The 55396-nt window shown below is 68.7% G+C and carries 49 protein-coding genes and 5 pseudogenes; 24 read left to right on the top strand and 30 right to left on the bottom strand.

Features of this window, described 5'->3' with window-relative positions:
- Nucleotides 1–207 precede the first annotated feature (207 nt).
- Together AB0H75_RS48500 and AB0H75_RS48495 are read right to left on the bottom strand one after the other, a co-directional pair.
- Entirely contained in the window at nucleotides 208–1377 is a 1170-nt protein-coding gene (locus tag AB0H75_RS48500) for a hypothetical protein (protein ID WP_367808549.1), read from the bottom strand.
- Nucleotides 1374–1562 carry a hypothetical protein gene (locus tag AB0H75_RS48495; RefSeq protein ID WP_367808547.1) on the bottom strand — a complete coding sequence of 63 codons (189 nt, stop codon included), beginning with the start codon at nucleotides 1560–1562 and terminating at the stop codon, nucleotides 1374–1376. Before AB0H75_RS48495 ends, AB0H75_RS48500 begins: the two co-directional genes overlap by 4 nt.
- 802 nt (nucleotides 1563–2364) lie before the next feature.
- On the opposite strand from AB0H75_RS48495, the gene AB0H75_RS48490 reads away from it, so the two are divergent.
- Nucleotides 2365–3042 carry a hypothetical protein gene (locus tag AB0H75_RS48490; protein WP_367808545.1) on the top strand — a complete coding sequence of 226 codons (678 nt, stop codon included), beginning with the start codon at nucleotides 2365–2367 and terminating at the stop codon, nucleotides 3040–3042.
- A gap of 324 nt (nucleotides 3043–3366) precedes the next feature.
- Nucleotides 3367–3576: pseudogene (locus AB0H75_RS48485) on the top strand (hypothetical protein); the annotation flags it as partial.
- Nucleotides 3577–3691: 115 nt separating this feature from the next.
- Here the strand turns inward: AB0H75_RS48485 and AB0H75_RS48480 are convergent.
- Complete coding sequence (locus tag AB0H75_RS48480) at nucleotides 3692–4186, bottom strand: hypothetical protein (RefSeq protein ID WP_367808543.1); 495 nt, start codon at nucleotides 4184–4186, stop codon at nucleotides 3692–3694.
- A 195-nt stretch (nucleotides 4187–4381) separates the two neighbouring features.
- Here AB0H75_RS48480 and AB0H75_RS48475 point away from each other — a divergent pair.
- A pseudogene (locus AB0H75_RS48475) lies at nucleotides 4382–4492 on the top strand (IS5/IS1182 family transposase); the annotation flags it as partial.
- A 31-nt stretch (nucleotides 4493–4523) separates the two neighbouring features.
- On the opposite strand, the pseudogene AB0H75_RS48470 reads toward AB0H75_RS48475, so the two are convergent.
- Nucleotides 4524–4955 (bottom strand): annotated as a pseudogene (locus AB0H75_RS48470) (methyltransferase); the annotation flags it as partial.
- Between the two features lie 149 nt (nucleotides 4956–5104).
- Nucleotides 5105–5899 (bottom strand): MBL fold metallo-hydrolase, encoded by a 795-nt coding sequence (locus AB0H75_RS48465; protein ID WP_367808541.1) that lies wholly within the window; start codon nucleotides 5897–5899, stop codon nucleotides 5105–5107.
- Between the two features lie 73 nt (nucleotides 5900–5972).
- Between AB0H75_RS48465 and AB0H75_RS48460 the strand changes: the two genes are divergently transcribed.
- Nucleotides 5973–6590 (top strand): TetR/AcrR family transcriptional regulator, encoded by a 618-nt coding sequence (locus AB0H75_RS48460; protein WP_367808539.1) that lies wholly within the window; start codon nucleotides 5973–5975, stop codon nucleotides 6588–6590.
- Between the two features lie 32 nt (nucleotides 6591–6622).
- Here AB0H75_RS48460 and AB0H75_RS48455 read toward each other — a convergent pair whose 3' ends face one another.
- The 3 genes from AB0H75_RS48455 to AB0H75_RS48445 all read right to left on the bottom strand — a co-directional run bounded on the left by AB0H75_RS48455 (nucleotide 6623) and on the right by AB0H75_RS48445 (nucleotide 9180).
- Entirely contained in the window at nucleotides 6623–6805 is a 183-nt protein-coding gene (locus tag AB0H75_RS48455) for a hypothetical protein (RefSeq protein WP_367808537.1), read from the bottom strand.
- Nucleotides 6806–7036: 231 nt separating this feature from the next.
- Nucleotides 7037–8002 (bottom strand): M57 family metalloprotease, encoded by a 966-nt coding sequence (locus tag AB0H75_RS48450; RefSeq protein ID WP_367808535.1) that lies wholly within the window; start codon nucleotides 8000–8002, stop codon nucleotides 7037–7039.
- Between the two features lie 515 nt (nucleotides 8003–8517).
- The gene (locus AB0H75_RS48445; RefSeq protein ID WP_367808555.1) at nucleotides 8518–9180 is read right to left on the bottom strand and encodes a transposase domain-containing protein; all 663 of its coding nucleotides are present in this window, start codon (nucleotides 9178–9180) and stop codon (nucleotides 8518–8520) included.
- A 140-nt stretch (nucleotides 9181–9320) separates the two neighbouring features.
- Between AB0H75_RS48445 and AB0H75_RS48440 the strand changes: the two genes are divergently transcribed.
- Both AB0H75_RS48440 and AB0H75_RS48435 read left to right on the top strand, forming a co-directional pair.
- On the top strand, nucleotides 9321–9710 hold the full coding sequence (locus tag AB0H75_RS48440; protein WP_367808553.1) for a transposase: 390 nt from the start codon (nucleotides 9321–9323) through the stop codon (nucleotides 9708–9710).
- 130 nt (nucleotides 9711–9840) lie between these two features.
- The gene (locus tag AB0H75_RS48435) at nucleotides 9841–11400 is read left to right on the top strand and encodes a cytochrome P450 (RefSeq protein ID WP_367808533.1); all 1560 of its coding nucleotides are present in this window, start codon (nucleotides 9841–9843) and stop codon (nucleotides 11398–11400) included.
- On the opposite strand, the gene AB0H75_RS48430 is transcribed toward AB0H75_RS48435, so the two are convergent.
- The gene (locus tag AB0H75_RS48430; protein ID WP_367808531.1) at nucleotides 11381–11989 is read right to left on the bottom strand and encodes a TetR family transcriptional regulator; all 609 of its coding nucleotides are present in this window, start codon (nucleotides 11987–11989) and stop codon (nucleotides 11381–11383) included. The genes AB0H75_RS48435 and AB0H75_RS48430 overlap by 20 nt on opposite strands.
- A gap of 50 nt (nucleotides 11990–12039) precedes the next feature.
- Between AB0H75_RS48430 and AB0H75_RS48425 the strand changes: the two genes are divergently transcribed.
- The 3 genes from AB0H75_RS48425 to AB0H75_RS48415 are packed head-to-tail and all read left to right on the top strand — an operon-like array spanning nucleotide 12040 to nucleotide 15318.
- Nucleotides 12040–13491, top strand: coding sequence for an FAD-dependent monooxygenase (locus AB0H75_RS48425; protein WP_367808529.1), 1452 nt, complete (start codon nucleotides 12040–12042; stop codon nucleotides 13489–13491).
- The gene (locus AB0H75_RS48420; RefSeq protein WP_367808527.1) at nucleotides 13488–14669 is read left to right on the top strand and encodes an FAD-dependent oxidoreductase; all 1182 of its coding nucleotides are present in this window, start codon (nucleotides 13488–13490) and stop codon (nucleotides 14667–14669) included. Before AB0H75_RS48425 ends, AB0H75_RS48420 begins: the two co-directional genes overlap by 4 nt.
- A 4-nt stretch (nucleotides 14670–14673) precedes the next feature.
- Complete coding sequence (locus AB0H75_RS48415; RefSeq protein ID WP_367808525.1) at nucleotides 14674–15318, top strand: DUF3159 domain-containing protein; 645 nt, start codon at nucleotides 14674–14676, stop codon at nucleotides 15316–15318.
- A gap of 235 nt (nucleotides 15319–15553) precedes the next feature.
- On the opposite strand, the gene AB0H75_RS48410 is transcribed toward AB0H75_RS48415, so the two are convergent.
- On the bottom strand, nucleotides 15554–16684 hold the full coding sequence (locus AB0H75_RS48410; RefSeq protein ID WP_367808523.1) for an MBL fold metallo-hydrolase: 1131 nt from the start codon (nucleotides 16682–16684) through the stop codon (nucleotides 15554–15556).
- Nucleotides 16685–17427: 743 nt separating this feature from the next.
- Complete coding sequence (locus AB0H75_RS48405) at nucleotides 17428–18012, bottom strand: DUF3995 domain-containing protein (RefSeq protein ID WP_367808521.1); 585 nt, start codon at nucleotides 18010–18012, stop codon at nucleotides 17428–17430.
- Between the two features lie 261 nt (nucleotides 18013–18273).
- Here AB0H75_RS48405 and AB0H75_RS48400 point away from each other — a divergent pair, with 261 nt between their 5' ends.
- The gene (locus AB0H75_RS48400; RefSeq protein ID WP_367808519.1) at nucleotides 18274–18762 is read left to right on the top strand and encodes an N-acetyltransferase family protein; all 489 of its coding nucleotides are present in this window, start codon (nucleotides 18274–18276) and stop codon (nucleotides 18760–18762) included.
- A 24-nt stretch (nucleotides 18763–18786) separates the two neighbouring features.
- Here the strand turns inward: AB0H75_RS48400 and AB0H75_RS48395 are convergent, their stop codons facing one another.
- Together AB0H75_RS48395 and AB0H75_RS48390 are read right to left on the bottom strand one after the other, a co-directional pair.
- A complete protein-coding gene (locus AB0H75_RS48395) occupies nucleotides 18787–19077 on the bottom strand; it encodes a hypothetical protein (RefSeq protein WP_367808517.1) in 291 nt (96 codons plus the stop codon).
- Nucleotides 19078–19236: 159 nt separating this feature from the next.
- Entirely contained in the window at nucleotides 19237–19887 is a 651-nt protein-coding gene (locus AB0H75_RS48390) for a TetR/AcrR family transcriptional regulator (protein WP_367808515.1), read from the bottom strand.
- A gap of 184 nt (nucleotides 19888–20071) precedes the next feature.
- Here AB0H75_RS48390 and AB0H75_RS48385 point away from each other — a divergent pair, with 184 nt between their 5' ends.
- Nucleotides 20072–21400 carry an MFS transporter gene (locus AB0H75_RS48385; RefSeq protein WP_367808513.1) on the top strand — a complete coding sequence of 443 codons (1329 nt, stop codon included), beginning with the start codon at nucleotides 20072–20074 and terminating at the stop codon, nucleotides 21398–21400.
- A gap of 257 nt (nucleotides 21401–21657) precedes the next feature.
- Here the strand turns inward: AB0H75_RS48385 and AB0H75_RS48380 are convergent, their stop codons facing one another.
- Together AB0H75_RS48380 and AB0H75_RS48375 are read right to left on the bottom strand one after the other, a co-directional pair.
- Nucleotides 21658–23589, bottom strand: coding sequence for a Xaa-Pro dipeptidyl-peptidase (locus tag AB0H75_RS48380; RefSeq protein WP_367808511.1), 1932 nt, complete (start codon nucleotides 23587–23589; stop codon nucleotides 21658–21660).
- Nucleotides 23590–24950: 1361 nt separating this feature from the next.
- A complete protein-coding gene (locus AB0H75_RS48375; protein WP_367808509.1) occupies nucleotides 24951–25298 on the bottom strand; it encodes a helix-turn-helix domain-containing protein in 348 nt (115 codons plus the stop codon).
- Nucleotides 25299–25494: 196 nt separating this feature from the next.
- On the opposite strand from AB0H75_RS48375, the gene AB0H75_RS48370 reads away from it, so the two are divergent.
- Nucleotides 25495–25866 carry a hypothetical protein gene (locus tag AB0H75_RS48370; protein WP_367808507.1) on the top strand — a complete coding sequence of 124 codons (372 nt, stop codon included), beginning with the start codon at nucleotides 25495–25497 and terminating at the stop codon, nucleotides 25864–25866.
- 307 nt (nucleotides 25867–26173) lie between these two features.
- Here the strand turns inward: AB0H75_RS48370 and AB0H75_RS48365 are convergent, their stop codons facing one another.
- Nucleotides 26174–26557 (bottom strand): hypothetical protein, encoded by a 384-nt coding sequence (locus AB0H75_RS48365; RefSeq protein ID WP_367808505.1) that lies wholly within the window; start codon nucleotides 26555–26557, stop codon nucleotides 26174–26176.
- Nucleotides 26558–26953: 396 nt separating this feature from the next.
- On the opposite strand from AB0H75_RS48365, the gene AB0H75_RS48360 reads away from it, so the two are divergent.
- Both AB0H75_RS48360 and AB0H75_RS48355 read left to right on the top strand, forming a co-directional pair.
- Nucleotides 26954–31942 (top strand): hypothetical protein, encoded by a 4989-nt coding sequence (locus AB0H75_RS48360; RefSeq protein ID WP_367808503.1) that lies wholly within the window; start codon nucleotides 26954–26956, stop codon nucleotides 31940–31942.
- A 515-nt stretch (nucleotides 31943–32457) separates the two neighbouring features.
- The gene (locus AB0H75_RS48355; RefSeq protein WP_367808501.1) at nucleotides 32458–33639 is read left to right on the top strand and encodes a TetR/AcrR family transcriptional regulator; all 1182 of its coding nucleotides are present in this window, start codon (nucleotides 32458–32460) and stop codon (nucleotides 33637–33639) included.
- Here AB0H75_RS48355 and AB0H75_RS48350 read toward each other — a convergent pair.
- On the bottom strand, nucleotides 33619–34191 hold the full coding sequence (locus AB0H75_RS48350; protein ID WP_367808499.1) for a TetR family transcriptional regulator: 573 nt from the start codon (nucleotides 34189–34191) through the stop codon (nucleotides 33619–33621). The genes AB0H75_RS48355 and AB0H75_RS48350 overlap by 21 nt on opposite strands.
- A 181-nt stretch (nucleotides 34192–34372) precedes the next feature.
- Between AB0H75_RS48350 and AB0H75_RS48345 the strand changes: the two genes are divergently transcribed.
- Entirely contained in the window at nucleotides 34373–34735 is a 363-nt protein-coding gene (locus tag AB0H75_RS48345) for an ester cyclase (RefSeq protein ID WP_367808497.1), read from the top strand.
- Between the two features lie 296 nt (nucleotides 34736–35031).
- Here AB0H75_RS48345 and AB0H75_RS48340 read toward each other — a convergent pair whose 3' ends face one another.
- Nucleotides 35032–35931 carry a helix-turn-helix transcriptional regulator gene (locus tag AB0H75_RS48340; RefSeq protein WP_367808495.1) on the bottom strand — a complete coding sequence of 300 codons (900 nt, stop codon included), beginning with the start codon at nucleotides 35929–35931 and terminating at the stop codon, nucleotides 35032–35034.
- Between the two features lie 247 nt (nucleotides 35932–36178).
- On the opposite strand from AB0H75_RS48340, the gene AB0H75_RS48335 reads away from it, so the two are divergent.
- Together AB0H75_RS48335 and AB0H75_RS48330 are read left to right on the top strand one after the other, a co-directional pair.
- Nucleotides 36179–36877 carry an SDR family oxidoreductase gene (locus tag AB0H75_RS48335; protein WP_367808493.1) on the top strand — a complete coding sequence of 233 codons (699 nt, stop codon included), beginning with the start codon at nucleotides 36179–36181 and terminating at the stop codon, nucleotides 36875–36877.
- Nucleotides 36878–37040: 163 nt separating this feature from the next.
- On the top strand, nucleotides 37041–37412 hold the full coding sequence (locus AB0H75_RS48330) for a beta/gamma crystallin domain-containing protein (RefSeq protein WP_367808491.1): 372 nt from the start codon (nucleotides 37041–37043) through the stop codon (nucleotides 37410–37412).
- A 348-nt stretch (nucleotides 37413–37760) separates the two neighbouring features.
- Here the strand turns inward: AB0H75_RS48330 and AB0H75_RS48325 are convergent, their stop codons facing one another.
- Nucleotides 37761–38048 carry a hypothetical protein gene (locus AB0H75_RS48325; RefSeq protein ID WP_367808489.1) on the bottom strand — a complete coding sequence of 96 codons (288 nt, stop codon included), beginning with the start codon at nucleotides 38046–38048 and terminating at the stop codon, nucleotides 37761–37763.
- A gap of 482 nt (nucleotides 38049–38530) precedes the next feature.
- Here AB0H75_RS48325 and AB0H75_RS48320 point away from each other — a divergent pair, with 482 nt between their 5' ends.
- Nucleotides 38531–39805 (top strand): S1 family peptidase, encoded by a 1275-nt coding sequence (locus AB0H75_RS48320; RefSeq protein ID WP_367808487.1) that lies wholly within the window; start codon nucleotides 38531–38533, stop codon nucleotides 39803–39805.
- A gap of 43 nt (nucleotides 39806–39848) precedes the next feature.
- Here AB0H75_RS48320 and AB0H75_RS48315 read toward each other — a convergent pair whose 3' ends face one another.
- The 4 genes from AB0H75_RS48315 to AB0H75_RS48300 all read right to left on the bottom strand — a co-directional run bounded on the left by AB0H75_RS48315 (nucleotide 39849) and on the right by AB0H75_RS48300 (nucleotide 42701).
- Complete coding sequence (locus AB0H75_RS48315) at nucleotides 39849–40325, bottom strand: GNAT family N-acetyltransferase (protein WP_367808485.1); 477 nt, start codon at nucleotides 40323–40325, stop codon at nucleotides 39849–39851.
- 60 nt (nucleotides 40326–40385) lie between these two features.
- Nucleotides 40386–40904, bottom strand: a complete 519-nt coding sequence (locus AB0H75_RS48310; protein ID WP_367808483.1) for a hypothetical protein — start codon at nucleotides 40902–40904, stop codon at nucleotides 40386–40388.
- Nucleotides 40905–40914: 10 nt separating this feature from the next.
- Nucleotides 40915–41433 (bottom strand): recombinase family protein, encoded by a 519-nt coding sequence (locus AB0H75_RS48305; protein ID WP_367808551.1) that lies wholly within the window; start codon nucleotides 41431–41433, stop codon nucleotides 40915–40917.
- 227 nt (nucleotides 41434–41660) lie between these two features.
- Complete coding sequence (locus tag AB0H75_RS48300) at nucleotides 41661–42701, bottom strand: hypothetical protein (RefSeq protein ID WP_367808481.1); 1041 nt, start codon at nucleotides 42699–42701, stop codon at nucleotides 41661–41663.
- A gap of 1236 nt (nucleotides 42702–43937) precedes the next feature.
- On the opposite strand from AB0H75_RS48300, the gene AB0H75_RS48295 reads away from it, so the two are divergent.
- A complete protein-coding gene (locus AB0H75_RS48295; RefSeq protein ID WP_367808479.1) occupies nucleotides 43938–44492 on the top strand; it encodes an EF-hand domain-containing protein in 555 nt (184 codons plus the stop codon).
- Between the two features lie 9 nt (nucleotides 44493–44501).
- Nucleotides 44502–44948, top strand: a complete 447-nt coding sequence (locus AB0H75_RS48290; protein WP_367808477.1) for a cupin domain-containing protein — start codon at nucleotides 44502–44504, stop codon at nucleotides 44946–44948.
- Nucleotides 44949–45480: 532 nt separating this feature from the next.
- Here the strand turns inward: AB0H75_RS48290 and AB0H75_RS48285 are convergent.
- From AB0H75_RS48285 to AB0H75_RS48275, 3 genes and pseudogenes are all read right to left on the bottom strand, one after another.
- On the bottom strand, nucleotides 45481–46506 hold the full coding sequence (locus AB0H75_RS48285) for an alpha/beta fold hydrolase (RefSeq protein ID WP_367808475.1): 1026 nt from the start codon (nucleotides 46504–46506) through the stop codon (nucleotides 45481–45483).
- Nucleotides 46507–46552: 46 nt separating this feature from the next.
- Nucleotides 46553–47047: a DinB family protein gene (locus tag AB0H75_RS48280; protein ID WP_367808473.1), complete on the bottom strand. Its 495-nt coding sequence runs from the start codon at nucleotides 47045–47047 to the stop codon at nucleotides 46553–46555.
- 104 nt (nucleotides 47048–47151) lie between these two features.
- Nucleotides 47152–47542, bottom strand: a pseudogene (locus tag AB0H75_RS48275) (cyclopropane-fatty-acyl-phospholipid synthase family protein); the annotation flags it as partial.
- Between the two features lie 87 nt (nucleotides 47543–47629).
- On the opposite strand from AB0H75_RS48275, the gene AB0H75_RS48270 reads away from it, so the two are divergent.
- The 3 genes from AB0H75_RS48270 (at nucleotide 47630) to AB0H75_RS48260 (ending at nucleotide 51053) form a co-directional block, all read left to right on the top strand.
- Entirely contained in the window at nucleotides 47630–48232 is a 603-nt protein-coding gene (locus AB0H75_RS48270) for a helix-turn-helix domain-containing protein (RefSeq protein ID WP_367808471.1), read from the top strand.
- A 523-nt stretch (nucleotides 48233–48755) separates the two neighbouring features.
- Nucleotides 48756–49844, top strand: coding sequence for a ThiF family adenylyltransferase (locus AB0H75_RS48265; RefSeq protein WP_367808469.1), 1089 nt, complete (start codon nucleotides 48756–48758; stop codon nucleotides 49842–49844).
- A gap of 3 nt (nucleotides 49845–49847) precedes the next feature.
- Entirely contained in the window at nucleotides 49848–51053 is a 1206-nt protein-coding gene (locus AB0H75_RS48260) for a hypothetical protein (RefSeq protein WP_367808467.1), read from the top strand.
- Between the two features lie 440 nt (nucleotides 51054–51493).
- Here AB0H75_RS48260 and AB0H75_RS48255 read toward each other — a convergent pair whose 3' ends face one another.
- Nucleotides 51494–51862 carry a hypothetical protein gene (locus AB0H75_RS48255; protein WP_367808465.1) on the bottom strand — a complete coding sequence of 123 codons (369 nt, stop codon included), beginning with the start codon at nucleotides 51860–51862 and terminating at the stop codon, nucleotides 51494–51496.
- A 10-nt stretch (nucleotides 51863–51872) separates the two neighbouring features.
- On the opposite strand from AB0H75_RS48255, the gene AB0H75_RS48250 reads away from it, so the two are divergent.
- On the top strand, nucleotides 51873–52127 hold the full coding sequence (locus AB0H75_RS48250) for a hypothetical protein (protein WP_367808463.1): 255 nt from the start codon (nucleotides 51873–51875) through the stop codon (nucleotides 52125–52127).
- A gap of 219 nt (nucleotides 52128–52346) precedes the next feature.
- On the opposite strand, the gene AB0H75_RS48245 is transcribed toward AB0H75_RS48250, so the two are convergent.
- The 3 genes and pseudogenes from AB0H75_RS48245 to AB0H75_RS48235 form a co-directional block, all read right to left on the bottom strand.
- Nucleotides 52347–52469, bottom strand: coding sequence for a helix-turn-helix domain-containing protein (locus tag AB0H75_RS48245; RefSeq protein WP_367808461.1), 123 nt, complete (start codon nucleotides 52467–52469; stop codon nucleotides 52347–52349).
- 987 nt (nucleotides 52470–53456) lie between these two features.
- Nucleotides 53457–53936, bottom strand: a complete 480-nt coding sequence (locus tag AB0H75_RS48240) for a hypothetical protein (protein ID WP_367808459.1) — start codon at nucleotides 53934–53936, stop codon at nucleotides 53457–53459.
- Between the two features lie 121 nt (nucleotides 53937–54057).
- Nucleotides 54058–54195, bottom strand: a pseudogene (locus AB0H75_RS48235) (transposase); the annotation flags it as partial.
- Between the last annotated feature and the right edge of the window lie 1201 nt (nucleotides 54196–55396).

The raw sequence follows: 55396 nt of genomic DNA, 5'->3' as shown, positions 1-55396 counted from the left end.
CCGCAGCTCGGCCCTTCGTGCGCTCATCGCAGCGACCATGCATCAGATGCAATACGTAAGGTTCACGCGATAATAATCTGTTATCACGTACATGGAGCCTCGATAGCAAAGAAGAATTTCCAGCGAAGTAGTACCTGACCTGCGATAATCTGGTAAAAATTGTTGATCGAATGTCATATGTCCGGCCGGTCGCCGCGTTTGCCCCGGTCAGCGGCGCCGAAGGATGAACGCGCCCGGGTTGTCGGACGACGCCCTGACAGTGCCCACCGCCCACAGCTCGGACGTCCCGGGGATGTCCGAGACGCTGACCACGTTGTCCGTGCCGCCGGGATGAGTGTCCTCCCTGCTCCATGTCGCCCCGTCGTAGCGAAGGAAGGCGACCACCTCCTCGTGGCGGGGATCGGTGCCGCTCGCCCAAACCTCGTTCCGCTCGGTTGCCGTGACCTTGGTGAGGGACAGGCTCCAGGCGGGCAGGAGCACATGTTTCCATGTGACACCGTCCCAGTGCATGACGAGCGGGCGTGCGGCGTCGACCGGCGGTGCGGTCACCGTCCCTGGACAAGGCGACGCCTGGTCCCCCTTCGTGGAGATCGTCCCCACGGCCCAGACGTCGTTTGGCGCGACCTGCCGGACACTGTTGAGGGCTCCCCCGGGTACATCCGGGACGGGCATGTCTTGCAGTTCCCCCTCCGGGGTGAGACGCAGGATCTTCGGCGTGGTCCCTTGGCACCCCGCGCGGCCTTTGGCGCCAACGATCCAGGCGCGACCGCGCACCAGCGAGACCCCGTTGAGGACGTCGCCGTCGCCGACTCTGTGCGTGGAGAACCTCTTCCCGTTCCACTGGACGATGTGCCGCTCGGAATCGATCACCACGGCACGGCCCTTGTCCGCGGAGATGCCGCGAAAGTGGATACCGTGATCGTCGAAGTCGCCGAACGGCCGGCGAACCGTCCAGCGGCCGTCGTGCCGCCTGGCCACCTCTTCGCCTCCCGCGAGCCAGATATCATCCGGTCCGTCCGTGTCGATGGCGTCGAGGTAGTTCGGCTGCCAGGGGAGACGGCTTCTGGCCCAGCGGGATCCGTCCCATCGGAGCAGGAGGGGGAACCCGTCGCCATCCTCACGGTCGTCTTCGGCTCCGACTGCCCAGGCGTCCCCCGCGCCGGTCGCCACCACGTCAGTCAGCGCCAGCGTCGTCTCACCGAGCGGCGGGACCTTGATGTGCTTCCATCGCGCCGCGTCCTTGATCGGCGCGCTTGGCATCAGTCCAGGACTTCGCGTGGCTGGGGTGGTGGGGGTGCGCGTGTGCGTCGTTTCGGCCACGCACCCCGTCGTCCACAGGCAAACCGCCACTACTACGAAGCACCGCATGATCGTCATATATGGTAATTCTTCCGGCTCACCGCTTTCATGTGCCGCCAGCGGTCGAAGCTGTTGCCGTCGGCGCGCTGCACCAGCAGGTCGTTCGGCTTACGGCCGGCCAGCAGCGGACGCAGCGACGCCGTGGCCACCTCCGGTAGCGGCACCACGATGATCGCGCCGCCCTTGAGCCGGACGCGGATCACCCAGTGACCCGCCGAGCGCTCGATCCGCCCGACGGTCAGGCTCTCCAGTCCCCCCGGCGCGCATGCCGGTGATGGCCGGCAACACCACCGCGGCGGCGTCGGCCGGGTGCCGCGCGGCGATGGCCTGCGCGCCGTGCACCAGCGCGGTGCCCTCGGGGCAGGGCGAGGGCGGGGGTGGTGCCGGCCTCGCCGACCTCGGGCGTCTCGACCCACTGCTTGCCGACCCCGGACGCCTCGACCCACTGGGCGGGCTCGGAAACGGCGCGGGCCGATCACGGCCGGCCGGGCCGCGCACGGCCGTAGCGGGTGCGCACCGTCCGGCTGGTCCAGATGGCAGGCCATCCGGCGGCCGCCGGTCACCTGTTCGGCTTCGGCTGGGCTGTAGGCGCCGCCCAGGGTCTCGCCCTCGCCGGCCTCGTCCAGGCGGCGCATGTCCTCGTCGGTGCAGGCGGTCGGAATGGAAGTGCGAAAGGCGCGCCGACCCCGGCGAGACGTAAGCAAGGCATCGAGGGCCGCGGGGTCGTCGGCCGCGCCCGGCCCTGTCGCTGCCGCAGGTCTCGATCCGAGGTGTCGTCGAACAGCGTCTGAAACGCTTCTCGCCGCCCGATCCAAGTAGAGGTGTAGGGGCGAACGACGAAGGGAGCGAGGCCGGTGCGCCTCAACCGTCCTTCCTGGTACACGGCCGATGACGAGGCGACGTTCCCGAGGGCGCGGCGGGCGCGGTGCACATACGGCCACCTTCGGAGATCGCCTTCTGAGTGCACTCAAGGACGAGATCGTGACGAGAAAGGCAGAAAATCACATGACAACTGTGACACCCGTACGACGTACCCGGCGCATCGTGGGACTGTCCGCCGTGGTGGCGGGGGTCGCGGCGGCCGCCACGGCCGTGGTGATGGTGACCGGCGTGACCGGCGTGAGCGGCAGCGCGGCGTACGCGGTCTCCAAGGGCTCGGACGGCACGGTCAACGTACAGATCAACTCGTTCGTCGACCCCGACGGCCTGGAGGCCAAGCTGGCCGAGACCGGGATCAAGTCGGTGGTGGACTACCTGCCCGCAGGCCAGACCTGCAAGCAGCCCCGCGGCGAGAACGGGGCGGCGGACGGGAAGTTCGCCGCGGGCATCAGCAAGGCGGATGACGGGATCGCCTTCACGATCAAGGAGGGGGACGTCCCCGAGGGGTCCACGCTGGTGCTGGCCGTCACGAAGAGCGAGGACGGCGACTCCGCGGCGCCGTCCTCGGCCTCTCTGCAGATCGTCAAGGGGACGGTCGCCCCCTGCGAGCCCACGTCCGCGCCCGCGATCCCGCCCGCTGACAACGACACCAGCGGAACCACGGACACGCAGAACCCCACGTCCGCGCCCACGATCCCGCCTCTTGACAACGAGACCGGCGGAACCGCGGACAAGCAGGACAACGGTCCCACCCTCGACGAGGGCACGGAGGAGGGAAAGGGCGTCACCAACAAGAACGACTGATCCCCCATCCGCACGGCTCCTCACCCCCAGGGCCGTGACTCCTCATCGATAGACCGCTGATCCGGCGACCTCCCGCCGGAAGACAGCGGCCCGCCCGGCGGCCCCTCCCGAGCAGCGGGGGCCGCCGGGCCCACCATCGTCACGATTCGTCTCGATCCTGTTGCATACGCTTGAGGCCACCCGACGAGGATCCGGAGAAGACCAGGACGGACACGGTGAATCCGTGCACGTGGTCGTGCCCGGCCACCGCCCCACCTCGCCGGCCACGAAGAACTCCGCCACCCCGATGGACCCCGGCGTGTCCCGCAGCGCGAGCCGGTCGTGGTCGGCGGTGCCGAACTGCTCACCCCAGCCGACGCCAACGACGCCGAGCTCACTGCCTGGACCGCCACCGTCCGAGCCGTTGATCTGCCCATCTGTGTCGACACCCGCACGAAGAGGATCACGCGACAAATGCACGGCCGGGCCGGGCTCGGCCCGATCTCCATGAACGTCGGAGCGGTCCAGCGAGCCCCCGTCACCCCCGCGCGATGAAGCACTCCCGCAGAACCACGGCAACAGCGCCACCGGAGGCCGCTATGGGCACCCCCGGTATCGCGGTGGTGATCATGCTCCCGCAGGCGTCGAGTGAGCTTGGCCGGACATGTCGTTACCTGGTGGTCACCTCGCCGGTGGTGTACTGCGTATTGCCGATCCGCATGTGTCCCACCCAGCAGGAGTTGAAATAGATGTACTTGACGCGGCTTCCATCTATCGTGTCGCCTGCTTCGACCGTTCCCTGAGCGACAAGGTCACGCTGGCCGCCGCATGCTGAGAGGTACAGCTGTACCAGCCGCTCGGGGCCGGCGTTCTTGCTGTACCAGACGTTGACGTCCGCGTTCTCGTTGAGGTCGCCCCAGATGGAGATGCACAGCGGCGATCCCGAGATGTCGTTGCACCTGTACCAGTGCCCCTCACGTGACGGGCGGGCCGCTTCGGCCGCGTTGGCCGGGGTGACGAACGCCGCCGTCATTCCGAGGATCACAAGCAGTGATCCGACGAGCTTCGTCACCTGCTTGGCTGACAGAAGCCTTCTACCATGCATGACTTCCTCCCCGTTGTATGGACTTGTCCTTGGAAGTGTCACTTGGGTGATGTGGCCCATCCAGGCCATGAACAGGACATTTGCCAGGCACTGGCAGGACATGGCGGCGTGAATCTGTCGCTGGGCCGGCGTCTGCTCAATCCGTCCCGAACGGCCCGCCCTCTGCGGACGGGCCGTTCGGTGTTGCCGGAGAAACACTCCTCCTGTGCGCGGCCGCCCGCGGCAGCGCCCCGACGTCGTACTCGCCGGCCGCGGATACGCCCACTGATCGCCCACCGTGGCACCGAGCACGTCTCTGGCCTGGGCAAACAACGCTCGGCCGTCGAGCAGACCTTCGCCCTGCCGCACGCCTTCCGGCACCTGCGCACTCACCTGCCGACGGCGCCTCACTTCGTTGCGTCTCGGTACGGTAGTAGAAGTCCTCCCGCAGGACGTGGTGTTCCTTTCTCTCTGTACGGTCGTAGGTGAAGTCGAACCAGCCGCCCGGTACGAGCACCCGGCCGATGAGGATGTCCGGCGAGATGTCGATGCCGTAGTAGTGGCCAGGCTCCAGGTGCCGGATGAACCGCCAGCCGCCACGCGGGTTGCCGCACCCGATCTCCAGCATGCGGTGCTCGGGGCGCAGGCCCTGGCCGAGGAGGTAGTCGAACTGCGTCGCGCCCAGCGCCGGCCAGCGATCCCGGTTGCCGCTGCCGACTGCCGCGTCCGGATCCGCACAGGTGTCGGAGCGCATCACAGCGCGGTAGTACGCGATGTGGGCGGGGTGGCGCAGGGCGTAGGCGAGGCGGTGGCGAAAGGTGGAGTACTTCTTCGGGGACGACGGCGGCAACGCCTGGCGCGACTGATGACCGAGAACCTGGCCCCGGGCACGAATCCCCGCCACGGCGACGTGCACGGTTGGACCACCAGTCCCGATCGAGCAGCAGGCGCTCCAACTGTTCATCAGAGAAGAACGGGTCACCAACCCTCACCAACTCCTCAGAGAGTGAGGGTTTCGCCCTGCTCGAGCGCCGCCACCTCGTAGCTCTCACCGGAGGCGGCGTCCAGGAAGCGGGCGAGCTCATCCGGCTGCGTCTGGTAGAACCCGTCGAGATGGAATCCGTCGTAGTGCATCGGCACCGCGACCGCCGCCCCCAGCAGGCGCACCGCCACGGCCGCCTGTGCGGCGTCGAGCGAGGCGGCGTACGGGCTCGGTGGCTGGCAGTGCGGGAAGCACACGGTCGGCCCGTTGATGGGCGTCAGGACGGCGTCGAACGGCCCGAACCGGTGGGCGGCCCGCCACCAGTACCCGTGGAACATGCTGTCGCCCAGGTGCAGCACCCGCTTGCCGCCCGCCTCGACAGCCCAGGACACCTGCGGGTCGCCCAGCGTGTCCACGGCCGGCACGGCTGCGATCGTGAACGGCCCGATGGTGGCCGTCTCCCAGAGACCCATGGGCCGTCGCGCCAGCTTCAGCTCATCGAGCTCACGGTCGGCCTTGAGCGTCCACAGGTTCTCGTGATCATCGCCGCCGAAGGGCGCCGGATGCAGGACCTGCCCACCGGGGCGCAGGGCCCGCGCCAGTGCTCCCGCGTCGGTGTGGTCGCGATGCAGGTGGGTGCAGAGCCCGGCGAGCACGTCGCCCTGGGTGTGTGGCGCGACGACCTTCGGCAGGGGTGCGGCGAGCGGCGTGCCTTCCAGTACGTCCTCGGGCCGGCCCAGCAGGTCGATCACCAGGCTGTGGCCCTGCGACTCGACTTCCATCCCTGCCCAGCCCAACCAGCGCACTCGCATGGTGGCACTCCTTTTAGCAGACGGTCGTACGTTTATTGGCGTTACCGTACGGCTGTCTGCTACGTTCGTCAACGTGAGGAGATCCGCCGAAGAAGCCCGGCTGACCCGCGAGCGCATTGTCGCCACCGGCGTGACGATGTCCTCCATCGACGGGCTGCACGGCATGACGATCGGCTCGCTGGCGCAAGCGCTGGGCATGAGCAAGGCCGGTGTCGCGGGTCCGTTCGGCTCGCTCGCCGGGCTGCAGCTCGCAGTCCTGGCCAGAGCGGCCCAGCTGTTCACCGAGGCCGTGGTGATGCCCGGCCTGACGTCCGAGCCGGGCCTGCCCCGCCTGCGGGTCGTGATCGACCGGTGGTGCGGCTACTTGGATGGCGGCCCGTTCCCGAACGGCTGCTTTGTCACGGCCGCGTCCTGCGAGCTCGACGGGCGGCCGGGCGAGCTGCGCGACTTCCTGCGCACCGCGGTGATGCGGTGGCGGGCGTTCCTGCGCGAGGAGATCGTCGCCGCACGGGCCGCCGGCGACCTCGCCCCCGGACGAGACCCGGACGACCTCGTCACGACGCTCACCGGCATCGCCATGGCGGCCAACCAGGAGATCCAGTTGCTGGAGGACATGGCCGCGGCGGAGCGCGCCCGCCGTCTCATGCTGGCCACCGTCACGGGGCGGCGGGCTGCCGACGCCGACGGCTGACAGCCCGCAGCACCGCCGACCGGGCCTTCTCCTCATACGATGCGGGACGCCATGGCCCGCACGGCGACGATCGCCGCCTCGGCGCGGTCCGTGGTGCAATCGGTCTGCTGCTTGCTCGGCAGCGCCGGTGCCCGGGAGGCGGCCATGCAGATCTCGGCCATGGCGTTGAAGACGTTCCGGCCGAGAACGGCGGGCCACGACAACCGGTTCCTCACCGTCTCTCCTGGAACTCAAGTCCCAGCAGCCACTCGACCTTCGATGACAATCCTCAGCCCTCGCTGCGACCGGACGGGAATCTCGTCAATCTCGGTCCAGCCGTTTCAAGAACGGCCCGGCCGGCCGAACGATGGCCTTGGGTCTACGCGCCTGCGGGCTCGTGGAACCCCGCTCGCCCGGCCGCACCTTGATCACTGATGATCGAGATATGGACCGGTACCCACCACGGCCTATTCGCGATCTATGGAGTAGATCTGGGCGAGCAGAGCCGGGTTTTCGCCTCCGATGTCCTCTCTCGTGTTTGCGCTGTAGTACATGACGTCATTCCAGTAGTCGTTGTGCCCCAACCCCAGCACGTGACCCAATTCATGGGTCACGACATTGTTGCGGGTGAAATACGTTCCCGTGTAGTAGTCATTCAACTGGACGTCCGCGTCCCTGATCTGTCCCGGCTTGGTAGAGGCCCAGATAAGGTTGGTGTGGCCGATCCAGCCGGTCGCGCCATAATTGGCCGACCAGACGCCTACGCAGTGGACGCCGGCCTGATTGCAATTGTTCCAGGTGTACCAGCTGTCGATGTTCGGAGTCTGGTTCCACTTGTAGACGGCATTGGTCGTCGGCCATGTCGCGCCCGAGTGGTCGTTGAACAGGACCACAGGATTTCTTCTGCCCAGGTTCGTCCACCAGACGTTGGGGCAAGTGAACGCGTGTGCCTGGCCGTACGTGCAGTCGCCAGGCCCCATGGGCTGCACCTCGCCGTCCGTCGATGGTTGTGGCTCGGGCCGGAGCACTTCGACGTTCTTCCGCCCGCTCTTGCGGAGCGAGTCGGCCACCTTTTCGGGATCTGCTTCAGCAGCCAAGGTATAGAAGTCGACACGCACGCGGCCGTCGGAAAGCTCTTCGCGGCTTACTATTTCCGCGGTGTTCTTGTCCGGCGGAGGGCCGGCACTTCTGGCTCCGCGCTCCTTTGCCGCCGCTGCTTCGAGGTCCGCCGGGGTATACTTCGGGTACGCGTTCAGATCGGTAAGCGGGCTGCCCTGCTTCCCGCCGGGATCAGGCGACGCCGGAGTCTGGCTCGGCGCAAGCGCGGGCAGCAATGTCTCCGCCGTGGCCGGCAGGGAGCCCGCCCCAAGCGTGGACATCACTATCAGTAAGGTCGCGGCATACCATCTGGGACGAGCTGATTTCGTCGACATGCGGACCAGTCAAGGGGGCGGGTGCGTAAAGTGTCAATGCGCAGCTCGCGAATACTCCTATCAGTTGTGAATAATGGCAGGAATGAGATGAATAATTGGCAGCAAGAAGCTCGTTCGGGCCAATGCCGTTTAGACAAGAGATGATCATGATGTCGCTTTGGGCTGCCGATGGCGTGGGTACGAGTGCAACGGTCGGCGGTCCCCGCGTAGCGGATGCCCTTGTCGGACGGGCGCCGTTCACGGTAGCTGCTCTTGCGTGAGCGTTTGACGGCTCGCGGGTAGGAGCGGTGGCGGCGGTGCAGATCAGCGTGCATAACTCCCCGTGGGTCAAGAGGTAGGCCCAGATCTCCTGGTAGGCCAGTTCGGGGGTGCGGGAGCGCAGGATACGGCCCGGCGATCGTGATAGCAGCGGGCCAGCTCTTCGGCGGTGGCCTCGGCCGGGTTCAGGACGCTGGTGATCAGGCGGATGAGCTCGCCCTTACGGTCGGGCACGGTGTAGTCGACCACCCGGATGATCACCGCGTGCTCGGGACCCAGGTCTCGGCCCTGGCGGGCGGCCTCGCGCAGCCGGTCCTTCCGCGAGCGGCGCAGGCCGGCGGGTTCGGTGATGACGGCCAGCCAGTACCCGTCGGCCAGTACCCGTCGGCCAGATCGCGCAGCCAGTAGGGGCGCAGTCCGGCCTGGACCCGCCAGAGCAGGTGCGCGCCGCTGTGCCGGGCCTGGTTCCAGGCGGGGAAGCTGGAGAAGCCGCGGTCGCCGGTGAGTGGCATCTCCGCGGTCAACTGCCGATAGAGGGAGAAGGCGAGGGTCTGCTCGCCGGCCCAGCAGCCCGCTACATCGGCGGTGTCGGGCAGGTCCAGGACGAACCCGTCGATCGCCATCACCCGCCGGCGGTTCAGCCACGCGCCCGGCGTCGACGCGGTTGCCGAGGGGCGGGCGATCTGCTGGAACACCTCTTTGACCGGCCCGGTTCCCAGCCGCTGGCGGGCTTGGGTGACCGCCCCGCGGGTCGGCGCCTGCCAGCGCGCGCCCGGCACCAGGGCCAGCATGCCCGTCAGCTTCTCGGCGACCTCCTCGTAGTCGTCGTCGGGGTAGAGGCATAACGCGATCAGCAGGTAGATGACCACATGCGCGGGGAGCTTGCGGACGCGTCGCTCCCGGCATCCGTGCGTCGCGATGGCCCGCGTCCACGGCCTGGCGAGGGATCAGCGATGTCAGCGCGCCAACCGCGACCAGATCCGTCAACCGCCCCGAACCGCCCGCATCACCCGACGAGATCGCCAAGCGACGCTACCAGCAAGATCGCTATCTAAACGGCATTGGGACCTCCACCACCGTCCCCGCCACCAGCCAGGGCCACGACGCCGGCAAGAAGATCGCCGGCCGCAAACGCAGCACCGTCACCGACACCCCCGGCCTGCTGCCGGCCGTGCTCGTCACCGCCGCCGGCGTGTCCGACAGCGCCACCGGCCTGCCTCCCCTGGCCACAGTCGCCGCAGCTCAGCCCACCCTCACCAAGGCCTGGCCCGACAGCGCCTGCCGCACCACCGTCATCGAGGGCGCCGCCGCCCTGGGCATCGACGTCCGCCTGGCCCGCGACTACGAAGCCCGTCCCGACCGCTCCGAAGCCATGATCCACATCGCCATGATCGACGTCATGACCCGCCGTCTCACCGGCGAGAACACCCCCACCCGGGGCGGCGCCTGAACCCGGGACCAGACAGGACTAAACGCCCACTCAAAGGAGCGCATTACTTCATGCTGCGTTGAAGTAATCTCTCCGGTGGCCTATATTTCTTCGTCGGAGGATGAAGTTTTCTGAGAGGAGCAAGCCCAGCATGAGCATCGACGGCACGTGGGCGTTCACCGCGGCGTCTCCAAGGGGCGAGCAGAGCTTCGCCGCGACGTTCACCTCGGACGGCGAACGCCTGTCAGGGACGATGACCGGCGCGCAGGGAGCCTGGGAGATCGACGAGGGCACGGTGCGCGACGACGAGGTGGGCTGGCTGGTGCGCAGGGCGGTCATGGGGATGAACCTGCGCTTCACCGGCGTCGTGGACGGTGATCAGTGGACCGGCAAGGTCAAGGTCGGCGCGCTCGGAAGTTTCCCGGCCAGTGCGGTACGGACCACACTGGGGCAGCCACCTCCGGCACCGTCCGAGCCCAGCCTGATCAGCCCGGAGGGACGGGCCGACCCGTACCCCCTATACGTCCGCATGCGCCAGGACGGTCCCGTCCGCCCCGCCGAGGGTCCGCTCGGCGGTCAGGTCTGGATGGTCACCGGGTACGAAGAGGCCAGGGCTCTGCTGAACGACCCGCGCGTCTCCAAGCACCCCCGGCATGCTCCTCAATGGCTGCGCGATCTGGGCATCATCACCGCCGACGAGGGACCGACCGGAACGAACATGCTCAACAGCGACCCGCCCGACCATACGAGGTTGCGCCGCCTGGTGAGCAAGGGCTTCACGCCGCGCCGCATCGAGGCCCTGCGCCCCAGGGTGCGGCGCATCACCGACGATCTGCTCGACCGGATGGCGCCCCTGGGGCAGGTAGATCTGATCGACGCGTTCGCCTACCCGTTGCCGATCACCGTGATCAGCGAACTGATCGGGGTGCCGCAGGAGGACCGGGACGACTTCAGGTCCTGGACCGCCGCCATGCTGCTGATGCCCCTGGAGGAGGAACTGCGCGCCAGGCGATCGCAGGGCATCGAGGCCATCAACGGCTACCTCGCCACACTGATCGAACGCAAGCGCCGCGACCTGCGGCCCGGCGTACCCAGAGACGAACAGCCCGACCTGGCCAGCGCACTGGTGGCGGCGGCCGACGACGAGGACGGGCTGAACGAGCGCGAGCTGGTCGGCATGCTGAACCTGCTGCTCGTCGCCGGCCACGAGACGACCGTCAACCTGATCGGCAACGGCGTGGCGGCGCTGCTGCGCCACCCCGGCCAGCTCACCCTCCTGCGCGACCAGCCCCAGTTGCTGCCCTCGGCGATCGAGGAGATGCTGCGCTACGACGGACCCGTCGAGCAAGGAACGAGCCGCACAGCGGTGGAGGACATCCAGATCGGCGAGGTCACCATCCCGGCGGGCAGCCAGGTGACGGTGGCGCTGGCCGCAGCCGACCGGGATCCCCGGCGCTTCCCCGACCCTGACCGGTTCGACATCCAGCGCGAGGACAACGCCCATGTCGCCTTCGGCCACGGGCTGCATTTCTGCCTCGGCGCGCCGCTCGCCAGGATGGAGGCACAGATCGCCTTCCGCGGCCTGCTGGACCGCTTCCCCGACCTGGCGCTCGACTGCCCGCCCGAGCGACTGCGTCAGCGGCTGGGGACCGCCACCCTGTTCCGGGGGCTGGCCGAACTGCCGGTGAAGTTCACCCCAGCGGCTCGCTGACCAGCCGCTGGATCACGGGCGCCGTCAGCGTGACAAGCGATTCCGTGGACATCGAGGCGAGAGGCTCCACGCGCAGGAGGTGGCGGGCCACGGCCAGGCCGGCCAGATGGGCGCCGATCAGGCCGGCCCGCAGTTGCGCGTCCGGCAGGTCGAAGTGCTTGGCGAGCGAACCGGCGAACTCGGCCTCGATGAACGCGCGCAGCTTGGCCGCGGGCTCAGGATCGGTTACGGCCAGGCGGGTCAGGGCGCCCACCCCGTCCGCGGCGTCGCCTCCCTCGGTGACGTCGAGGAACCGGCGCACCAGCCTTTCCCCGAAGCGCTCCACCCCTTCGGAGAGCAGCTCACCCACCGGATCGCGCTGCGGGCTGTAGCTGTTCAGCACGGCCTCGTAGAGGCCCTGCTTGCTGCCGAAAAAGTAGTGGATCATCGCGGGGTCGACCCCCGCGTCGACGGCGATCGCCCTGATGGTGGCCCGCTGGAACCCCTCGGCACCGAACCGCGCCGCCGCTGCCGCCATGATCCGCTGCCGGTTGGCCGCGCCGGTGCGCCAGCGACCACGGCGCCCCTGCTCACCGACGGTGTCGTTCACGCCGTCAGCTTACTTCACCGCCTGCCGAACTTATCCGAGATGGAGGACCCATGGATCGAAGCGTCCGCGTCCTGGTGGTCGGTGGAGGGCTCAGCGGCTTGGCCGCGGCCACCCTCCTCGGTCACCACGGCGTGCCCTGTTTGATCGTCGAACGTCGGACCCAACTACCACCCACGTCGCGCAACGAACGGCTCGGCGTGCGCGCCATGGAGCTGCTGCGGGTCCTCGGCCTGGAGGAACGGGTCCGCGCGGCGGGCTTCCACCCCGACGAACTCGGCGACATGCTGCGGGCCGACACCCTGGCCGGCGCCGAACTCGGGCGAGTCCCGCAGCCGTGGGTGGCCGTGCCACCGCAGTTGAGCCCGCTCCAGCCGGTGTGTTGCAACCATGCGTGGCTGCGTGAGCTGCTGCGCGAACGCGCCCGGGAGCTGGGCGCGGAGATCTGGACCGGTTCCGAGCTGATCGACCTGCGGGAGGAGGGCGACGGGCTGGTCGCCGACGTACGCGGGCCGGAGGGTGACACGAGCGTACGGGCCTCGTACGTGGTCGGCGCCGACGGCCCGTACAGCCTCGTCCGTGAACGCGCCCAGATCGAGGCCGAAGGTCCTGGCACCATCGCCCACCTCTACGGGGTGGCCTTCCGCGCGGACCTCGGCGAGGCCATCCGCGGGCGGCACTTCGCCGGAGTGCAGCTCGATGGCGTGGGCGGCACCCTGCTGAAGGAGTCCGAGCGCGACTCGTGGGTGCTCCTGCGCCCACGCCCGGCCGACGACAGCCCCGACGAGGGCGAGGACCTGGTCGAGCTCGTCCGCTCAGCGTCCGGCCTGCCGGACCTGAAAGTCGAGATCGGGGGCACCTTCAGCTTGCCGATCACCCTGCTCACCGCTGAGCGGTTCACGCGTGGCAGGGTCGCGCTGATCGGCGACGCCGCCTGCTCGCTGCCGCCCACACCGGGTATGCACGGCGGCAACGTGCTCCAGGACGCGCAGAATCTCGCCTGGAAGCTGGCTCTGACCCTCAAGGGCACGGCGGGTTCCGGGCTGCTCGACAGCTACGACGCCGAGCGCCGTCCGCTCGCGAACCTCGCGCTCACCGACGCGCTCACCCGGATCGGCGTGATCCCCCCTTCGGAGGATCTGCCCGACCGGCTCACCCTGGAATTCGGTGCGGTGTACCGGTCCTCGGCGGTGATCTCGGAAGGCGAGCAGACCTTCGTGGACCCCTTGGAGTCCGCAGGGCTGCCCGGGACCCGCGTGCCCTGCCTGGGGCCCGAGTTGTTCGGCCGGGACTTCGTCTGCCTGGCCGGGCCCGGCTGGACCAGCACCGGCCTCCCGCTCATCGCACTGGAGCCGTCGTGGGCCGAGGCCCTCGGCGTGAGCGGCACCGGTGCCGTGCTCGTCCGTCCCGACGGGATCATCGCCTGGCGGGCACGGACGGCATCGCCGGAGCACGACATCGAGACCGTACTCAACCAGATCCTGAACAGAGGAGATCAGCCGTGACCTTGCGCGTCATCATCGCCGGAGCCGGACTCGGCGGGCTCACGCTCGCCCACGGGCTGCGCCGAGCCGGGGTCGAGACGGCCGTCTACGAACGGGACCCGGCACCTGACAGCCGCGCTCAGGGAGCTCGCTTCCACATGGACGACCGGGGAAAGCACGCCTTGCACGCCTGCCTGCCGCCGGCCCATGCCGAACTGTTCGAAGCGACCCTGGGACACGACAGCCGAGCGCTCAAGGTGATCGGTGACGTGAACGGCCGCCTGGAGCTGCTGGCCACGAGCTCCTTCGACGGCAGGGACGGCAGGCCCGACGCGGTGCGGCCCGGCCACCCGGTGAGCCGCCGGCTACTGAGACGGATCCTGCTGCACGGCATGGAGGACCACGTGCACTTCGGCCGGGACGTCGTGCGGTTCGAGTACCTGAGCCAGGGTGTTCGCGCGTACTTCGCCGATGGCGGCCATGCTGACGGAGATCTGCTGGTCGGAGCCGACGGCATCGGTTCCGCCGTACGCCGCCAGCTCCTTCCGTACGCCCAGGTGATCGATACCGGGGCGCGCTGGCTCGGAGGCAAGACGCCGATCACCGCGGAGATCGCCGGCACCGGGATCACCGATCTGATCGGGAGCAACTTCACCATCACCGAACTGGACGACCTCGGCATGATCCTGGCGGCCATGCAGTTCAAGGAGCCGCCACCGAGCGCCGCCGCGCGGCTGCTGCCAGGACTGGAGCCGGGCGAGGACACCGACTTCCTGATGTGGGCCCTGATCCCGCCGAACGACAGGCTCGGGACGGGATTCCAGGCCCTCGGCACCACGCGCCTCTGGGAACGCGCCCGCGAGCTGATCGAGCCGGCTCATCCGACCTTGCGGCTGGTCGTCGAGCGGGCCTGGCCGGAGCAGACGCTCTGCCTGCCGCTCGGCGCCTCGATGCCGGTCGAGCCGTGGCAGCCCAGCACCGTCACCCTGCTGGGCGACGCCATTCACGCCATGCCGCCCAACCGCGGCTCCGGCGCCAACACCGCCCTGCAGGACGCCGGGCGCCTGTGCCGTCACCTGGTCGATGGGCGCCCGCTGCTCGATGCGGTGGGCACGTACGAGGAGGAGATGCGCCGGGACGGGTTCGAAGCAGTCAACGCTTCGGTGTCCGCCATGGGCGAGTTCCTGCTGCGCGGCTGAACCCGTGGACCTGTTGCGCCGGGTCGGCGTCCACGTGGTCGAGACCGCGCTGCCCGTCATCGGCTTCACCGTGGCGTACGCCATGACAAGGCAGATCGCGCCGTCACTGGTAACCGCGCTGGCGGCAGCCGCCGCGGTGGCTCTCCTCCGAGTACGGCAGGCCCGTAAGCCATGGGCGGCGCTCGCCGGGTTCGGCGTGTCGGCAGGGGCCGCGGCTCTGGTCACCGCGTCGGGCAACGCCGCCGACTTCTTCCTGCCGCTCCTGGTGATGCGCGGGGCACTCGCGGTCGCCACGCCCGTCCTGCTCCTGCTCAGGTTGCCGCCGTTCGGGCTTGCGTACGGCGTGCTCACCCGGCGGGGGACGGCCTGGCGGCGCTGCCCCGTCCAGCTACGCGCCTTCACCATCGTCAACCTCATCTGGTTCCTGGTGGAGGCCGCGCTCACCGCCAACCAGATCAGGCTCTACCTCGACGATCAAGCGCTCGCGATGGGAGCCGTCAAGGTTCTCATCGAGGCGCCCGCATCTCTGTTGTCCGCGGTTGTCCTCTGGAGGCTCTATCGTCGCCTGACCGCACGCTCCTGTCGCGGACCGGCTTGTCCCGTCCATGCCCACTCGGCCGCGTCACCCGCGAACCGCACGAGCACCTGATCAATGATGTCGTTCTCAGGTCGGCCAGTTCGTCGTGGCGAGCTTGCCGCCGTCCGGGCCGAAGCCGGTGAGGGACGGTCGCGGAGTCAGCCACGGGACGCTCTGAAGAACCTGCTCGGTTGATCGGCTCAGTCGGGGTGTCCTGCCACAAACCTTGGCGAGTTGTTCGCGGGCGTGTCCGGGCGAGGGGCGCCCCTCCTGCCGATGGCCGGCAGGAGGGGCGCCCGACGATGAGTCAGCCCTTCTTGCCCACTCCGAATGCGGTGAGGTCGTGCCCGGCGCATACGGGGCCGCCATAGGTGGAGCGTACTCGCCGTTCCCATTTTCCGTCCGGTACGGCGGCGGCATCACCGGGCGTCAGGTGATTGAGCAGGACTCGCCTGACCGCCGCCCCTGTTGCCACTCTGCCGACCTCCTCTGGGCTGGTGTGAGCGTGGCGCATGTGCTCGAGCGCTCCGTCCGGCAGTCCCTGGTCCCGGTAATAGTCGATATCAACGGCTTCGTGCACGAGAATGTCAGTCTCGTCGGCCAGCCTGGCGACGTTGTCCGAGCGAGCGGTGTCGCCGGAGAAGGTGACCGAGCCGTCCTCGGTCTGGAACCGATAGGCGTAGGACGGGAAGACCCGCCCGTGCGGCACCAGAATCGCGCTGACACGCACGCGGTCGTCTTCGAAGACGGTGAACGGCGGCATGTCGGGCGCGGTGTGCTCAGGAGAGGCGCCGACCGCTGCGGGCGGCATGATCTCGCGGATGGCGAATTTCTCGGTGAAGTCCCTTCCGGGAGGACCGTTCTCGTTGGTGCGGATGTTGATGTCGTACGTGGCCGCCGCCAGCCAGCCGGTGAAGATGTCCCGCAGACCAGGGGTGGGATGATCGGGGTTGAGCACCGGTACGGGCGCGTTTCCGGGGGGCGGCGGCAGGTACCCGGCCGGTCCGGGGCCGTGGATCGGTAGGGGTGGAGCCGCCGGGCCTTGGGCGAGCCACACCAGGTTGAAGAGGTCCGCCAGGTGGTCGGAGTGTCCGTGGGTGATGAAGACGGCGCCGAGCGCCGGCAGGCCGATCCCGGCCAGAGCCGCTTGCCGTACCGCGCCTGAGCCGGCATCGACGAGGTAAAAGCGGTCGCCGACGGCGACCGCGCTGGAGATCATCGTGCGGCCGGGAACCTGTACCGGACCTCCTGAGGTGCCCAGAAGCAACACCCTGGTGTTGTATCCCGTCACGTCGCCGCTCAGGGTCACGGCGGCGGAGCGCCGCGGGTCGGCGGCGGTGAGGGTAGGCGGTAATGCGAGGACGGCTGCCGCGCCCGCCAGTCCGGCGGTTGCCGTGTTGCGGAGGAGTGCGCGGCGAGAGGGCTGATCGCTGGGCATGCATACACCTTTCTGCCAGCACGGAAGGCCGACACGGCCCTCCGTCGGATTTCTTCAACCCACGTTGAAGTTACGATCTGCCTGCCGTATATTACTTCATCAGCCAATGAAGTTAAGCGAGATCACCGAACGCGGGAGCGACATGAGCGTCGACGGCACCCAGCGGCCCTGATCGCCCTGCGTGTCCGGCAGAGGCGCCGCTTCGCCGACAACGAGGTTCCGCCGACGGGCGGGCTCTTCAGCCTCATGTATCTGTTCACTCTCGCTGTGGCCACCGCCCTCAATCCCGTGGGTCCCGCATGGCGGGGCAACGACAACCACGACCTTGAAGTGCTCTGCCCCGCTTGGTACATGTCTGCGCTGATCGGCATCGCCCTCATGGCCCTCATCGGGCTGACCAACTGGTTCACCGCCGCGATCAGGGATGTCCCGGCGTCCTGACGGGAGTATGCGGAGCCGCTGGCGTTGAACCCTGGGGCGCGCCTGTTGGATGCCAGCCACGAGAATGACGATGGCGAGGAATTTCCACGTTCCAGGCGAGCCGGCCGACCAGCGCGGCCACCTCGGTGGCGACTTCAAGGTCCTGAGGCGGCGCGTTGCCGGCAGTGCCAGCGCATGACCGTGGCGATGCCGCGCATCACGGCGCTGGTCATCCAGGGGGACAAACCAAGTACGGCGGAAAGGGCTGATAGGGCTGGTCAGAGGCGATTGCCGAGGCTGCGGCCCCGGTCCGCGCAGATGAGTTATCCGATTCCTGCCATCAGAGCCGCGGCGGACAGGACCAGTGCGCCGAATCCGCCGACCAGGCCCGCGATCCTGGCATCCCGGCGGCCGGCCATCGCGCTCAAGTGGACGCGTGCGGCGAGCATGAAGGCGATCCCGCCGCCCACGAACCATGGCCCCCACAGGTAGGTGTACCAGCGGCTGACGGACAGCAACTCCGGGGCGAGCGTGATGAGGTGTGCCTGTACGAGCAGTCCTTGCCCGACGAACAGCGCTCCATGCCAGACCAGCAGCACCCCCGCGCCCCACGCCATCAACTGCAGGAGGCAACTCATGCCGCGCCCCCAGGCACGGCGGTGTACCAGAGCCAGGCCCAGCAGCCCCCCAACGACTTTGAGCACGCCGGTCACCCACAACACCGCGAGGAAACCGGGATCTTGCTTCAGCGCCAGTTCCACCAGCTGCGGCGAGATCGTGGACGTAACCCCAGCAGAACCGCCCATCGCCCAGTAAAAGCTCGGAACGGCGAACACGAATCCCCACACCGCAGCGGCATACCCAGGCCACCTGGCCGGATGGCTCACCGTATCAAGACGCAGTCTCATAACCGTGATTCTGCACAACCCGTCACGGCGACGCCTCCCACGCGAGAGGTCGCTCAACACTCTCGATCGTTGCAGATCGGCAGACCCGGGACTGTACGGTCACTGGCTCCGGCAGACCAGTCCTCGCCTCGTGATCGAACGACTCGGCGAACGTTGCCGGGCATTGCCGCCACGCTTGACGGAGCGACGCGAGGGCCGCGCGCCGGGTCGGGCGCGATCATGGTTTGACCTATCCGGACGCACGACGAAAGACTCGTCGGCATGGTGACTCTGCGGGTTCTCACGACAGACGACTGGCCGTTGTGGCGCGCACTCCGCCTTGCGGCGCTGACCGATGCGCCGAACGCGTTCAAAGTCCGGCTCGCCGACTGGGACAGAGGCGAAGAAGAACGCTGGCGTGCCCGCCTGGAGCTTCCCGGCGCCTACCACGTGGCTGCACTGCTGGACGGGCACGCCGTTGGCATGGCGAGCGGCCTTCCCGGCGCCGCTGATATCAGGGAGTTGAGGTCCGTCTGGGTCAGCTCTGAGGTGCGAGGCCGTGGAATCGGCAACCGACTGCTTACGGCAGTTGAGACCTGGGCTCTGGAATCGGGCGGAGCAGCCTTGAAGCTGGCGGTGCTCCCGGGCAACGAACCTGCCATCGCCCTCTACCGGCGCAACGGGTTCACGGTCACGGGAGAGCCCGGCGACGTGCTGCCCGATGGGACGGCCAGGGAACAGATCATGGTGAAGGCACTTCGCCGGGCGTGACCAGCAGGCACAATCCACTCCCGGTCAGAGCACTGGATCATCGGGGTCGACGGGACGCCCCTCGGCAGCGATGGCGTTGGCGGCGTCGGTGATGTCGCGGGCAGTGGAGTAGATGACGCAGTTGGCCGGCAACTCGTTGAACTTGATGATCTTCTCGTGCGCGAAAGGCTCGATAGAGACGGTTCTTGCGTGAGTGGTTCCCAAGACGCCGCAGCAGGGTGACCTCCTTCCGCCTCCGGCGTCACCGTCGCCAGACACCGGCCGTACACGGATCTTGTGGCTGATGCCGAAGCCGACGTCGACGATCGCGTCCACGGTGTCGCCATCGACGACCTTCGCGATGGTCGCCGGGGCGCAGCGCGCAGGCGGGCATGGTCATCGTGGTGGCCATACGCCACGGCCCACGCCACGGACCAGACGGCGGGCGGGGGACGGGCGCCGCCGCCCCGGCCCGTACCCGGGATGGGCCCAGCTTCACGGACGGTGCGCCCTGCGCCACTGGTCGGTGGCCACGCCCGCGAGGACCACGTTGACGACGTCCTCCGCGAGTTCGAGGGTGATCGGGAGGTGGCCGAAGAGCAACCGGTAGTACGTGGTCGAGCCCAGCATGTCGAGCAGCAGGTCGATGTCGGCGTCCGCGCGGATGTCTCCGCGTTCGATCCCCCGGCGCAGGGCCTGGGCGGTGGTGGCCCTGCGCGGGTGGAAGTACCGGTCCAGGAACTCCGAGGCGAGTTCCTGGTCGTCGGCCAGGTCAGCGACCAGGGCCGGGAGGGCACGCCGCCCCACGGGACCGCTGAAGGCCTGGCTGAGCGTGCTGATTCCGGCGATGAGATCGCAGTGCGTGCACCCGGTGTCGGGCGTGGGAGTGGTGCCGACGGTGGTGGCCAGCGCGTCGACCACCAGATGTTGTCGCGAGCGCCAGCGCCGGCGCAGAGCGGGCTTGCTCGTGTCGGCGCGGGCGGCGACTTCCTCCAGCGTCAGCTTCGCGTAGCCCTTCTCGTTCAGGATGTCCATGACGGCGTGGTGCACCGCCGCGTCGATGCGCTGGTCGCGTGGCCTTCCGCCGCTACGTCGGCCTTCGGTGCCCTCGCTCTGGGGCGGCGATCCGGTCGCGCTCTTCCTCACCCAAGGCATTATAGGTATGCTCGACAATATAGTTCCGTACCGGAACGGAACTTAATGTGAAGGAGGATGAGTGTCCCGAGATGTCAGCGCTGCCGGCGCGCCGGCTGCCGCCGGCGGCGAGGCGGTCGCAACGTCCACGAGCGTTTTCGGCCGGCCCTACCGCGCGCTCACTCTGGGCGTGATCGTGTCCGTGGGCTCAGTGGCCTTCGAGTCGCTCGGCGTGGCGACCGTCCTGCCCGTGATCGCCCGCGACCTGGACGGCCTGGGCGCCTACGGCTGGGGGCTGTCGGCGCTCATGCTCGCCAACATCATCGGCACGGTGATCGCCGGTCGATCCGCTGACCGCACGGGGCCGTGGCGGCCGATGGCGATCGGCCTGACCGTCTTCGCCCTGGGCTGCGCTGTGGCCGGCGCGGCCCCGTCCTGGCCGCTGTTCCTCGCCGGCCGCTTCGTCCAGGGACTCGGCGTCGGTGCGATCATGGCCATGGCCTACACCGTGATCGGGCTGATGTACCCGGTGCATCTGCGGGCCCGCATGTTCGCCCTGCTCTCCTCGGCGTGGACCGCCCCCTCGCTGGTCGGACCGGTCCTGGCCGGCCTCCTCGCGCATCGGGCCGGCTGGCAGGCCGTCTTCCTGCTCATGCTGCCCATCATCGCCGTCGCCGCCGCGCTCACCCTGCCCGCGCTCCGCGGGAGGGCCCTGGAGATCGCGCCCGCACCGCGCCTGGCGACGCCGTGGTGGAAGGGCCCGACGATCGCCGCCGCTCAGCTCACCATCGGCGCCGGCCTCCTGTTGCAGGCCCTGCTGCTGTCGAACCTCGTCCTGCTGGCCGTGCTCGCGGTCGCCGGTCTCGCCATCGCGCTGCCCGCCCTGCGCCGGGTGACGCCCGAGGGCACCCTGGGCGCTCGCGCCGGCATCGCCGCCGGAGTCGTCATCCGCGCCCTCCTGTGCGGCGTCTACTTCGGCAGCGAGGCGTTCCTCCCCCTCGGCCTGCAACAATTGCGCGGGCTCAGCGTCACCGAGGCGGGTCTCGGCCTGTCAGCGGGCGCGATCACCTGGGTGATCGGGTCCGCGCTGCAGTCGAGACTGGACGGCCGCGGCCCGGGCAGCCGCACCTGGGGCGTCATGCTGGGATTCGGCATCCTGCTCGCCGGTGTCGTCCTGGTCGCATCGGCCATTCTGGTGCCGGCCGTTCCCGCGTACGTGGCCGTGATCGGCTGGGCGATCGGTGGCCTCGGCATGGGCGGCGCCTTCAACGCCTCCACCACCAGCACATTGGAGCAGACACCCGCGCACCGGCAGGGCGAGGTCAGCGCGGCTCTGCAACTCGCCCAGACCCTCGCCACGGGCGTGCTCGCCGGGCTGGGCGGCGCGGCCCTGGCGATCGCCCGGCACTGGGGCGGCTCCGCCCATGACGCCCTGCTGGCCACGTTCGTCCTCACCGCTCTGATGGCGCTGCTGGGCGTCATGCTCTCCCCCAGGCTGCGCGGCCCGGCCTCCGGCCGGCCCTGATCGCGCCGCCACCAGCGCCGTGTCACCCAGAATGCCTCGATCTCCGCAACGCCGGCTCCGGGCGCGAGTGTCGACGCGTCGGGGGCTTGCCCGAACCGCTCACCCATTCCCGTCGCAGTGGAACATTCCCGTCGCAGTGGAACAGCGAGCAGGGTTCGGATCGGCCGCTGCCCGGGCCTCAGCCCCATGCGCCCGTCCATGACGTGGCGCGCCATTAGCGGGTACGGCCCCGGGCCGATGGCCCAGGGCCGTCACGATCAGAAGAAGGTGAACTTCGTGTCGGCTTTGGGCAGGTCCGGCTTCTTCGGCCCGCGGAACGTGGTCGTGTCCTTGGGGACGTCGGTCAGCGGCGTGCCTTGCGCGAACGGGACGACGACGCTGCTCTTGCCCAGGTTCAGGGTGACGGTTGCGCCGGTGCCGGTCTCCTCGCTGTAGTCGGAGTCGGTGCCGGCCACCACCAGGCCGATGCGGTGCCCCTTCTTGAAGGTGTAGTCCTGCGGCAGCGTCAGCCATTTGACCGTGCCGTACGTGCCCGTGGGCAGCGGCTCGGCCTGGCTGAGCGAGTGGCGGTTCTGCACGTCGATCCAGCCGCGGGCGACGATCTCCAGCGGGCGGGTGGCGACGTTCGTGACGACCTTCTTGTAGCAGGCGTCGTCGGCCGCGGTGCTCTCCCCGTGGCAGTCCTCCTCGGCGAGCGTGGTGATGCCCTGGCCCCGGCGCCAGTCGACGCGGGTGTCCTCGCCGAAGTCGACGAGCAGGGCGGTCAGGTTGGCGGTCGGCTTGTCCAGCTTGACCAGCAGGTCGGCGGTGGGTGTGCCGGACAGGCGTAGGTCCTGCGGCAGGGCGCCGGTCGTGAAGGCCACCCTGCCGGGCTTGGCGGTGCCCACGTCGGCCACCATGTCGGCCTCGGACATGGCGATGTCGGTGAACGTCGCGGTACCGCTCGCCACGGGTGCGCCGCCCAGCGAGCCGTCGGAGACGGGCCACAACCACGTCTGTAGCGCGGACGGCGCCGGCCAGTCGTCCTGCGTGGTCCATCGCGCCGGGCCGACCTCCACGTCGGCGCGGGGCTCCTGGAGGATGCCGTTGGGCACGTCGTAAAGCCAGTAGTCGAACCAGCGGTGCAGGGTGTCCACCCACAGGTCCCTGCGGCCCTCGAAGTCGAACGGATCGACGTGCTGGGTCTGGCCGACCCAGATCTTGCGCGGCACGCCCCGCTCGGCCAGGGCCTTCCACCAGGTGGAGAAGTTGTCGGGCTTGACGTTGAGGTCGTTGACCGTGTGCACGACGAACACGCCGGCCCTGACCTTGGAGGCGTCGCCGAGCAGGCCCTTGATGTAGTCGCGCTCGGCCCAGAACGCGTTGTAGTCGCCGGTGTCGTCGCCGTCCTCGGCGTCCAGCCGGTCGCGGACCGCCTGGCACTTCGACTCGGGGTCGGTGTCGACGTAGTCGGCCAGCCCTGATGCATAGTCGAGGTTGTAGATGACGCCGTTGGAGCGCTGGTACTTGTACCAGGAGCTGATCGCCGAGATGGGCACGATGGTCTTCAGGCCCTCGACGCCGGTGGCGGCGACGGCGTTGGCCAGGGTGCCGTCGTACGACTTGCCGATCATGGCGGCCTTGCCGGTGGTCCAGTCGGCCACGGCCGGGCTGCCGTCGGCCCTGGTCGCCCTGGCGCGGCCGTTCAGCCAGTCGATGACGGCCTTGCCGCCCAGCACGTCGGCCCTGCCGCCGACGTCGGGGCAGCCCTCGGACCTGGTGGTGCCGAGCATGTCCACGTTGAGCACCGCGTAGCCGCGCGGGACGAAGTAGTTGTCGTAGAAGAGCGGAAACTTCGTGACATTTCCAGCAGCGTCGTAGACCTTGCGCTCGCCCTCGTTGCCGCGGCCGGAGTTGTCGTAGTAGGGGCTCTCGTCGATGATCACCGGCACCTTGAGGCCGGGGCCGGACTCCTTGGGCCGGATGATGTCCACCCTGACCTTGTCGAGGGCGCCGTCGGAGTCGCTGTCCACCGGGGACTCGACGTACACGTGCTCGCGAACGGCGTCGGCGTAGGAGAAGACCGGCTGGGTACGGCCGTTCTGGACCGTGATCGCAGGAACTGCCGCAGCCTGGGCCGGCACGGCGATCGCCAAGGCAAGACCGATCGCGACAATGGCGGGGGGAAGGGCGGGGCGTAAGAACAGCACGAAAGCCTCTCCGATCTTTACGAGAACCAACAGCGAATCCTGGGAAAGTTCTGGCTCTTGCCCAGGACGTCAATATCCGATGACTCCATCGACGCCTGGCCGCATCCTTGTGCCCGCCGGAGCGACCGAGCGATACACGTGCGCCCTCACATGAGGATCCTCATGGGGTCCGCCAGACCGCCGGGCCGGCCGAAAGCACCCGTTGCGACGAGACAGGCGCGCCATCGCAACAAAAGGCGCTGATCCAGCGGTCACGGTCACGGCAGGAGCGACTCGTCAATCGCCGTGGCGGTCATCCGATCCTCCATTTCAAGAATTACATCACCTGTGACTCGGCGCCATGAAACCATCTTCGACCGCCCGACCGGAGACGTTAATCAATTGCGCTTCCCAACTTCTACTGCCGATCTTCCCGCTTCTTCCGGAAAGCCCGATGTCGAGTTGCATTCGTAGGGCAGCCGGCGAGCAGGTGGAGCCGGTGCCGGATTTTCTTCGGCTCGTTCGAAGAACCGGACGAGCCGGTCAGGCTCTGATCGGCCTGGAGTCCAGCACTGGCCTTCCACGTGGCCCTAAGGAGGAGGGGAAGAACAACGGAAGGAAGGGGGAAGCGCCTTTCCTTAACATCTAGCCGGTATGGGTTGAGCAGCTGGAGGCTTGATCTACAGCATCACACGGCAGGGCATTCGAAAATGCCCGTCCAGTTTCCGCACAATCCTGCGCCGGGCCCACCGAGATTGCCTGATATACATCCACCGTACGATCGTCATGAATTGATGGAGGACAAGTGAACCTCAAGCGTGCATATGCCGGCTTCGCTCTCGTGGCGGCCATGGCTGCCGGCGCGACGGCTGTCGCGGCGCCGGCCCAGGCCGATGGCCATGCGGCGGTCGGACCGGCCGGTGATGGCCACGCGGCCGTGGCACCCACCCAGCCGTAAACATCGTCACCCGTATACTCCGCAGCCCGGGCTGGCGGCCGGCAGACCAATGACAAGTTCTCCCAGCACCACCTGACGACCACCCGCCAGCGATGAGAGGACGCTATTCGATCGCAACAAGAACAGCGTCCTCTCATCTTCGAGCAAGACAACGAACCAGCGGACTCGGAAACACGGTTTCGTCCTGTGATCCGGGTTTCGCTGCGCGGTCGGAGCGGCGGCGGCCGCCACCGTCACAAGGGTTGTCATCGCTGGTCCGCTGGGCGGAAGCCTTGCACGCCACCCCTGCGACCATCCCATGCGGGCACCGAACCCCCGGGGCACTGGGGAACCAAGGCGAGTTGGCGCGCCTCGGCTCGCCCAGCAAGTGACCGGGCTGACCAACGCCAACGCCCAGGTGTTCACCGCCGCCGGCGAGAGGCCATCAAGAAACCCGCCCGCGACCGCCCTGACCGGCCCGTCGGTAGTCGCCGGGAGTGACGCCGTACTCCCGTTTGAACGCCGGATGGAACCCGACCTCGGAACGATGGCCGACACGCCGCGCGATGGCGTGATGCGGCAGCGCGGTCCCGGCCAGGAGCCGGGCGGCCTCCTGCAACCGCCGTGCCGTCAGGTGCCGCAATCGTGGTCGCCGGGCCGGGGCCGTCGATGCGGCACCGTGCGCGCCCTCCCCGGGGGCCTCCAACTCCACCTGGTCGACCGTGACGACGAAGTCGGTGAGCGTGGGACCGGCGCCGATCGGCTCGCGGTATTCGACGGTGGACGTGGGCATGAGCTGAGCGCCTCCAGGATCGTACGGACCTTCATACGAAGCCGTACGGCACTTCGTACACCACGGCCAGGGTTTCTCCCCTCTATGCCTAGGTGCGTTGGTGCTCAAGATCTCCAAGATTCAGACTCGGATCACTGAGCTGAGCGATAGGCGATGACTTGACCTCAAGCTGACTTGAGGTTCTACCGTCGAAGCCATGAACGTACAGAAGATCACCACCGCTGACGGCTCCTGGACCGCCGTCGGCGACCACCGGATTTACGTCAACGACCTCATCGACGCGGCCTCCCGGCCCGACGCGAAAATGACCGTGGGGTTCGCCCGCCTCGACAAGGGAGAGTCGATGGACATCTCCTTCCCCTACGACGAGGTGCTCATCGTGACCAAGGGCTCCTACACCGTGCGGACCGCCGGCGGTGAGACCTTGACCGCCGGCCCCGGAGAGGCGATCTACCTCCCCGGCGGCACGTCGAACGCCTCGTGGGCCGAGGAGGACACCGAGATGGTGTACGTGGCCAACCCGCCTGAGGTGTATGCCGAGCACGTGGCGGCGTCGGCAGGCGCCTGAGAGACGTCCCAGGATCTCGGGAAGCTCGCAGCTTGACGCCTAAGCTCCTGGGATGTCTCAGTAGTGTCGCCTCTACGGTTCGTCCCTTGGGCCGTGGCCGGCGTGCAGGGCGCGGGCGATGGTGGCCTGCCCCCATCGAGGAAGGTGCGGTACCTCTCCCCGCCCGCCGCCAGACGATCGGCCGCCTGGCGGCGGGTCAGGCCGCCCCGCCCGGCGAGCGCGTCCACCAGGGCGCCCTCCCGGGCGCGGCGCAAGGCGTCGATGTGCTGGCTGCGTTCCTCCCAGGTGGGTTCGGGGAATCGCTCGCTCAACTCGCGGCCTTCCTGGGTCCAGTCGTGCAGGTCGCGGTCGGGATGCCGGGGCCCCCAGGCTTCCGCCCACGTGTACGGGCCGCCCTGCCGATGCCGAGCACCTGGGCGGTCAGTGCCGCCTGCCAGGTGGTCCAGATCAGGGTGCGCCGGACGGCGGGGCGGCTGGCGCACCAGCCCACCGTGCGCCAGCCGGAGGCGCTGCCGCCGTAGTCCTCGCCCAGCATCTGGACCTCGACACCTCTGAGGTCATGCCAGACCGCGACCTGCCGGCGCAGCCCCGGCGCCGGCACCCGGGGCCCGCGGTCGGCCGGGGTGCAGCCGGAGCGGCCCGGCCCGTACAGGCTCTCGCGTAGCACGTAGCCGTCCACGGCGGCCTCCACCGACGCCCACCGTTGCCAGCCCGGCGGACGCCCCTCGCCTCGGCGTCCGCCCGCGCCTGGACCACCTCCGCATCCGGCTCGGCCAGGCGCACCGCCAGCGGCGCGCCCTCGGCCGCGAGCGCCCGCAGGCCATCGAGGACCAGGCGCTCCTCCCGGCATCCGCGAAGGACATCTGTTTGATCTCCCTTGGCCATCCGCGTAGTCCTGCGCGGGCACCGGTCGGGGTGATGACCGATCAGCAGCGAATGAACGTCTGGACGACGAGGACTCCGCAGGCGCTGTGGCGCCCTGACCTGGCGGGGTTCCCGGAACTGCGTGGTGGCATCCGCTGCCTGTCGCTCGGCCGCTCGATGGCTCTGGCTGCTGGCCCACCCTGTGATCCGGCAAGGAGACGCCATGTTCGCCGCCACTGGTCCCATCCGCCTCGGGAGCGCCGCCAACCTGCTGTACGGGTACCGCCCGCGTCCGCGCCACGCCGACCCGGCGGACCCCCCGTTCTTCGCCCCGCCGAACCAGCCCACCGAACTTCTCGACCAGGTGATCCAGCCGCCCCCGGACGTGTCCTGGAGTCAGCCCCTGCTCACCTTGCACGAGGACGCGCCGAGCCTCATCAGCCGGCTCTGTGACTACCGGGTCCGGGTGCCGGAGGACGGCACGGCGTCGGTTCCGGCGGGGCCGCTGGTCCTGAACGACGCCGACAGCGACCAGGTCCACCGCGATCTGGGTGAGCACCTGGGCGTGGACCTCGACCGGGGCTTCTGCTTTCTGCTGGTGCGGCTGCGGCGGTCGACGGGTACGTCGGTGCACGACGTGATCGCTCGTCCAGGACATCGCAACCGGGAGGAGTACCTGACGGACGAGGCCCGGATGGCGCTGGAGAAACTGCCGCACGAGCTCCGGTATCACCGGGCGACCGGTAAGCGACGCCGCCGTAACCTGCGCCATTCGGAGGCTCAGGACTACCTCGACTCCTTCTACGCCTACGGCACCCATTTCGTCTCCGGGATCGACCACGGAGAGCTGATCTACCAGGTGTTCGCCTACGAGCCGGACGACTTCGCCGAACTGGCGGCCGCTTTCGCGTATGACGCGGGCAGCGGGGGTGAGGTTTCCGGGCCGGCCGCTGTGAGCTACCGCTACTACACCACCGCGGTGAGCACGGAGACCGGCCGGCGGTACGGCTACGTGAGCCAGCACGGCCACATCAGAGCCGCCAGCGACGATCCCAGGATCGACGAGACCGTCCGGAGCGGCGCCTGGGCCGACGAACGCTACGAGGTACCCGCCAGCATCTTCACCGCCTACTCCGCGCACATGGGCAAGCAGCCGGAGTTCCTCTGTCAGTTCGACCGGCAGGTGCCGATCGGGTTCGAGCTGACCCAGCTCAGCGAGCTCATCCCGAACCGCGAACCGGCGTGGGCGCGGTGCTGGGACCGGTTCTACCGGGGAGCGATGCTGCAGAAGCACGGCGACGCCGTACGTCTTCCCGTCCTGTCCCAGCCGAAGTACGACTGGGCCACCCTCTATCCGCAGGTCACCGACGGCTGGCTGTCCACCCTGGCCACCCCGACCGTCGACATCTGCCAGGAGAGGGCCGACCTCAGCGGCGTCGAACTCGCCAATCCTGGCGACGTCACCTCCTTCACCCTGATGAGCCATGTGTTGGTCTCGTCCGGGAGGGTGGTGGTGCCCGGTGCCAGGGTGCGCATCCTGAGCCACATCATCGACACCTCCGGCCAGGCCGACCTGCCCGTCCTGAGCATGAAGCGCGAGGCGCTGGACTCGCTGGTGCTGTGCTGCGGGCGGATGTACGGCGCGCTGCGCCTGGACGCCGTCGACGACCACGTGCACCATGTCGTGCTCGACGGGTACCGCTTCGCCACGCGGGGCGTCGACCCGGAGACGGGGCGGACGAAGATCAGCATGGCCGCGGACGTGTTCGCCGTCCCCGAGCCGGCGACCGTCGCCGAACTGACGACCAGCCTCCAGTTCTCCCTGGTGGCCGCCGAGTCGATGCTCTACTCGCGCGGCGCGCGGTCCGAGATCGTCCGCAAGCTCAGCCGCGACGAGCTGGAGTGGATCGCCGGCCTGGTGCCCGCCGACTCCTCCGACGAGGAACTTCTCGCCGTACGCACCCAGGCCCGCTACCTGGCACGCGTCGCTCAGGAACTGCAGACGGAGGGGGCCGCGGTCCCGTACCTGACGTACGCGACCTACCAGGACCACGTGGCGGCGATGCTGGACGTGGCCAGGGACCTCAGCGACACCGTCCGCGACTACCAGAGCCAGATCCGGCAGCGCAGGCAGGCGGAACGGGAGGCCGACACCGCCGAGAAGATCAACGAGAACATCAAGAGCACAGGCCGCCTGCTGACCGGCTACCTCGCGGCGCTGTCCGCCGGCCAGCAAGACGTGTCCGGCTTCTACGACGGGATCGTCGAGCAGAAGCGCCAGGACTTCGACAAGAGCGTCACTGACATCGGCAGGCTGGAGAAACGGCTGAGCGACCAGCGCGACGTGGTGGACAAGGCCGTCGGTGAGCTGAAGAACGCGATCACCGACTGGCAGAGGGAGAAGGTCCTCGAGTTCGCCCTCAAGGTGGCCACCGACCTCTTCACCGCCGGTACGACGTTCCTGATCCCGGCGAGCGAGATCAAGGCGGTGGCCACGCTCGGCCAGCAGGTGCAGAAGATCCAGAAGATCTTCTCGGTGCTGGGCGCGCTCGACAAGCTCAAGGCCGACATCCAGGACCAGGTCAAGGCGATGCAGGCCGCCAACCGGACACTCGACGCCCTCACCGACTTCGAACTGCCCACGGCCGCCGAGTGGAAGGAGTTCGGCATCAACATGAACGCCTCCCTCGCCGCGGTGCCCAGCGAGCTCGCCGCCGTCAAGGCGAAGGTCACCGCCGCCTTCGACATCCTCGTCCTGCGCGGCCAGGCATGGGTCGAGGCCCGCGCCAAGCAGGCCCAGCTCCTCAAGGACATCTACTTCAACCAGCGGCTGGCCGCCGTCAACGACAAGCAGGGCAAGCGGCTCGCGGATCTGTCAGAGTCGCTGCACCTCGACGACCTCGCGCCGCCGGACCACGCCAGGATCGACCTGCTGGGCTTGACCGGGGTCATGGAGTTCCAGCTCAAGCAGGTCCTCGCCAAGCTCGCCCGTACCCTGATCCTGCAGGACTGCGCCGTGCAGTACGAGTACCTCGGCCGGCCCACGCCGATCACCCGCCTGGATGTGCCCGGGCTGCTCCCGGTCATGGAGAACCAGCAGGGCAACATCATCAACGCCCTCGCCAGGTTCAACCCGCCGCCGCAGCGGGTGAAGGATCCCATCGAGTACCGCATCACCGGCGTCCCGGTCCGGCGGCTGGCCGGCGGGAGCGAGTACGAGTTCATCATCCAGCCCGGCGTGGCGGAGTTCTTCGACTACGCCATGGTCCGGGTGGACAAGGTGGTCGCCAGGATCGACGGCATCGCGGGCTCGGACGGCGGCCGCTACCTGCTCGATCTCACCTATGGCGGAAGCCCGTTCGAGGACCGCGACACCGGACGCCGCTCGCTCACCTTCAACACGGTCGAGCGCCACTTCGGTCCGTACGAGTACGACATCAGCACGGGGGACCTCATCTACGGCGGTGAGCCTGGACCGTTCGACGAGAAGATCACCAAGGTGACCCCGTTCAGCACCTGGAAGATCAGCCTGCCGGACACCGCCGCCAACCGCGGCCTCACCTTCGCCGGGCGGACGGTCGACCTGGTGCTCACCTTCACCGTCACCGCGCTGCTGACCGAGCAGGAGCGGCGGAAGCTGCTGACGGGGACCGCCGACGCCGCCGCGCCGGTGGCCACGAGTGCGAACGTCCATGACCTGGTCGAGCAGATGTACATCAGCCAGGCCGTACTCAAGGGCTGGGACGTGGTGTTCAACCTGATGGAGGATCAGGTCAACGCCTTCCTCGAGAAACAGTACAAAGAGCATCACAGCGACGCCGGGATGACGATCAACGTGGTCGCCTGGCAAGAGCTGGAGCCGGACCTGAGCAACCCCGGTATGTGCGTCGCCCACGTCGAGGTTCTCGAGGCGCGGCTCTCCAGTCCGGAAGTACAGTTCGAGACCAACAACAACAACGACGTGACCGTCTTTCAGACCATCACCGAAGGCCGCTACCGGTACGGTGCCAAGCTGGTGCCGGCCGACTGGAAGCCGGATGACGGCGCGGCGGATGATCCCGCGATCCGGTGGTTCAAAGACGAGCTCATCGACATCGGCAAGCAGGCCGCCCTGCAGGGCACGGTGCCGCTGGCCAAAGTAGAGGGCCTGGTGCCGGCGGCCAGGACAGGTTCGACGACGCACTCGGTCGTGCTCGACTTCACGCAAGGCGCTTTCACCGCCCGCAACATAAAGCTCACCACCCGCTCCGAACTCAACGACAAACTGACCACCTACTTCTTGACCCACGACATCAAATACGTCATCAACACCGTTGACTTCAGCAACCTCACCACGATCGAGTCGCTGCAGCCGACCAGATTCCGGCTCAACGTGCATTCCTCCAACTCCCGGGGGAACATGCTGCAGTTGTTCATCACGACCAACGGCGCCCAGAAGAACGACTTGGCCATCAACGTCAACGAACCGATCCCTGAGGGCTATGACTGCTCGCTGATGATCGACACCAAGATCATGTTCCAGGACATCTTCGTCGGCGGCTTCAACCAAGGAAAGACCAGCTTCGTCCTCGAGGCCGTAGACCCCGGCAACGACGCCAAGACGTGGACGGCGAAGGTGAAACAGGGCACGGTCAGCGCCTGGGTCGACTTCAAAGAACATTCTGACTCGTTCCGTATCGACTCCTCCGGCAACACCGTCACCTGCGACGTCAGCGGGCTGATCTTCCAGCCGGCGACCTCGGGGATCGGCCTCAGCCTCAGCAAGACCGTCGACCAGCACTTCGAGTTCCGGAAAATGGAATGCGCCGACACGCCCACCAGCACCATCTGCGTCTGGTCCGGCTGGGAAAGTCACAGCGTCACCGTCAACGTCGACCTGAGCGGCACCTACCCCATCGGGATCTCCGCGGACCAGACCATCCAGATCCAGAACACCACGCCGGAGGTCAAAGTCGGCAACAGCAAGCTCACTCCGGGCGGCCCATGCGCCTGCAACGACAACGACCTCAAAACGCGAGCGCTGAACGGCATCAGCGAAAAGCTCCCGGCTGCGCTCAAGGACCAGGTGGGCAACGTGACCTTCAGGCCTGTCTCGGTGTTCGCCTTGGAGAACCTGCTCTTCCCCGCCGCCCAGGTCATCAGTTTGGAGCAGGCTTACATTCCCGGCGATCTCCTCGTCCTCGGAAAGATCACCAACACGACCACGTTCTGAGGAACCGGCCGGCCCGGCACCGTCGCCTGGTGACAGACCCGTCAGGGAACACCCTCGGACGAAGCTCGCTCCGAGGGTGTTCCCGCTGATAGGGCACCCGGGACTCGGCTCCGGAACCTACGGATTGAAAGTGCCCTTGACCAGGGCCAGGTTCAGACCGGCTCAGGCGACCTTCACCGTGTGGTCGCCGAAGTTCGCCGGATACGGACGCCGAGCTTTAGTCGTCAGCGGGGGCGATGCTCGGACTGAGGGCGACCGGCGCGGCGGCGGCGATGACTGTGACGCCCAGAACGCGAAGGAACGCAGGCATTCGGAGTGCAACCTCTTTCCGCGGGTGGGGCTTGAGCTGAGGTCCGATGGACGGAGTCTGCACATCACGATCGTGGGGGCAGAAGCGGCCGCACCACCGCCACGCTGCGCTTGGGTCATCCTTCACCTGCTGATCACCCGACTCTGGGCCCGCTCCAGGCGCATGGGCGCAAAACGCCTGATCAGCGAAGTCCCGGGAGGACGCGGTGGGCAGCGCCACCGGCACGCACCCGGCCTCGGCGACCTTGGCGAGCGGCTGCTCGTGCCTGCGCCGCTCGACTGCCTCGCGCAAGCGGGTGTCCTCCCCCATCTACCGGTGCAGGGTGGGCTCCGTGTGCGTGACGACGGTGTCGTGGGCGGCGAGCCCCGCATCCACCATCTGGCGGGCCAGGGCCGAGATCAGGCCCGGTGCGGGTGCCCAGGTGCAGGACTGTGGTGGCGGCCAGGGAGGCGAGGTGGCTCACTCATGCGGGCAGACCCTCATCGAGCCGGGGACGCACGTTTGCGAGCGGGCCGTGCGGGTGGGTGTGGCCGGGCCCGAACATCGGCTCCAACGCGGCCGCCGGGGGCCACGCAGCGACGCCCGCGCCAACGACGCGTTGATCCTGTCCACCGTCGCCCGGGTGCTGGCCGAGGACCTCAACGCCACCATGCAACGCATCGCCGACGAAGCCGGGCTGGTGCGCATGACCGTCTACCGCCGCTTCCCCGACCACCAGGCCCTGCGCCTGGCCATCTTCGAGACCGCCGCCGCCGAGGCCCAGCAGGTCATCACCAGCGCGTCGGGAAGCGACCTCGACCCGGTCGCCGCCCTGCGCGCGCTCATCATCGAGACGGCCGCCATCATCCAGCGCTACCCGATGCTCGCCGTCAGCTCCGCCTGGCAGCCCCTGCCCGCCGACTCCCACCGCCCGTCACCGCCCCCGGCCTCCCGGCGCATGCACCAGGCCGTCTTCGCCCTGGTCAAACGCGGCCAGCAGGAAGGACCGCTACGCCGCGACCTCCCGCCCGAGCTGCTCCCGCAAGCCATCACCGGCACCCTGCACGTGGTCACCAGGTTCGCCCGCACCCTTCCCACCGACCGGCAGACCCCCGAAGGCGGGAGAGTCACGAGCCGGCACCAGCGGGGGACTGTAAAAACTAACGGCCCTGGCCCACTTTCGGCGGTGACGGAGCGCGACAGCTCGTGCCGGTCCGTGGCCGTCTCGCCTCGCTGGCCCTTCGCTCCCGAACGTGTCCCCAACCGACAGGTAGCTGATCGCAGATCCTCAGTCGTTGTCGGTCACCCTGATCGCGGGGAGGGCGCGGGGAGGGCGTGGGGTGGAGGTCCTTGGCTTGGTGGCGAGTGGAGCAGCGAGGGCCGCTTGCTATCGGGATCGGGGCCGTAGTCCGTCGAGGATGATCTGGGCGATGTGTGCGGAGCGTTCGCGGCTGGCGTCCGCGTCGGCGTGTCGGATCGCGGTGAAGGCGCCGGCGACGATGGCCATCACCTCGTCGGTTGTCACGTCGTGGCGTACGACGCCGGCGCGATGGGCGCGATCGAGCAGACGTGCGACCTGGTGCGTGAGGTCGGCAGCGGCGTCCGGAGCGGCGTTGCGCAGATCGAACTCGGCGGCCGTGAGCGCGCTCTTCACCGCTGCGTTCTCCGCGCCCGAGGTCATCATCCGGGACAGCAGCGTGAACAGGGCGGCTGGATCGTCGGTACCGGTGAGCGCCTCTCCCTCAGCGACCAACTGCCTGATCTGGTCGATCGCGACGGCGAGGTAAAGCGCTTCCTTGGTGGGGAAGTGCCGGTGGACGGTGCCTGGACCGACACCCGCGCGGCGGGCGATCTCGTCGAGCGAGATGCCGAGGCCCTGTGAAGCGAACAACTGCTGAGCGGTCCGGAGCACCAGCTCACGGTTGCGGCGCGCGTCGGCCCGTAGTTCCCGGCCGTTCACGGGGGCCTTCGGTGGCTCGGCTGGAGTGCGTTCGGGCGTTCGATTGGACATCTCATCCCTAGCTTAACCGGGGCGTCGCCCCGTATGCTGCTCGACATGTAAGCGGGGCGAAGCCCCGGTTGTGAGGCCGCGTCGTTTCACCACGAGGCAGGGCCCCACCGAACACGAGGAGGACCCTTCGATGACCACACGCGAGGAAGCCGGCGCCCTGGTGCTGCGGATGCAGGAATGCTTCAACACCCGGCAGTTCGACCAGGCCGCCGATCTATTCACGCCCGACTTCCTTAACCACCCGCTTGGCGCCACCGGGTTCGAAGCGGGCAAGAAGGCCTGGGTCCAGGTCGTTGCCCAGTTCCCGGCCATGCGTGTTGTCGCCGACGACATCTTGATCGACGGCGACAAGGTGGCCATCCGTTCATCCATTGAGGGCATGGCGGCCCCGGGTAGCGACGTCCGGCCCGTGCTCATCGAGATCTTCCGCATCGACAACGGCCGACTCGCGGAGACCTGGGGCGTCACCGAGGGTCCGGACCCACGTCACTGAGGCCCCGCAGTCTCACAAGCTCCTCCGGCAGATCATCCCCGCCACGCCGACGCCACCCACCTCGGACTCGCCCGGCGGCGGCAGGACGAGAGTCCCGACTCCTCGCCGAGATCAAGAAACCCGGCTACACCGGCAACCGGCTTCGCGCTCCTCCGCCATCGCATTCCGCTCGGCCGGCCACGGTCCGTCACCACCGAAAGTGGGCCAGAGCCGTTCTTTGTACAGTCCCACTCAGGGCGGCGGCTCGCCGTAGCTATAGGTGCCCGAGCTGCAGGCCGTGAGCAAGGCGGCGCGCTTCAACGCGGCTGGCTGGTGGGGTGTGCCGCCTGGGTGGCTGCCAGGCTGGTCAGGAGCTTGAGCCGATCTTCTGAGGTGCTGCCCGGTTCCGCGGTGTAGATGGTGAGGTCGTACACGGTCCGGCTGGAGATCGGCAGGCCGAGGGACTGGTAGGTCAACTCCAGGTCGCCGACCTGCGGGTGCCGCAGCCGCTTGCCGCCGGCGTGGCGGATGCGCACGTCGTGGGCGGCCCACTGACCGCGAAACGCGGTGCTGAGCGTGGACAGCTCGCCGACGAGGTCGCGTAGCGCCCGGTCGTGGGGCTCGCGTCCGGCCTCGGCGCGCAGCAGCGCGGCGCTGACGGCGGTGGCCGCGTCCCAGTCGACGAAGAACCGCTGGGAGCCCGGGTCGAGGAAGATGTAGCGGGCGAGGTTGGCGCGACCGTGCCGTGTGGTGGCAGAGCTGTCGAAGACCGGCGCGAGCAGGGCCCGAGCCAGCGCATTGTGGGCGACGATGTCCTGGCGGCCGTTGCGTACGAACGCCGCTGACATCGTCATGGAGTCCAGCAGCCACTGGACGCGCGGCGGGACCTGGACGTCCTTGCGGCGCGAAGGTGCGCGGCGGGCGGGCCGGGCGGCCTGGGCCAGGTCGAACAAGTAGGTGCGTTCGTCCTGGTTCAGGCGAAGGGCCTGGGCGACCGCGTCGAGTACCTCTTCCGATACGCCGCTGATGTGGCCCTTCTCCAGCCGGGTGTACCACTCGGTGCTCACACCGGCCAGCACCGCGACCTCCTCGCGGCGCAGCCCGGGGACCCGGCGCCGACCGCCGGTGGGCAGCCCGACCTGCTCCGGAGTGAGCTTCGCGCGCCGGATGGCGAGGAAATCCCGGATCTGGTCACGGTTGTCGGACCGGTCGTCCATGCTCCCACGGTAACCGCAGGGTTCGCGCGGGCGCCGACGGTAAGGGGGTTGAGCTTATCCCCCCTATAAATGCGCTCTGTCTCGCGCCCGGCCAGGCGGGTTTCCTGGGATCAGCGAATCGAACGCGACCTGCGACACGGAGATGGACCCCGTCCGACCAGCTTTTGTCGTGGTGATCGGGCCCGCCCATCACCGTCGACGCCCTCCTGTGATGCACCACCAGGACCTCCAGCACCCGGGAGTGACCATGACCGGCAAGACCGTACTGATCACCGGCGCGACCAGCGGCATCGGCGCCCACACCGCGCGATTGCTCCTCGACCGCGGCCACCGCGTGGCCGTCACCGGCCGCGACGAGACCAAGCTCAAGTCCTTCCTCGACGAGACCGGCCACCCCGACCGCCTGCTCGGCATCATCGCCGACGCCGCCGACTGGCCGGCCACCCAGGCCGCCGTGACCCGCACCGTGGCACACTTCGGCGCCCTGCACGCCGCGGTGGCCAACGCCGGCTTCATCCCCGCCGACCACCCACGCACCATCGCCGACGGCGACCCGGAACTGTGGGCGCCCATGGTCCTCACCAACGTCCTCGGCCCCGCCCTGCTGGCCAACGCCGCCCTGCCTCACCTCGAGACCACGGGCGGGCGGCTGGTGCTCATCGGCAGCGTCGCCGGCCTGAAGAACAGCCCCGGCAACCTCTACTCCGCCACCAAATGGGCCGTTACCGGCATGGCCGAGAACCTGCGGATGTACGCCACCAGCCGCGGCGTCGGCGTCACGCTCGTCAACCCCGGCATGACCGACACCGCCTTCTGGCCGGCCGGCGCCCCACCCTTCGCCCTGTCCCCCGAGCCCGTCGCCAAGGCCATCTGCTTCGCCCTCGGCCAGCCGGCCGGCGTCGACCTCAACACCCTGACCATCCGGCCGGTCGGCCAGCCCGTCTGAGGCAGATCGGACACCCCGTGGCATCGCAGCCGGTCGTGAGCCGTGGTGTTCGCATCGGAAGCGAGACAGCCACCCCGGCAGGCGGCCAGAGATCTCCTGGTCAAGCCTGCGGATAGTCCGGCTCCAGTTCCACCGCATGAATCTCACTGCAAAGGAGAAGTCCATGAAACGCATCACCAAACGCGCGGCCCTGGCCACTCTGGCGTCCGTCGCGGTGACGGCCTCACTTGCCGTCGCCCTCCCGACGGCGGCGTACGCGATCAATGAGGTCCCGTGCGGCGACCGGACCGACCTCGTGCGCGCCACAATCCACGCAACCGGTGGCTCGTCAGCCGACTACTGCTACGCCAACGGCGGAACGGATATGTACGTCCAGGATATCTGGTGGGTCACCCGGATCTCGACCGGCAACAACCGCGTCCAGTGGTACGGGGACGGAAGGTGGCAGCCGGCTCAGCCGATCCCGAAGTGGACCGTGTTCACCTGGCCGAACCATCCCGGTGGGGTCCGCATCCAGGGGATCAGGATCGTCTGAACTGCCGGCGATATCGGGGCGGCGGTCCTGCCAGATCGCCGCTCCGGCCGGCAAGGCCCCGGGCACAGCCCCGGGGCCTTGCCGGCCCCCCCATTGAGGTCGTGAGTTCGTGTCATCGCCACTGACATCAACTAGCTCTGGCTGACTCGCGATGATCAGCTACTCAGGATGAGCTCGGCGAGAGGATCCCGGTGCTGCCCGCGCTTTCGCTGACCTACGCAAGATGGAACGCGACGCCCCGCGGCCCGGGAAGAGCGATCTGCCGTCATGACGGCGGATCGTCACGCCGGTGTCGTAGAGCGAGCGTTGCCTGCTTGGCCGCCGTCCGCGTCGCCGTTCCCGTCGCCGTCAGACGTCCTCGACAAGGTTGAGCTCGGCGGCGTAGGCCGGTAACTGGACGATGCGCGGTCTATCGGCGTGATCGGCGTGCTCAGCGTGCTGGGCGGCGAAGTTGGCGCGTTGGCCGGCCAGGCGCACGTTCAAGTTGTCCCGGTACCAGGCCAGGGGTGCGTCCAACTGCTGGTGGGTGGCCACGATCAGGTCCCGGTAGCCGATCCAGGAGAACGTTCTGGTCGGCTCTCCGACCTCGAACCACTCGGCAGCCTGCAACCGTACACGCTCCCGCCGCTCCTGCACCGCGGGCGTGTACCCACCCCTTTGCCCGTACCGTATACGCCCTGTATGCCGACGCCGACGAGGTGGAGGCGGTGGCGAACTGGGTGGAGGCCAACGGCCTTGAGGACGTCAGTGAGCGGCACACGATCCGCGTGGAGCAGCGCGCTGACCGGCCGGTGACCCGTCCCGCTCAACCGGCCACTGCGGCGGGTGACTTTGACAGCCCAGGGAACATGAACGCGCGACAGCCGATTACGCGAGGTCGCCAGGGTGGCACCCCTGGAACTCGCGGGCTCCCGCCGGCAGGCCACGCCGTCGTGGCCCGGCGTGGCCGCCAGACGCCTGGACTCCCGCTACGAATCCGGTGCTCCAGATCCTGGCTGTTCATCCCGTCCTGAGCCGCAAGCCTCGAGAGCACACGCGGACCCGGTACTTCGACGCGGAGCGCGTACCTGATCACTGCTGTGATGGCCCCTGCTTCTCGACCACCATGAGGGGAATCCATGCAGAAGAACATCCGCTTACGCCTGATGGTGCTGAGCCTCGCGTGTGCCGTCGTGCCCTTTCTGGGCGCGGGTGCCGCCGCGGCGCGGACCACCGACGACCCGGACCTCACGCGGCAGTCCACCGACGCCGCGGGCAAGCCGCCCACCAGGGACACGACGGGCCCGCGCGGCCAGGTCCCCGGCGGCTTCGCGAGCTGGGACGCGCTCTTCACCGAGCAGACCCGGCTGAACGGGGTGGCCGACCGCATCCTGGCCAGGGCCGAGACCGCCGACGGCTACGGCGGCGTCATCGTCGCTCCCGAGAACCACGAGGTACGCCTGTACTGGAAGGGTTCGGTGCCCGCGGCCGTGCGGTCCCTCATCGACGAGGGGCGGCTGACGGCCCCGGTGTCCGTGCTGCCCGCCACCCACTCCTACGCCGAGCTCCTGGCGGAGGCGGACAAGTGGAGCGAGTCCGGCCAGGTGACGGGGGCGGCCCCGCAGCCGGACGGCAGCGGCGTGCGGATCTCGGTCGCGGGCGAGGACACCAGCCCCGACCAGCTCCAGCGGCCGAGCGGCGCCACCGCACCGATCACCCTGGACCGGGGCGAAAGCTTCGACCCGGCCTACAGTCGCCAGGACGACGTGCCGAGCTACTACGCGGGCGGCCGGACCTGGAACGCCACGACCGGCGCCGGCTGCACCTCCGGCTTTGCGGTCTATGACAAGAACGGCAATCCGGGCTTCCTCACCGCCGCGCACTGCGGCAACTTCTGGGACCAGTTCTACGACGGCGGCGGCACCGGCAGTTCCGCGAACTACATGGGCGACCTGCAGTGGCGCCTTCCCAAGCGGGACGCCGCGATCGTGCTCGCCGACGCCACGGCCGACGTCTTCGACGGCGGACCCGGCGCCTCCACCAGCAACCGGGTGGTGGCGTTGTGGAAGGCGTACGTCGGCAACTTCGTGTGCAACTCGGGGTCGTCCCTGGGCGAGTACTGCCTCATCAAGGTGACCGAGACCGGGTGGAGCGGCACGTACACGAACGGGCAGTACGTCAAGCACATGGTCCGGGCCAAGAGCGTCGTCGGCGGTTGCGCGGTGGCGCACGGCGACAGCGGCGGCCCGGTCTACTCCTACACCAACTGGTACGACGAGGTCGCGGCGCAGGGCATCACCTCCGCCGTCAGTAAGCCGGTGTACTGCGGCGGGCTGGACGGCGGCCGCGTGATCGTCTTCTCTCGGGTGTGGGACGTGGCGCTGGCCTTCGGCGCTTATGTACAGGTGCACTGATCCAGGCCGTGGCCGGGCGGCGGGTTCGTCCGCCCGGCCACGGTCAGTCGAGCACGCGGGTGAACCGGACCGCCTCCTCCCGGTAACCCACGGCGGCGTAGAACCGCTGAGCGGTCGTGTTGCCCGCCGCCGTCTCCAGCGTCACGTGGCGCAGGCCCTGCCGGCGCGCCCAGTCCTCCGCCGCGCTCACGAGCCGCCGGCCCACCCCCGTACGAGCGGCGTGCGGGGCGACGGCCAGCTCGCCGATGTAAGCCTCGACCGGCCCGGTGAAGTGCCGGTGGGCGTTGACGGAGACCACGCCGACGACCTCGCCCTCGGCCACGGCCACGAACACGGCTCCCTGCCGCTCCCGCGTGGGGGCGAAGAAGCCGGCGAGCCACTGGCGGGCCGCGTCCACCACGGCTTCGGGGTCGCGCCATTCCGCCACCCCCTCCGCGAGCCGGGAGACGAGCTCCATGACGGCGGGGCGGTCCTCGTCGCGGACGGGTCGGACCTGGACGCTCTCGTGCTCGATGCTCATGGACGTCACCATGCCAGCCCAGCCCGTTTCCCATCGGCGGTAGGGGGAAATCGCCTCGGCTTAGCCGATGAGGTTCACAGCGCGGCGGAAGGTCGCGGCGGCGGCTTCCAGGTCCGCGAGGACCTTGCGCCAGTTCGCGGTCTCGTCTTCGGCCATGTCGACCCAGTCCTGGTCGCCGAACTCGCGGGCGAACTCGCCGAGGTGCTCGGCGGTCTCTGCCAGCTTGTTCAGCACAGTGCCGACGCTCATCCCGCCGGTGGGGGTGGTACGGAACCGGTGGAGCAGCAGCGGCAGGTCGGCGGCCGCAGTAGCCATGGCGGTGGCCTGCCGCTCGATCTGGCGGTTGATGTTGCCCAGGTCGGTGAGTGGACCGGTGTGGATCAGTTCCACCGCTGGGATGAGCTCGGCGTCGATCGCTGACTCCAGGTAGTTACGGGCGCCGGGGAGGCTGTCGTTCCGCTCCTCTTCGGTCGTTTCCTCCCACGTCGGCACATACGTGCAGTCGTGGGCGAACTGCTGGCGGGCCTTGGCCAGGGTCAGCACACGCGGGTCGTCGAGCGGGATCTGCGGCAGCGTCACAGCGTGCTCCTCAGGGAGCCGGGGGCTGGTGAGCGCGCTTGCCCTCAGCAGCGGCTGCGAGGGTCTTGTGGACGACGCCGACGGAGACCTTCACACCGGCGGCGATGGTGCGGATGGATTCCCCGCGCCGGCGACGGTCGAGGATCGCGGCGCGCTTGTCGTCGTCGACCACAGAGCGGCGGTCCTCGGCCAGGGCGAGAGCCAGGTCGAGGATGAAGGAGCGTTCGGTGTGCTCGCCGGCGCCGATGCCCTCCAGGACCTTGACGCCCACGCCCTGTTGGAACAGGTCGTTGAGGACGATCAGTCCTTCCAGGAGGTTGCGGCCGAGACGGTCGACTTCCTGGACGGTCAGCAGGTCGCCCTCGCGGATGTAGGACAGCGCGGTGAGCAGGTCGGGCCGGTCACTGGTGGCGAGCTTGCCGCTGGCCTTCTCCTCGATGACCTTCAGGCAGATCGGATCGAGGGCGTCATGCTGCCGCTGGGTCTTCTGCTTGTCGGCGCTGACCCGGACCAGTCCGATGAGCGCCATGGCGAGCACCTCCGTTCATCAAACGTCACGCGCGAGGTACCTGAAACGCTCGTTAGATGAACGCTCGGGGATCTCCTTTCATGGGAGACGCCGCCGAGCGGACTGCGAGTTCGCCCTCATGGTGCTGCTGACCCGGCGCGGCGCTCGGTGATGATGTGGTAGCCGATGCCGGGGGCAGGGGGTGAAGGGGCAGGGGGTGAATTGGCCGGCTGTCACGCGGGTGGAACTCAGCGATAGCGGGCGATCATGGGGCCGAAGTTCTTGCCATAGACGAGACCGACTGCGTAGACCGTCCGTGTGCCGGGCACCGCGCTTATCGCCGAGACGTCCATCTCGCTCCTGCGGCTCGCCCCTGCCATCGGTGGTAGTTCGGTCCGGCTGCCGTCGGGCGCGATCCGGATGGTCCCGCTCAAACCTCCCTGATCAGCATCCCAGTCGACCAGGATGATCCCGTCCGCGCTGTCGGAGCCGGACGCGCTGACGTCGGCCGAGCCCGGCATCCACGACCATGCCGTGCTGTCCCAGTGCAGGGTGATCGTGGTGTCTCTGCTGCCGTCCTCGTAGTCGAACACCGTACGGGTGCCGATCGCCCACACGTTGTCGGGACCGTGGGCGACGACCTGGGTGAGCGTGATCTTCGGGATGCTGCCGTCCGGTCGGCCCTGGCTGTTGATCTCCCTGCTTGGCGTGCGGTCCTCGGGCGCGGGGACCAGCTGCCATGACCGGCCATCCCAGCGCATGGTCGCCGCCTGCGAGCCGGAGCTTCCTTGCGCGAGCGGTTGGCTCGTGCCGCCGACCGCCCACACCTGGTCGGGCGCTGCGGCCGACACCGATGCCGCCCAGGCGGGCAGGCGCATGACCGTCCAGGCCCGCCCGTCCCAGTGTGCGGCGTGATCTCCAACCACCAGCCACACGTCGTCGGGTGCGAGGGCGGTGGCTCCGGCTCGCTCGCCCGAGTTGTAATCCATGTCCGGTAGCGGGACGCGGCTCCAGCGCTCGCCGTCCCAGTGGTGCGCGGTCAGAGCGGCGGTGGCGGCGAAGATCCAGGCGTCGTGCGGTCCGGTCGCCGCCAGCGCGGGAAACCTTTCGTCATCTTTGGCGTCCCACGTCACCTTGGGTGCGGGGCGCTCGCGCCAATGCCGGCCGTCGAAGTGCAGGAGCAGCAGTGGGCCGACGCCTTCGTCCGGGCTGCCGAGCGCCCACACGTCGCGCGGACCGCTGGCTGCGACCGCCCTCAGCCGGGTTCCGCGCTGGTCGCCGACGTGCACGAGTCGCCAGCCCCGGCCTCGGGCCGTACGGACCGGAGAGGGTTTGGGGGTTGCTGCGGCGACGCTGCTGGGGAAGGCGGCTGTCGGCGCGGGCGCACCTCGCGGCGGCGGCGCGGCGACGCACCCCGCACCCAGGACGGCAGCCGCGAATAACGCGGCCACGCGCTTGGCGCCCATGGCACGAGATGCTTGAGGTGGGCAATGACCTCGTTCAATGGCTCCCCTCGACACCGGCGCGGCGACCTCTGCGGCGATCTCCAGATCTGACACCTGCTCCACCTCTACGGCGTTCGCGACTTCCCGGCAGTGTACGGAGCGCGCGCGACGGCCATTGCCGCGCGAAGGCCGTGCCCGCGTTCACCGGCCTGAGCCATGACGCGTCAACGCGATCCGACGTCCGACGCCCATCCGGAGGGACGGCCAACACGCCTGACCCGCCTGACCCGCCTGACCCGCCTGACAAGATCATCCAGCTCTGACTTGTCAGAAGAGCCCAAGGACCCAAGACAACCTGAGCAGCCGCTCGCGGCGGCCGCCCGCCCGCGCTTCCAGGGCCGGGCGGCCGTCGCCGCGATCCTCGGGGTCAGCTCGGATCTGCTCGCGCACCGGATGCGGCGCCACCCGGCCGGGACTCCGAGTGGCAGGCATGGCGGGCGTCGTTCCCGGGACGGACCGGCCGACCCCGCACGAGAAACGCCGAGCAGGAAGGGCGTGCGTTGTGCGGGCCGCTCGGCTGCACAAATACCAAGCCCACTCCACACGAGGCGGGCTCGTCTCGACCGGGTGAGTCCACACCGCATCAAGCCGAGTACCACCAGCACGCCCGTCAGCGTGCAGACCACTTCGCGCATCCGTGCACACAACTTCGAAAAGTGACAACCACAGTGGCCGGTGGCCGGTGGCCGGTGGCATCCAGCTCGGCCCATGCGGTGTCGATGTCCACGGTGATCACGCCGAAGAAGTTGACGTTCTCGCCGTGCGCCGGGGAGACATGGCTCCCCCACCCTCGCCGATGTGCGACAGCATCGGCGGGGAGACGTCCACCCCCATCAATCATCAAGGGGCCACTTCCGGCGTCATTCACGCCAGCCACCCGTCTGGCGGTCGGACGGCGAAGGACACGTCCGCCCTATCGGCCTCACGCGCCCGGTCGCCGTCTGTGATTGACCGATTATTTTGCGTGATGTTAGCTTTCTTGTACTGCCAAGACGTCCCGCTCCCCCAGCCGGAGGTGCCATGACTGGCGCTGGACCTGACATCCTCTCCCGCAAATTCGACAAGCGATTCACCCTGTTCGACGCCGACGGTGACGGCGTGCTGACCAAAGACGACTTCGAGGCGAGCGCCGTACGCTTCCTGGCGGCGTTCGGCCTTGCCCCCGATTCCGCCAAGGGCCGCGACGTCCTGGCCGCGTACGCGAGCATGTGGAACGCCCTCATCCACAGCGCCGACGACGACAGCGACGGGCAACTGACCCGCGACGAGTTCATCTCCTACCTCGCCGGCCAGGAGTTCCGCACGCACGGCTATGCCGTGACGGCCGGCCGCATCGCCGAGTCCATCCTCACCGTCTGCGACACCGACGGCGACGGCCGGATCTCCTACGAGGAGTTCGCCGCCATACCCGGCATCTCCGCGCTTCCCGATGACGAACGCCGCGAAGTGTTCGACCGGCTCGACACCGACGCCAGCGGCCATCTCGACATCAGCGAGATCCACGCCGCACAGCGCGACTTCTACCGCAGCACCAACCCGGACGCGCCCGGCAACCTGATCTTCGGCCGGCTCTGAGGAGACATCGTGGATCACTCCCGAATCCCTGACGACCACTGCCGTGTCGTCCGCTCCGCCGTGATGTACGAGGGCAAACAGCACCTGCAGTTCTTCGCCGGCATCGCCGCCGAGACCGTGGGCGCCCGCAACATCTGCATGCATCTGCAGACCATCCCGCCCGCCGGGAGCGGCCGGGCCCACAAGCACGACCACCATGAGACGGCCATCTACGTCATCAAGGGCGCTGTGGGCGCCTGGTACGGCGAGGACCTGCAGCACTACCTCGAAGCCCGTCAGGGCGAGTTCATCTACATCCCGGCCAGCACCCCGCACATGCCGGTCAACCTCAGCGACAGCGATCCGGCCGAGGTCGTGCTGGCCCGCACCGACCCGCGCGAGCAGGAGAGCACGGTGCTCCTGCCCGACCTGGAACACCAGCGGCCGGTCCCACCTCCCACGGCTCCATCCCCTTAGCGTCGGCTCGCAGGCCTGCTCATCGCCTGGTTCGTCACCCCTGCCGTCCGCCTGCGAGCGCCTGCGAGCGAGGAAGCGGTGAGGCGTGCTCTTGTGATGGGCTTCGGTGTCCCGGTCCCGGGCCGGCTTCACCCGCGGGTCGAGCAGATCGGCCGCAAGCTGGAGGGGTGGGCGGCCAGAGCATCTCTTGCCGTCGACGCCGCTGAGCACGGGCGCCTGCGCGCGTCAGGATTTCACCGCGTGGCCGCTCGCATGATCCCGACGCCTCCACCGGGGACGTCGAGCGGCCGGCGCGGCGCGATCGGCCTCTACCGGTCGATGCTGAGCGAGGGCAGCGCGATCCAGGCCCTCGCGCAACAGCCCGGGCTGAAGGCACCCGTGCTCGCGGCCGGCGGCGGGAGCCGGGCACCTCCCGCCAGCGGGACGCGCCCGTCGCGAGGCTGACGAGCCAGCCACCAGCGTCGCCTCCACCCGCTACGGGCGGGCCATGAGTCGCCGAGGTGGGCCTGGCCGACGGATGGCACCGCTGTTCTCAGCCGAGAAATCGCTTCAGCTCCGCAGTGACGAACTGAGGGTTCTCCTCGACGAGCCAGTGCCCGGTGCGCGGCACGTCCACCGCGCGCACGATCTTGGCCATGCGCGGGGCCACTGTGGCTCGGATCGCGTCGAGCTGCCCTTGGGCGGTCATGAGCAGGGTCGGGACATGGACCGATGCCGCTGCCACGGTGTCGCGGACGTCTTTGTCGAGGGCGCGATACAGCTCGAAGCCGCCCGACAGAGCCTCCGGCCGGCTGTAGGTCCGTGCGTACTCGTCGATCTCGGTGTCGGTGAACGGGGACCGGTCTGAGGTGCCGCCGAACGCCGTTCCACCGAACGAAACCTGGGGGTAGAACAGTGCCAGGTACTCGCGGACGTCGTCGCCCACGATCGCCTCAGGGACCCGTCGCTGGGAGTGGAAGGCGATGTGCCAGCTCAGTGAGCGGTACGTGGCCGCGTCAATACCAGGCCCGGGTAGCGGCAGGTCCAGGTAGCCAAGGCGTGCGGTGTCGCCGGGGAATTGGCTGGCGTACTGGAAGGCGACGGCGGCGCCGAAATCGTGGCCGACGACGGCGGCGTCCTGGATCTTGAGTCGGTCGGCGATCAACGTGTGCACGTACCGCGCCAGGGTGGCTTTGTCGTAGCCGGCTGGTGAGCCGGTGCTGTCGCCCAGTCCTGGAAGGTCGACAGCGTAGACCGTGTGGTGTTCGGCGAGTGCCGGCATGATCGGCCACCAGGCGTACCACGTCTGTGGCCAGCCGTGGACCAGCACCACCGGTGTGCCGCTGCCGCCGGTCACGTAGTGCATGCGCACGCCGTCGACGTCGGCGAACTCGTGCCGGAAGGTGTTGTCGAACTCCGGGTCGTTCTGGGTGGCGACGGCGTAGGAGGGAACGTCGCCGGCGGTCGGTGCGGAACAGGCTGCGGTACCGATCGTGAGCAGGAGGGTGAGCGTGACGGTCACCGTCGTGCGTGCGGGTTGGAGGAAGCGGCGCGACAGCCGCCGGATTGCGGTGATCATGTGTTCTTGTCCCGGAGAAGTTCTTGTCCTGGAGAAGGAGGTGGGGTCAGCGTCCGGTCGTGCCGTCGATCAGTTCGCGGTGGATGTCCGCGTGACCGGCATGGCGGCCAGTTTCCTCGATCATGTGGGTGAGCGCCCAGCGGATGCTGGGAGCGGGGCGGTCTGGCCGCGGTCGAGGGAGCGGGGCGCCGAGATCGGTGCACTCGTCGAGAACGTCGTTCGCGCGCTCGACCGTCTCGTGGTAGCGGGCGACGACATCGGCCACGCTGTCGGCTGGTGCGGCCTGGAGCGTCGCCTGCCAGTCGGTGACGTCGTCGCCGAGGAAGAGCGAGCGTTCGACGAAAGTCAGGTGGTTGAGCAGGCCGAGCAGGTTCGTGCCTGATGGCACCGCGGTCGTTCGCGCCTGCGGTTCGGGTGCACCGTCGACCTTTGCGGCGATCGAGGCCCGGAGGTAGTCGAGGAATCCGCGCAGGATCTCGGCCTCGCTGCTGCCGGTCCGGGGCGGCGGAGTGTCGCGGCGGCGGCCCATGGTGTCAGCCATGATGGTCTTCTCTCCCTTCGTGGGGTGGGGGCGGCGCTGTTCCCCGTGTCAGGGTTCCCGTGTCAGGGTTCCCCGTGTCAGGCGAGGCGGTGGATGAGCAGCACGTGATCGGTGACCGGCAGCCGCCCATCCCGGCGCAACGCATGCGCGGCCGAGCGCAGGACGGCCGCCCTGTCCAGGTCGAATTCGCCGTACGGGGAAAGACCCGCGCAGGTCGTGCCGCACGGCGGTGACGCGATCCCCCAGGCCGTGTGCGCGGGTGAGTGCCGCGGGCCGTTCGACCGCCACGGCCGAGATGTCGGCGGCGGTGACGTGCCGGCCCTGCCTGGCGAGCCACAGCGCGTCACCGCCGGCGCCGCATCCGAGGTCCAACGCGTCGCCGGGCGGCAGGCTCGCGACCATTTCGGTGAGCCGGGCATTCGGCCGCGGATCGGTGGCCGCCGGTCGTGCCGCGTACACGCCGTCCCAGAACATGACCGTCTCGGTCCCGTTCATCAAGGCTCCTTCCATCTGTGTCCGGCCAGTCTCGCCAGGCCCGTACCGATCTGGCACGAAATCTTGCGGTTCTGGCAAGATGGCCCCGTGGACCATGAAATGGACGAGGTGCTCGAGACTGTGGGGCCGCGCCTTCGCGCGCTGCGTCGTCACCGCGGGATCACCCTCGCCGAGCTCGCGACGACAACCGGGGTGTCGGAGAGCACGCTGTCCCGGTTGGAGAGCGGGCAGCGTCGGGCGACCCTGGAGTTGCTGCTGCCGCTGGCCCGTACGTATAACGTCCCGCTGGACGACCTTGTAGGCGCTCCGCGCACCGGCGACCCCCGGATCCACCTCACGCCGATCCGGAGGTTCGGGATGACCTTCGTACCGCTGTCCCGGCGGCCGGGCGGGGTGCAAGCGTTCAAAATGATCATCCCTGCCCAGCCGGAACCGCTCGTACCTACCTCGCAGACCCACGACGGCTTCGAATGGCTGTACGTGCTCAACGGACGCTTGCGGCTCATCCTCGGAGAGCGCGACCTGACGTTGCCGCCCGGTGAGGCGGCCGAGTTCGACACGTCCGTGCCGCACTGGCTGGGCAGCGCCGACGGCGGCGTGGTGGAACTACTTATCCTGTTCGACCCGCAAGGGATGCGTACGCACGTACACGCCGGCCCGCGTCGACCGTCTCCCGGCGGGAGCCGCTGAATGTAGGTCGGTCCGGTGCGGGCCGTCAGTGCTGAGGCCGAAGACGCCCGCCGCTGCGGCGCGGACCGAGGCCAGGGGCCGTCCACCATCGCACCCCCCGAGATGACTGGTGCTGAGCGAGTCATCTCGACCGGACGATTCTGGGTGATTCGCTCAGCACTGGTTCTGCACGCTGGCGGAGACGAGGGCCCGGCGGCATGAAGCCGGCGATCATGCGGTCTCTGGAGTTGTTCACCAGCCGCCGGGGCGCCCTGTGCGGCTGCCCTGGGGAGGGGGACGACCACCGGCGACCTTATGGCGACGCTATGGCGACGCTGTGGGCGTCTTGTGGGCGCAAAGAGGAAGCTTGATCGAGAACATCCGGAGGGAGGTGCATCCATGAAGATCGAGGTTCGCAAGGTCGAGGCCGTCAAGGCGACCGAATACGTGGTCTGAGGCATCGCCTCTCAGCGGATCGGGGGACGGCGCCCCGTCCCCCGATCCTCCACGGCCGACGAAATCCCCCCCAACGTCCGGAGTGGCGATGCGAGTGATGTTGAAGGAATGCGCCTGGGAGCCCCTCGGCGACGAACTCGTCGTGGTCCACGACCCGCGCGAGGCGTTCACGCTGGCCGATCCCGAGGGTCGCGTCGCGGTGCTCCTGGACGAGCTCGGCCGCGGGCCCGCGACGGCCGAGGAACTGGCCGCCGCGCTGGCGGCGCGGGACATCGCCGTCACGGTCGAGGAGGTCCGCGACGGGCTGGCCGGTCTCGACGATCTCGGCCTGATCGAGGACGCCGACGGGCGACGGCTGGGCGATCCCGTTGCCGACGAGCGTCACTTCTCCAATCTGACCTTCTTCGGGGTCTTCGCTCGCCTGGGTATATCGCGCGCGGATTTCGTCCGGCGGTTGCGTGACGCGCACGTCCTGGTGCTCGGCGTGGGCGGAGGCGGCTCCTCGCTGGTGCAGTGCCTGGCCGGGCTGGGCGTCGGCGCGCTGACGCTGGTGGACCGCGACGACGTCGCACCGCGCAACTTCGCCCGCCAGTTCCTGTACCGGCACGCCGACATCGGCCGGTCGAAGGTGGAGCGCGCCGCCGAGTGGGTGCGCGAGTACGACCCCGGCATCGAGGTCCGGGCGGTGGACCGGTGGATCTCCGGCCCGGAGGACCTGAAGGACCTGACCGAGGGCGTGCACGTGGTGGCCGGCGGGCTGGACGGTGCCCCGGGCGCCAACCTGTGGGTGAACGAGGCCGTTCTGCGCGCCGGCGTGCCGCTGGTCGCGGGCGGGATGACGCGCACGCAGCTCATCTACTTCTCCGTCGACCCGGGCCGGAGCGCCTGCCTGCGCTGCGATGAGTCGGACCTGCCGGGGCCGGAGGAGCGCACGTCCGCAGGGGTGGCGCACCGGCTCGCCCGGGGGCTCCAGCTCTCCAACGGGCTCACCGGGCCGATGGCGATGCAGGTCGGGTCGCTGATCGCGTACGAGGTCATGCGTTACTTGACGGGGGTCGAGCCGCCGCGCGCGGCCGGAGGGCGGGTCGTCCTCGATCTGCGTGACGGGCTTGTCCCCGCCTGGGTGCCGTTTTCGCGCGATCCGGACTGCCCGGCGTGCGCGCTGGCGCGGCGGTGAGGCATGGACGTCCGGCTGCGCCCGCTGACGCTGGTCGAAGAGGGTGAGGAGGTCCTGGTCGGCGATCCCGGCACCGGGACGTTCGTGACCATGCCCGCGGTGGGCGGCGTGGTGATCGCGGCGTTGCAGCGCGGCGCGACCGCCGAGGAGGCCGGGGCAGAGGCCGAGGCGTTCGCGGGGGAGCCGGTCGACATGCCCGCGTTCATGGCGACGCTTGCCGAGCTCGGTTTCGTGGACGACCGGCCGGGCGAGGAGCGCGAGGCCGTGCGTACCGCGCCCATCCAGTCACGGCGCTGGTTCGCCGGGGTGAGCCAGCGGGCGGCACAGCCGTTCTTCGGCCCGGTGGCCTGGACCGTCTACGGCCTGCTCGCGCTGTCCAGTGTGGCAGTCTTCGCGGTCCGGCCGTCGCTGTTCCCGAGCCCGGAGCAGGACGCGTTCCTGCTGGAGGACGTGGGGCTGAGCGCGCTGCTGCTGATGCCGTTCGTCATAGTGTCGACCGCGCTGCACGAGTGCGGGCACTGGCTGGCCGCCCGGGCGATCGGCATCAGCGCCCGTTTCGGCGTGGACCAGCGGGTCATGCTGCTGGTCTTCGAGACCGACCTCACCCAGCTGTGGACGGTGCCGCGCCGGCAGCGCTACGGGCCGCTGCTCGGCGGGATGGCGGTGGACGTGGTCCTGCTCAGCGTGCTGCTGGCTGCCCGCCTGCTGATCCACGAGGGGCTGTGGGCGGCGCCCGCGGCGGTGGACGCGACGCTCGCCGTGTGGGTGTTCCTGAAGCTGGCGGGCATGCTGTGGCAGTGCATGGTCTTCCTGCGTACCGATCTGTACGCGGTGCTGGTCAACGCACTCGGTTGCCGTGATTTGTGGCGGGTCAAGACGCTGCTGCTGCGGCGCGCGTTCGGCCGTCTGACTCCCGAGCAGGCGGCCGAGCTGGACCGGGCCGCTCCCGCCGACGTGCGGGCGGGGCGCTGGTTCCGCTGGGTGTGGCTGGCGGGGTTCGCCGGGGTGCTGGCCTGGTTCGCCGTGTTCGTGCTGCCGGTCGTGGGGACCGTGCTGGCGTGGGCGGCCGGCGGACTGGCGCTCGGGCCGTTCAGCTTCCGGTTCTGGTACGCGCTGCTGTGCGCCGCGTTGCTGCTCGGCCCGCAGGCGCTCGCCGTCGCCCTGGCCGTCAGGGAGCGGCTGGCGACCGGAGCCGGTACATCCGGGTGATCGCGAGGATGCCGCCGTGCCGGCCCCGCCCAGGCGAAGACGACGGGAAGAGCGCGGCCAACGCCAACCCCTACCGCCCCACGTAGCGGCCGCGGACTGCGATGGGTGCCCACCCCCGGGGGCGGGCACCCATCGCATGACTCCTGGTCACGCCAGGAAGCAACGGCAATCGACCATCGCGTCCACGTGCGGCTTTGGTGAGAACACTTCCGAGGCGCCCGGGTCCGCACGTCGAAGTCCGTACGCGTTCGCAGCGCGGACGGTGCTCATCGTCGTTGACTGGGTGACGAACAAGCTCAGGTAGCCCTACGGCTGCCTGAGCCCGCTCGATGGTTGACCCCGTCACAGGCCGGCAGAGCTGAAGGTGGGGGAACATCCTGGTCCAGGAGTTGTCCTTCGAGGCCGGCGGGTGAGCATGCGCGCCCCGCGCCCCGCGCCCCTCAGGTGTGGTCGATGAACAGCAACTCGGGCTGCTTGTAGAGAAGGCACCCGCCCGGCTCGGGATCGCCCGGGTTGCGGTGGCAGACCCAGGTCTGCCAGTAGAGCACTCCCCACGTGTCGGGCTTGCCGACGTTCTTGAGCTTGTTCCAGCCCGCATCGGGCATGGTGTACTGACCGTACGCCTTCGTGAAGTTCTTGTACGACGCGTTCGCCGTGTCATTGTCGTACGGCCACGCGGTGTTCTCGTTGCGCAGGGTGTGGTCCCATAACGCCGCCTCCGACGTCGCCCACACGCCCAGGACCTCCAGGTTGATCTCCTGACCGGCCTCGATGGGGGCGAGTTTCTTCGTGGTCGTGTTGTAACACATGAGGCGAACGTTGAGCGTGGGCGCCGGGTCGCTGCTGGAAATCTCCAACGGCCCGGACGCGATCGACACCACGGTGCTGCCGGAAGGACAGGGATTCAGCGGTGTGGCCGCCAGGCGGTCCGCCACGCTGGCGTGCGAGACGGTCGCGGAGGACGCCACGGCGGCCGCCGTCAGCAGGGGGAGAAGGAGCTTTTTGATGATCAACTCTTTTCCTCGCTTCCTGAAGTTCGTCTTGTCGTCGCTTGCGCCCACAGGCTGTCAATGAGGTCTTGTCATCCACTTGGAAACCAGTGAGGCACGCCGACGCGGCGGGGAACGGCCGGTCCATCAGCGGGAGGCCGGAGCAGCAGATGCCCGTGGACACTCGAACCTCGTCCGGCAGGACATGGCTGACATCGCGAAGGGGTTCCTGGTGAGTCTTTTCATCCTGATCGCTCTGGTCGCGGCAGGTGTGCCCACAGCGGTGGCAACGGCTGGACCCGGCTCAGCAGGCGCTGCTGCCCACGCCGCGCGACCGCGGCCGGCCTGGACGCGGCTCGTCGGCCAGACCCATCAGCCGATCAGCCAGGAAGCGCCGACGCCACTTCGAGACCGTCTCGCGCGACACCCCGATCTCCCGGCCACCACCTTGGTGGACACGGGCAGGCCGTCCTCGCCGATCGCGTCACAGGCCAGGATCAGCCGAGCCCTTAGCGTCATGTCCTGAGCGCCCTTACGCCGCCGTACCCACCGCTCAAGCTCGGCCCGCTCGCTCTCGGTCAAATGCAGCGGCTCCGCCTTCGGTCCCGGACGCCTCATAATCATGAACACCAGACGAATTACTGACTCAGGACACTAGGTGGTGAAGGAGCGCACGGCGGAGCGGTGGCGGTTCCAGGTGCGGTCGGCCGCGCTCCCACACCGCGGTGAATACCGCCGCCGTCGGCTCGGCCGCCAGGTCGGTCAGCAGAGCGCCGTCTCCGAGTTTGGTGCGCAGGCGGGTCAGCGTCTCACCACGACCTGCGGGCGGCCCGCCGCTGACGGCCAAGACATTGTCAGAAGCGGGCGGCATCCTCGACGTATCTGAGAATTTTCAACGCGACGACCCATACGATCACGACCACTGAGAAGGCCAGAACCTGGACCCGGAACTGCCTGCCGACCATTCCCGTCCGGGAGAACAAGCAGGAGCAGGCGAAGAGCAGAGCGGCGAAGGGAGGCAGAATGAGCGTTGCCTTCAAAAGATCGACGTACCCCCATCAGCACAAGTGCCACCGCTGCATAATCCGGACAGCACGACCTCGCTACTGCCGAAGAGCAGGAGCAGGAGCATCATGCAAGAACCCGTCCCGGCCATGGCGATCCGCACACGGTGCTGCCGCCACCTGATCGAGAGCCGGTGGCTGGGAGCGCTCTTTGCTGTCATTCATCGCCTCGATGAACTCGTGGTTGTTACGGCCGTCGTTCTGGCACCGTCGCGACTACAGGCTTGGCGTGTTGGTCTGGGCCAGAGCGACCTGCCGGGCAGGTTCGTCAGACCGCGCTCGCTGCGGCGGCTGGTGCACGGCGCGTGGCGCCGGGAAAGGGCCCCAACAGCACACCGAGCTTTCGAGGCTCATAAATAGCTGAACTCGAACTCCCAGGTAGGCACCCCGGAACCGCCAGACCTAGGGGCGCCGTCCGACATCACCTCAACGACCGCATCGACGGTGCCATGCGAGAACTTCTTCGTCAGCTCCGGAAAATGGCCGAACAGATCGATTTCCTCGAAGGGCTCACCGAATCGCCAGCCTTCCCGGTGCATCACCGCCAGCGCATTCCGCACATGCTGGACACCCGCCACCACTACGACCACGCTGGCGCTCGGGGAGGGAATCAAGTCAGGGTCCGGTTCGAACTGGCAGTTGTCTTCACGGTTGATGGCTGTGACCGAGTCCGCGGGGAACAACCGGGTCACGTCGCGCTCCAGCACAGGCTGCTGCCGCGCCACACGTATCTTGCACATTGTCAGATTCACCGCCGCATACCCATAGGCCAGGGTGAAGAACAGTGCCGCGACCGCTAAGACCACGACCGCTATATTGATCATCCTCACCGGCCTCAGCATGCCACCCCCGCCCCGGCCTCGCCATCCAGTCAGGTCGAGTGGTGCAACCGCAGGCCCAACCGTATCCCTCGTCGATCCCCTACTGCTTCAGTGGACTCGACAGCGTCGCCAGGCGGACGCCGTGCAGGGCCATGGAGCGCAGGGAACGCAGGAACTCGGTCCAGAACGCCTGCTCGCTGACGGTCAGGCCGAGGACCTTGCGGTGGTTGTCGGCGGTGACGGCGATGATGGCCGCCTGAGAGACGATCGGGCGCCCCACCGTGCTGCGATCGATACTCCGGCCCCGTGACTGGCTGGGCATGCCATGAGACTGCAGCGCAGTCTGCCCGGAGAACGGCGGCGGAACTGTAAACTGCTATCCGACCATTGAGCCGCCGCTGGCCGCGCGCCGAAGTCCGGCCGGACGCGGCAGCTCGGCATGGTGTTCAGCGAGCACCTGATGTACGCCTTCAACGATCCGCAGGCGGCCCGGTTCCTGGCGGAGGCCGCGTAGGTGCGTCGAGGAGGACCCCCGACCCGCCGTCGTCCAGAGCGGCCCCACCCGCGAGGGCATCACCTGCGTCACCCAGGACGACCACGAGGCCGCCCGCACCGTCGCCGCCCACGGGCTGCGCGACAGCCGGACGCCCGTGGTCATCGCGTTCCCGCTCGACCGCGACCGCGAGCCCTGGCCGGCACCGGCGCGGACCTGCCGCCACCCGTGCCGGTTCCTGTCACCGCTGCCCGACTGGACGACTACCGCGCCGCCATCGAAGCGACCGGCCTGAGCTGGGCGGACGTCCCGGTAGCCGTTGTGGCACGCAACAGCCGCCAAGACGACGCCGAGGCGGCCCGTCGGCTCGCCACCCGGCTCGCCCCGCGCCCTCTCGCCATGGCCATGAGCGACGAACTCGCCCTGGGAGCCCGCCAGGCTCTCCACGACGCCCCCTACCTCGGCTGGACGCCTCCCCGGACGGCCGCGGCGCCGGCATCATGTCCGTCACGAACCCGCTGCGTGACCAGGGCCGCCGCTGCGTCCGAGCACCACATACCGGCTCATCGCCCAGGCACGCCCCCAGAGCGCCCGTTGTCAGGCTTGGCTCGCGCATGGCGTTCGCTCTCAGCGCTCACCTTGTCATCGTCCGTCCCTAGAACCGAGGCCCACAACACCCGTGGAGGCCACGGTTTGCAACAGCATCCACACATCTGGGAGCTACGGACTATCACTTCACCATGGAGTCGGTGAGAGGGGCACGTGCTGACCGGTGGCCCACCATGTTGAGATAGACGGTTTCGGGCGGGACTCATTCAGGTTTTGTTGTCGGTGAAGGGCCATGGGTTGGGGCGCGACGCCGAGGTGTCTCGGCCTGTTTCTGTCGACGACGCGTGAATACTGGATCAGGCACACATTCCGTGATCGGACCCGCTGAGTAGATCACGGTTCGGGCGTTCCGGCCGGTAGCCGTGCC

Source organism: Nonomuraea sp. NPDC050783, assembly GCF_040802095.1.
Classification (GTDB): Bacteria; Actinomycetota; Actinomycetes; order Streptosporangiales; family Streptosporangiaceae; genus Nonomuraea.
The sequence above is the reverse complement of the archived record's forward strand: the minus strand, read 5'-3'. Positions and strand labels throughout refer to the sequence as shown.

What these genes read in the sequence shown, in the direction of transcription:
- AB0H75_RS48285 (WP_367808475.1), bottom strand. Translation starts at nt 46,506, where the DNA reads ATGATCACCGCAATCCGGCGGCTGTCGCGCCGCTTCCTCCAACCCGCA.
- AB0H75_RS48400 (WP_367808519.1), top strand. Translation starts at nt 18,274, where the DNA reads ATGGTGACTCTGCGGGTTCTCACGACAGACGACTGGCCGTTGTGGCGC.
- AB0H75_RS48405 (WP_367808521.1), bottom strand. Translation starts at nt 18,012, where the DNA reads ATGAGACTGCGTCTTGATACGGTGAGCCATCCGGCCAGGTGGCCTGGG.
- AB0H75_RS48435 (WP_367808533.1), top strand. Translation starts at nt 9,841, where the DNA reads ATGAGCATCGACGGCACGTGGGCGTTCACCGCGGCGTCTCCAAGGGGC.
- AB0H75_RS48260 (WP_367808467.1), top strand. Translation starts at nt 49,848, where the DNA reads ATGGACGTCCGGCTGCGCCCGCTGACGCTGGTCGAAGAGGGTGAGGAG.
- AB0H75_RS48255 (WP_367808465.1), bottom strand. Translation starts at nt 51,862, where the DNA reads ATGTGTTACAACACGACCACGAAGAAACTCGCCCCCATCGAGGCCGGT.
- AB0H75_RS48450 (WP_367808535.1), bottom strand. Translation starts at nt 8,002, where the DNA reads ATGTCGACGAAATCAGCTCGTCCCAGATGGTATGCCGCGACCTTACTG.
- AB0H75_RS48410 (WP_367808523.1), bottom strand. Translation starts at nt 16,684, where the DNA reads ATGCCCAGCGATCAGCCCTCTCGCCGCGCACTCCTCCGCAACACGGCA.
- AB0H75_RS48360 (WP_367808503.1), top strand. Translation starts at nt 26,954, where the DNA reads ATGTTCGCCGCCACTGGTCCCATCCGCCTCGGGAGCGCCGCCAACCTG.
- AB0H75_RS48265 (WP_367808469.1), top strand. Translation starts at nt 48,756, where the DNA reads ATGCGAGTGATGTTGAAGGAATGCGCCTGGGAGCCCCTCGGCGACGAA.
- AB0H75_RS48330 (WP_367808491.1), top strand. Translation starts at nt 37,041, where the DNA reads ATGAAACGCATCACCAAACGCGCGGCCCTGGCCACTCTGGCGTCCGTC.
- AB0H75_RS48280 (WP_367808473.1), bottom strand. Translation starts at nt 47,047, where the DNA reads ATGGCTGACACCATGGGCCGCCGCCGCGACACTCCGCCGCCCCGGACC.
- AB0H75_RS48320 (WP_367808487.1), top strand. Translation starts at nt 38,531, where the DNA reads ATGCAGAAGAACATCCGCTTACGCCTGATGGTGCTGAGCCTCGCGTGT.
- AB0H75_RS48370 (WP_367808507.1), top strand. Translation starts at nt 25,495, where the DNA reads ATGAACGTACAGAAGATCACCACCGCTGACGGCTCCTGGACCGCCGTC.
- AB0H75_RS48340 (WP_367808495.1), bottom strand. Translation starts at nt 35,931, where the DNA reads ATGGACGACCGGTCCGACAACCGTGACCAGATCCGGGATTTCCTCGCC.
- AB0H75_RS48375 (WP_367808509.1), bottom strand. Translation starts at nt 25,298, where the DNA reads ATGCCCACGTCCACCGTCGAATACCGCGAGCCGATCGGCGCCGGTCCC.
- AB0H75_RS48500 (WP_367808549.1), bottom strand. Translation starts at nt 1,377, where the DNA reads ATGACGATCATGCGGTGCTTCGTAGTAGTGGCGGTTTGCCTGTGGACG.
- AB0H75_RS48425 (WP_367808529.1), top strand. Translation starts at nt 12,040, where the DNA reads ATGGATCGAAGCGTCCGCGTCCTGGTGGTCGGTGGAGGGCTCAGCGGC.
- AB0H75_RS48305 (WP_367808551.1), bottom strand. Translation starts at nt 41,433, where the DNA reads ATGGCGCTCATCGGACTGGTCCGGGTCAGCGCCGACAAGCAGAAGACC.
- AB0H75_RS48315 (WP_367808485.1), bottom strand. Translation starts at nt 40,325, where the DNA reads ATGAGCATCGAGCACGAGAGCGTCCAGGTCCGACCCGTCCGCGACGAG.
- AB0H75_RS48295 (WP_367808479.1), top strand. Translation starts at nt 43,938, where the DNA reads ATGACTGGCGCTGGACCTGACATCCTCTCCCGCAAATTCGACAAGCGA.
- AB0H75_RS48490 (WP_367808545.1), top strand. Translation starts at nt 2,365, where the DNA reads ATGACAACTGTGACACCCGTACGACGTACCCGGCGCATCGTGGGACTG.
- AB0H75_RS48465 (WP_367808541.1), bottom strand. Translation starts at nt 5,899, where the DNA reads ATGCGAGTGCGCTGGTTGGGCTGGGCAGGGATGGAAGTCGAGTCGCAG.
- AB0H75_RS48345 (WP_367808497.1), top strand. Translation starts at nt 34,373, where the DNA reads ATGACCACACGCGAGGAAGCCGGCGCCCTGGTGCTGCGGATGCAGGAA.
- AB0H75_RS48480 (WP_367808543.1), bottom strand. Translation starts at nt 4,186, where the DNA reads ATGGGCCACATCACCCAAGTGACACTTCCAAGGACAAGTCCATACAAC.
- AB0H75_RS48335 (WP_367808493.1), top strand. Translation starts at nt 36,179, where the DNA reads ATGACCGGCAAGACCGTACTGATCACCGGCGCGACCAGCGGCATCGGC.